We start from the raw sequence: 57671 nt of genomic DNA on the forward strand, positions 1-57671 counted from the left end.
ACGACCCGGGTCTGTTGCGGGTCGCGGCGCACGTCGAAACGGGTCCCGGTCACCGTGACCTTGCCCGGGCCGGCATTCACCACGAAGGGTCGGGCGCTGTCGTGCTCGACGCTGAACAGGGCCTCGCCCTCCTCCAGCTCCACCAGGCGCTGGTCCTGGGTATAACGGACCTGAAGCCGGCTGCGGCTGTTGAGTTCGACCTGCGAGCCGTCGGGCAAGGCCACCAGGCGCCGCTCGCCCAGGGCGGTGGCGAAGCTGGCGCTATAGGAAGTCGTCGGGCCCAGGCCGCTGAACGTACCCAGGGCCACCGCCACGGCCAGCACCGCAGCGGCCGCGGCGACACGCAACCACGGGCGCCGCCTGCCGGTAGCCGCAGGCTCGGCGCACAGGGCCCGCAAGCGTGCCGCCGGCACCAGCTCGGCAGCGGCCCACAACGACTGCAGCACTTGCCACTCATGGTGGTGTTGCGGGTGTTCGGCCAGCCAGTGCTGGAAATCCGCCTGTTGCTCCTGGCTCAGCCCGGGCTCTTGCAGGCGCACGAACCACTGCGCCGCCTCATCCCGAACCTTGGCCTGTCCACAGGCACAAGCGCGGCTGTCCATCATGCGGAATCCTGTTTGGCAGAGGGTGAAGAAACCTTGCGACTCATGGCAGCGACCCATCCAGGCGCTCGCGCAGGTGCCGCAGGGTGCGGATCATATACTTTTCCACCATGTTTTTTGACAGCCCCAGGCGCTCGGCGATCTCGGCCTGGGTCAGGCCCTCGATCTTCTGCCAGACGAACACCTTGCGGCAGTTCACCGGCAATTCGCCCAGCGCCCGCTCGACGGACGCGGCCAACTGCAACGCATGCATGAAATGTTCAGGATCGCCGCTGGGCGACACGCCAAGCTGGGCCTGGTGTTCTTCCAGGCCGGCGCGCCGGTCTTCACGGCGAAAAGCATCCACGGCGATATTGCGCGCGGTCTGGTGCAGGTAGGCCCGCGGCTGTTGCACGCTGGCGGCGTCGGACTCCAGCACCCGGACGAAGGTGTCGTGGGCCAGGTCCTCGGCCTGCTGGCGATTGCGCAAGCGCCGGGTCCAGGTACCGATCAACTCTTCGTAATGCTCGAAAAAGCCTGTTCTGCGGGGCGGCTTGGCTGTCATCGCGATGCGCTGGAAAGGTGGGGCGTGAATAGTAATGCTTCGCATTAATGCCGGCAATGGACTTGCCGACCGCTCGCCTCCTAGCGGCTATAGAACCTTGGCGGTTCGACGAACAGGTGGGTTTGCCCGGCCACCAGCCAATCCCCCAGGCACGGTTGCAGGTGGGCCAGGCAGTGCAGCAACTGCCACGCCTGGGCATAGGGAAAGTCCAGCAGGCGCAGGCTCAGCCCCATGTCGCCCGGCCTTCACGGACGCTGCGCAAGCGCAGGCTCCAGCCAAGATTGAGCCCGGCGGCGGCCAGCAGGATGGCCGCGCCACCCAGGACCTGCAGCCAACCCAGGCGATGGCCGAAGACCAGCCAGTCCACCAGCACCGCCACCAGCGGATAGATGAACGACAGGGCCCCCACCAGCACCGTGGACAGCCGCTGGATGGCGCCATAGAGCAAGGTCGACATCAAGCCGGTGTGGATCACGCCGATGGTCACCAGGTAGAACCAGGCCTCGCCGGCGGGCGCTGGCAGCGAAGCCAAGGCGAAAGGCGCGCTGAGCAGCATGCCGAGCAGCATCTGCAGCAGCACGATCAACGGCGCCGGGACTTCGCGCAGATGCTTGGTGGTAGCCGCGGCGATGGCATAGAAGAAGGCCGCGCCCAGGGCCAGGAGGATTCCAAGCAGATAGTCGCCGCCGACCATTCCCGAGGCAGGCCGGGCACCGACGATGAACAGCATTCCGGCGAAGGCCAGGGCCAGCCAGCCGAGCTTGCCCGGCGTCAGGCGCTCACCGAACAGCAATGCCCCAAGGCCCACCAGCATGAACGGCTGGGTGTTGTAGACCACGGTGGCCACGGCGATCGACGCCTGGCTGTAGGCGCTGAACAACAACACCCAGTTGAGCATCAGCGCGCAACCACCCAGGGCGATCAGCGCCACCTGGCGCCCGCTCAAGCGCAAGCCTCGCAACAGGCCCAGGCCGGCGCAAGCCAGCAACATCGCCAGGGCCCCGAACACACAGCGCCAGAACACCACGACCCAGGGCGCCTGTCCCGAGCCCACCACCAGCCAGCCCACGGTGCCGGAGATGGCCATGGCCGCGAGCATTTCCAGGGTTCCGCGAGTCTTGGTCTGCATCCTGTGCTTCCTGTTGGCAGGCGCCCGGGCGCGACCCGGTATGAGAAACTCCGGGGCACGGCGAGCAATAGTCATTAAAACGAACGATAGATCGACATAATGAACAGAGCGAATTATGCCCGTCAAGCACTTCAAGGATGATTTAATAGACGATATGAACGATAAAACGAACGAAATGAACGGACTGTCCCCCATCGGCCTGCTGGCCCACGCCATCAAGCGCGAGCGCCTGAACGCCGGGTTGTCGGTCTCGGAATTGGCCAAGCGGGCCGGGGTGGCGAAGTCCACCCTGTCGCAACTGGAAGGCGGGGTGGGCAATCCCGGCATCGAGACACTGTGGGCCCTGGCCATGGCCATGGGCCTGCAAGTCACCAAGTTCCTGGAGCAGCCCGCCCCGCAACTGAAGGTGATCCGCGCGCACGAAGGCATGACCGTGCACGCCGAAGATGCGCCCTATGCCGCCACGCTGCTGGACAACTGCCCGCCCGGAGCGCAGCGCAACCTGTACCGGGTGCTCGCCCAGCCCGGCCGGCCTCGACAGTCCAGCGCCCATCCACCGGGCACGGTGGAACATGTCTTGCTGTGCCGCGGACGAGCGCTGGCCGGGCCGCTGGAACAGCCGCTGAGCCTGGAGCCCGGCGACTACATCAAGTACAGCGCCAGTACCCCGCATCTGTTCGAAGCGCTGGAACCGGACACCCTGGCCCTGGTCGTGATGGAACATCCCTGATCAGCGCAACGCGCTTGGACGGCACAGGTATTTATCTGTGCCGTCGAGTCTGGAATCATGCCCCTCTCCCTACAGGATCGAGCCCCGATGCCATTTCTACCGCGCCTGGCCACCACCCTGCTCGGGGTGCTGCTGGGCAGCCTGGCCGCCCACGCCGCCCAGGCTCCCGAACCGCATATCTACTACAGCCTGGTGCCCGGGCATTACCTGTTCATCGGCAAGGAGCCCGACGGCGGCCCGACATATTCCGGCACGGCGGTGATCCGCTTCGAAAACCAGGCCCTGACCCTGATCAAGACTCTCAATGGCCAGACCACCACGGCCATCGGCAAGGTGGAGCGGGCGGTGATGGGCGAGGCCGAAGTGTTGCGCTTCAGCTGGCCGGGGCACAGTTCCACCTGCCTGGTGCGCGGTGACCTGGACAACTACTCGCGCCTGACCTGCTACTGGATCAAGGCCGGGATCGAGCACCTGGAGCCTGGCCTGGAAGCCTACTTCCCGACAGAAACCTGGCCCGGCCACCAGCACGAGTGATGCCCGCCCCTACCAGTTGTGCTGGTTGTTGCGTGACGGGGTGAGCAGGCGCTGGGCCAGGTGCGCCGCCGCCAATGGCGATGCGCTGTGCAACAGCGGATACCCCCAGAACTTCTCGTAATTGCCGGCAAAGGCCTCGACCCCGGCCTGGGCCTCGGGCTCCGGGGCGACCACGATCATCGCCTTGATCCAACGCCGCAGCGCCGCCTTGTGGCGCTTCATCCACAACGATCCCTGCTTGAGCAAGGCCAGGCTCTGCTCGCTGGCGCGCTCTTGCGGATCTGGCATGCCCTCGCTCAACAAGACGAAGGCATGGCCGCGCTCCATGAGTTGCTCGAGTTGCTGGAAGGGGTCGATTTCAAGGCCCGGACCGGGGGCGGCGTGACGCATCCAGACCAGGGGAAAATGCTGGTGATCGAAGTACATGGGACACCTCATGATGGCTTTCAAACAAGAATGCTTATCATCTTCGAGAGGCAATCTGTCCGCATCAGTCAATATCGACAAGTTATTGATCAATCCAGCCAAAGATCACCACCAGGCCGCCGCGTCGTGTAGCCGCTGCCGCAGGCTGCGCACGGGCGCGTAGCACCGGTAAATCCCGGGTGTCCGATTGGGCGGGCGCCGCCTCGCAGGCTCGGCGGCTACAGGAATAGGTGTGAAGCGAAATTACAGGTCGCTGTCCAGGACCTGGCGGCGCTCGGCGAAAAAACGCCCGGGCGGCTGGCCCACGGCCTTCTTGAACATGCGAATGAAGGCACTGGCGCTGTCATAACCCAGGGTCAGCGCCACCCGCTCCACCGAATCGCCGCGTCCCAGTTGCTTGAGCCCCAGCAGGATATGCAGCTGGCGCTGCCAGCGCCCGAAACTCAGGCCGGTTTCGGCCAGGATCAAGCGGCTCAGGCTGCGCTCGCTGAGACCGATCAGCTCGCCCCACTGCTCCAGGCTCAGGCGCTGCTGCGGCTGTTCGAGAATCTGCTGGGCCAGGCGGCGCAGTTGCCCATGCCGGGGCATGGGCAGGTGGATCTGCTCCCGTGGGGCAACGGCCAGCTCGTCCAGGGCCACCGCCATCAATCGCCCCTGGGCGCCATCCAGGTCGTAGAGCTGCGGCAACTGCGCACAACGGCGCAACAGCTCCTGCAACAAGGGTGAGACCGCCAGGGTACAGCAGGCAGCGGGCAGGTCCCGAGCCTGCTCCGGCTCGACGAACAGGCAGTAACCCTGGGCATGCTCCAGCCCCTGGACCCGGTGCGCGACCGCGCTGGGAATCCATACGGCGCATTGCGGCGGCGCCAACCACAGGCCCTCGGCGCTTTCGCAACTGAGCACCCCGGCCAGGGGGAACAACAACTGCGCCTTGCGGTGGCTATGCCAGGGTCGCTCCCAGCGCTCCTCCTGGGCCGAGATGCGCAAGGCGCAAACCGGACGCGGGATGGCGTCCGGGTCCTGAAGCTCATCCTGCTGGTCGAATTCGAGCATCTCGCTCCCTGCAACGGTTGCATCGGTTGCCCGCCGCCCCTGTGGGCTGCATGGCAAGGCCGGCCATTGTGCCGGGGGGCCAGCCCTTAGCCAACCACGGCGCGGCCCGAGGCGGGGCTAGCGGTAGTAGCCATAGCGGTAGCAACAATGATGATAGTGCCCGGGGTACACCACGCAGCCGCCCAGGGACAGCAGGGTGGCCATGACCAACAGCAGTGCGATACGACGCGACATGATCGATTCCTCGTGGGTTGCTCGGTATTGCCGGAGGATGTGCCCCGGATACCCCTTGAACGTCCCGGCCGCGGCCTTTCCGTCGCCCTGGCGAGAAACTTTCTCGCCGTTGCCAGGCTGAATCCGGGTTGAACCATCCGCCAAAAAATATTTCATCGCGCCGCGACGGATTGCGCCGCCATCTATCGTTGAACCCATCAGCTGCGTTCATCAGCCAACGCAGGTCTGAAGGAGTCATCATGAAGCTCGCCCGTTTCCTGCTGCTGGTCCCCCTGGCGTTCAGCGCCCTGGCCAGCAGTCCCTCGTTCGCCCAGACCGTGATCATCCAGCAAGCCCCGCCCCCCCTGCGCTACGAAGCAGCCCCGGGGGCCCGCCCTGGCTACGCCTGGGATCGCGGCCATTGGCGCTGGCATGGGCGTGGCTACGCCTGGGTGCCGGGCCACTGGCAGCCGGTGATGCGCCGTGGCCAGTGGGTCCCCGGGCATTGGCAGGCCCGAGGGCCGAACTGGTACTGGATCGAAGGCCACTGGGTCCGCTGAGCTGTCGTCACAGGAACTGCCCCGCCACCGGACCGAGAACCGCCCATTTGAACGATACCGACCCGGACCTGGAACTGCTGGCCCGCATCGGCAACAACGAAGCCCAGGCCGTGAAAGAAATGGTCACCCGCAAGCTGCCGCGCCTGCTGGCCCTGGCCGGCCGCCTGCTGGGAGATGCCGACGAAGCCCGGGACATCGCCCAGGAGAGTTTCCTGCGGATCTGGAAACAGGCGGCCAGTTGGCGCAACGAGCAAGCGCGCTTCGATACCTGGCTGCACCGGGTCGCGCTGAACCTGTGCTACGACCGCCTGCGCCGGCGCAAGGAACACTTGAGCATCGATGCCGAACAGGCCGTCGAGCTCGCCGATGACGCGCCACTGCCCCTCGCCCAGCTGGAAGCCGAGGCCGAGGACCGACGCATGGCCTGGGCCCTGCAGCAGCTACCGGAACGCCAGCGTGAGGCGATCGTCCTGCAGTACTACCAGGAGCTGTCCAACATCGAGGCCGCGGCGCTGATGCACATCAGCGTCGAGGCCCTGGAAAGCCTGCTGTCGCGGGCCCGGCGCAATTTGCGCAGCCACCTCGCCGAGCCCCCCGGCGCGGACCTCTCAGGAAGGAGAACACCATGACCCCCGAACGTTTTGTGCAGCTGGCCGACGCCTATGGAGCCGACCTGGGTCGCTGGCCCGCCGGCGAGCGTGAGGCAGCCCGCGAAGTACTGGACTCGGGCCACCCGCAGGCCTTCGCGGCCCTGCAGCAGGCGGACTGGCTCGACCGCCGCCTCGACCGCCATCCGGTGCCCAAGCCGAGCCCGGAGCTGGTCCGGCGCATCATCGCCAGCGCGGCGCCCTACCAGCGTCGCGCCTCGTTCTGGGGGCGTCATCACACCTGGCTGGCGTCCCTGGGATGGGCCGGAGTGGGCCTGAGCGGGATAGCCGCAGGCATGCTCGCCGTGGCCCTGAGCCTGCCGCTGCCGCATTCCAGCGAAGCCCTGCCCAGCGTCTTCGACCAGAGCGACGCGGAATTCGTCCTGAGCATCAATACCGAGGAGGCCGAGCAGTGAACCTGTCCCCACGTCCCTGGAAAACCTTCCTGGTGCTGTCGCTGCTGCTCAACGTGTTCCTGATCGGCGGTGTGGCCGGCGGGCTCTACCAGTGGTTGGGCCAGCCCCGGCCGGTGCAAGCCCTGGCCGTCCCCCAGCACGGCCTGCGCCAGGCCATGGCGCAACTGCCGCAGGAACGCCGGCGAGAATTGCGCCAGCTGTTGCGCCAAACCCGCAACGACAGCCAGCCACTGCTGCTGGCCGGGCGCGAGGCACGCCAGGCGGTGGTCCGCGAACTGCAGGCCGAGCCGCTGGACCGCAACGCCCTGGACGCCGAACTGGGCAGGTCGCGGGACGCCGACATGGCCTTGCGGGCTCGGGTCGACGAAGCCCTCGCGCAATTTGCCGGCAGCCTGTCGCTCCAGGAACGCCAGCACCTGGTGGAATCGATGCACCTGCGGGGGCCTGGGAAAAACCGCGCGGCACTGGGCAACTGAACCACCAGCGACGGATTTCCTGCTGCCCCACGTTCAATCAGCAACGGCCCATCAATGTGGCGGGCCGGCTATTCATATTCAGGAAACCTGACCATGTATCGCGTCCTGCAAAGCCTTCTGATCGCCACCCTGCTCGGCACCACCCTGGCCGGTTGTGTCGTTGCCCCGGCGCACCCGCGTCGGCCACCCCCGCCGATCGTCGAAGTGGTACCGGTGGCGCCAGCACCGGGCTACCACTGGGTCGCCGGGCATTACCGCTGGCGCGCTGACCAATGGGTCTGGGTACCCGGTCATTGGCGCTACTGAACGATGGGACAGTGCTTGGGCTAGCGACAGCAGCGACCGCAAGTACAAGGTGGCCTGGTCGATCGCTGAAGGCCCCGCGGGCCTTGGCCCAGCCTCGCAGGCTCGGCAGCGGCTAGGGGGCAGCCTGCTCCAGCAACCAGCCCTTGAAGATGCTCATGGCCGCGGTTTCCGTGCGGGATTGCAGGCGGGTCAGCCAGTAGCTGCCGGTGACGATGCCCACCGCAAAGGGTTGCTCTATCGCGCCGCTGGCCAGTTGTCGCTCGAACATCATCGGCGGCGCCAGGGCCACGCCCAAGCCTTGCAGGGCCGCTTCGAGCATGCCCAGGGACGAATCGAAGACGATGCTTTGCGGCAACAGCGTATTGCTCCCGAGGCCCGCGGCCTCGAACCACTGCGGCCATTCATCGGTGCGATAGGAACGCAGCAGGGTCTGGCCCAGCAAGTCCGCCGGGGCCTGCAACTGGCGGGCGATCTCCGGCACGCACAACACCGACAGCGGCGCTTGCATCAACTGCAACGCCTCGGTGCCGTGCCAGGCCCCGCTGCCGAAGCGGATGGCATAGTCCAGGCCCTCGGCGGCCACGTCCACCCGGTTGTTGTTGGTGCTCAGGCGTAGATCGATATAGGGAAAGCGCGCCTGGAAATCCCCCAGACGTGGCAACAACCAGCCCACGGCGAAGGTGCCCACCGCCCCCACCGTCAGCACCTCGCGATAGTGGCCGCCATCGAAGCGCCCCAGGGTCTGGGCGATGCGGTCGAAGCATTCGCGCAGCACCGGCAGCAGCGTCTCGCCCTCGCTGGTGAGCATCAGCCCCCGGGGCAGGCGCTTGAACAGGGTGACGTTGAGCTGGGCCTCCAGGCTCTTGACCTGGTGGCTGACGGCAGCCTGGGTCACGCACAGTTCGATGGCCGCGCGGGTGAAGCTCAAGTGACGCGCGGAAGCCTCGAAGGCGCGCAGGGCATTGAGGGGTAGATGAGGTCTGAGCATATTAGAGCCTTAGTTTTTCTAATGGCTAGCGCGAGATATCGTCGTTTGTCGATCCTACGCAGACTGCCTAAATTTGGCGTCGCTCGTGCGACCTGCACGCTGTCCTTCCCTGCCAGGAAAGATCCACGGGCCTTGCGCAGCGGAGCGTTCAAACCGCTCACGCAAACCGCAGAGCCGCTTGGAAGCCTGCGGCCAACACCACTAAAAAACATGGAAAACCAATAATCATGCGGCAAACAACCTTGACCGGATTGACCATGATCAGCGCCTGCGCGCTGCTCGTCCTCGCGCCCCACGCCCTGGCCGAAACCAGCCCCGAGCACGCGCTGAAAGCCACGGTGGATGCCACCATCCGCCCCCTGATGCACCAGCAGGGTATCCCCGGCATGGCGGTGGCGATCATCGCTGGCGGCCAGCGACATTACTTTAACTACGGCATCGCTTCCAAGGACAATCAGCGACCGGTGGACAACGACACCCTGTTCGAGGTGGGTTCGGTGAGCAAGACCTTCACCGCGACCCTCGGCGGTTATGCCCAGGCCAGCGGCAAGCTGGCCCTGCAAGACCCCGCCAGCCAGTACTTGCCGGCCCTGCGCGGCAGCGTCTTCGACGGCGTCAGCCTGTTGCAGCTGGCCACCTACACTGCTGGCGGCCTGCCGCTGCAGTTCCCCGATGAAGTCCAGGGCGAGGCCAAGACCCTGGACTACTACAACACCTGGAAACCCCGCTTCGAACCCGGCACCCAGCGCCAGTATTCCAACCCCAGCATCGGCCTGTTCGGCTACCTGGCCGCCCGTAGCCTGGGCCAGCCATTCGACCAGTTGATGGAAGGCTTGCTGTTTCCCAAACTGGCCCTCAAGCACAGCTACCTCCACGTGCCCAAGGACCAGCTGGAGCACTACGCCCAGGGCTACGACAAGCAGAACCGGCCAGTGCGCGTCGGGCCCGGCCCCCTGGACGCCGAAGCCTACGGGGTCAAGACCAGCGCCCCGGACCTGCTGCAGTTCGTTGCCGACAACCTGCAACCGGGGCAGCTCGACGGCACCCTGCAAAAGGCCCTGGCCAGTACCCAAAGCGGCTACTACCAGGTGGGCGACATGACCCAGGGGCTGGGCTGGGAGCGTTACGCCTACCCCGTGCCCCTGGCGCGGCTGATGGCCGGTAACTCGACACCGATGGCCCTGGAGCCGCATCCGGTGCAATGGCTGACCCCGGCCCAGCCGCCCAAGGCCGACGCGCTGTACAACAAGACCGGCTCCACCAACGGCTTCGGCGCCTACGTCCTGTTCGTACCTGGCCAGCAGGTGGGCATCGTGCTGCTGGCCAACAAGAACTACCCCAACGAGGAACGGATCAAGGCCGCCCACAAGATCCTCGACGCCCTGGATAGCCCACGCTAAGGGCGCCCCTCGACGCCCCTCGAGCCAGGCGCCACGGGCCGGCAACGGCTACGTGGCGCCTGGCTTGTCGCCTTGGCCAAGGCGCCTAGACTCAATGAATCCCCTCGACCGTTTACCTAGGCAAGGTTGGCCAACGGCGGCTCGGCTGTACCAAGACCGAGTCCGCAAACCCGCAGATTTGCAGGCGCAGGCTTGCACGCTGAACCTTCCACGCCGCTTTCCGGTCGATAACTGCAACCGGGCCCGGGTTGCCAGCGTGCTGCAGGCAACCGGCCAGGTATCCAAGCCGCCGGAGAGACGCCCCGTGATCACGACAATGCAAATCGCCAGAATCAAAGCCTGGGGCGCCCATGGCTTCACCGCTACCGGAGTGGTCAGCGCCCTGCTGGCGACCCTGGCGCTGTTCGACAACCAGCCCAAGGCCTGCCTGCTGTGGCTGGGAGTGGCGCTCTTGGTGGATGGCGTCGACGGTTCCCTGGCCCGCAAGGTCAAGACCAGTTCGGTGCTGCCCAACATCGACGGCTCGGTGCTGGATCTGGTGATCGACTACCTGACCTACGTGTTCATCCCGGCGCTGTTCATCTATCGCTACATTCCGCTGCCGGAATACAGCGCCTTGCTGGCCACCTCGCTGATCCTGCTGTCGTCGCTCTTGTGTTTCTGCAACGTCAACATGAAGAGCCACGACAACTACTTCCAGGGCTTTCCCGCCGCCTGGAACGTAGTCGCGCTGTGTTTCTACCTGATCGAGCCGGGCCCCTGGACCACCCTCTTGAGCATCTTCGTCCTGGCCCTGCTGACGGCTACCCGGGTGCAGTTCCTGCATCCGTTCCGGGTCCGCAAGTGGATGCCGGTGAACATCATCGTGACCTTCGTCTGGCTGCTCAGCGGCGCCTTGCTGATCCTCGGCCACCCGCAGCACAACCCGGCGATCATGGGCCTGTGGCTGGCCGCTTCGGCCTACTTCCTCGGGATCTGCCTATGGCGCTCGGCGCAGGAGTGGCTGGGCAAGGCTTCTTGAGGCGACGCTGAGCCTGGCGCCCAGCACGGATGATCGCCGGGCAAGAATGGCCCGGCGCGAAAGCTCAGAACGCCAGCTTGTAGCCGATGGAGAACAGCATCACCGCCAGGCACGGGCGCAGGAGTTCATCGGAGACCCGGCCAGTCATGTGGCTGCCCAGCCAGATGCCCGGCAGCGAGCCTATCAGCAGGAACCCCAGGAGCTCCCAGTCCATGTTGCCCATGCTGGCGTGGCCCAGGCCCGCCACCAGGGTCAGGGGCACGGCGTGGGCGATCTCGGTGCCCACCAGGCGCTTGGTGGCCAGGAACGGATAGAGCAGGAACAGCGCCACGGTGCCCAGGGCCCCGGCGCCGATGGAAGTCAGCGCGACCATGGTGCCCAGGATCAACCCGGTGACCACGGTCAGAAGATTCAGGCCGCCGGCGCTGGGGCGGTAGTCGCCGCCGTGGCGCTGGGCTAAGGCCATGAGTTTTTTCTTGAACACGATGGCCAGGGCAGTCAGCAGCAGGACCACGCCCAGACCTTGCTTGATCACCGCGTTCAGCGACTGCGGATCGGTATGCAGGTTCTTCAGGAACCACAAGGTCAGCAGCACCGCCGGCACGCTGCCCAGGGTCAGCCAACCGGTGATGCGCCAATCGATATTGCGGTTCTTCTGGTGCACCAGCACCCCACCGGACTTGGTGATGGCGGCGTACAGCAGGTCGGTACCCACGGCGGTGGCCGGATTGATGCCGAACCACAGCAGGATCGGGGTCATCAACGACCCGCCGCCCACTCCGGTCATACCCACGATGAAGCCGACGATCAGGCCTGCGACGACAAAACCGAAATTACCCACATCCATCAAATAAAGCCCTACAGATCATGCGGCCAGGTGAAAAACTGGCGGCAGCATAGCGGCTAAAGCTTATGACCATTTATATGAATAAAATCTAACGTTATAACCACCTTTGAATTTTCCATGCACCCGGCGCATGCCAACCCCGCTCCGCTTGCATACTGCGCACCACCGGACCTTGCGTCGTCCCGCTGCCACGCTCGGTCCGGAAGTGGCGTCCCAGGGCCCGGCTGCATACCCGGGCCCTGGCATCCGGTATCCTGCTCGGCGCTTGCCGGGGCGCCCGGCGCAGCGCTCCCTGCGTATCCAAGGAAGGCCCATGACACCCGCCGATACTCCCTACCAGATCGAACAGCAACGCATCCGCTTCAGGCGCCTGAGCTTGCAAGAATCCGCCACGGAGCAGCAGCCACCCCTGGAAAACTGGGGCCTGGCGCTGTCCGGCGGCGGCATCCGCAGCGCCACCTTCGGCCTTGGGGTCCTGCAGGCGCTGGCCCGGGCACCGGTCCCCGACGCCCATCAGGCGAACCCCGAACAGCCTTCGGCCAACACCGAGGAACGTAGCTTGCTGTCGCGGTTCGACTACCTGTCCACGGTCAGTGGCGGCGGTTACATCGGCAGTTTCTTTTCCAGCCTGTTCCTGCCCGGCCGCCTGCGCCCTGCGGACTCCCGTGACCCGGTGGGCCAGGCCGCCCGCGACGCCTACCAGGCCCTGCGCTTCGAACCACCGGGGCGCATCAGCACCGGCGTCGACTATGCCGAGCGCCCGGTCGGCCAGGGGCCTACGGCCTGGCTGCGGGAAAACGGTCGCTACCTGACCCCGACCGGCGCCGGCGACATGCTCTACGCCCTGGCCATGACTTGGCGCAACTGGTTGTCGCTGCACGCCATGCTCGGCCTGCCGATCGTGCTGGTGCTCAGTTTGCTGAGCCTGTTCCAGGTGCTGAGCCAAAGCAGCCTCTTGCTCTGGCCGCTGATGGCCGCGTTGCTCTTCGCCCTGCCCTGCGCCGTGGCTTATTGGCTGGTGATTCCCCGGGGCGACCTGGACCAGCCGCCGCGCCTGGACAACGCGGCCTACCGCAGCCTGCTGGCGCTGGTCGCCGGCCTGTGGCTGGCTGGCGGCCTGGCCGATAGCGTGGCCCAGTGGCATGGCGTGGGCGTCCTGGCCCTGGCCGCCGCCCTGGTGGGCAGCAATGCACTGCTGATCACCCGCCAACTGGTGCGCAACCTGGCCAACAACCGCGATCCGGGCAAGGACAGTACCTGCCAGAACTGCGTGCGCAATTACCGGGTGCAGGTCACCCGGGCCTTGGGCCGGGCCATGGCCGCGGTGGCGTTGCTGGTGTTCCTCGCCCTGCTGGTGAGCAGCGCCGAGCTGCTGTATGGCTACTTGCAGGCCTACCGGACCCTGGGCGCCATGGCCCTGCTGGCGCTGGTGATGTGGCTGGTGCGGCGGCTGGTGCTGCTCAAGGACGAGAAACCGTTGCCAGGCTGGATGCGCAAGCTGCCGCTGGATGTACTGGCGCTGATCGCCGGCGGCCTGCTGCTGGCCCTGCTGTGCCTGGGCTGGGCCCTGCTGGTGCAGTGGGTGGCCCACGACGGTGGCAGGGTGGCCTACGACGCGGCGGCGGCCTGGCGCCTGCTGGGACTGAGCCTGCTGACGGCGCTGCTGGTGTGCGTCAGCGGCCGCTTCATCGGCTTTCTCAATACCTCGTCGCTACAGGCCTTCTATAGCGCCCGGCTGACCCGGGCCTACCTCGGCGCCTCCAATGGCCGGCGTTTCAACGGCCCGGCGCAGCAACGCCGGACCTACCTGAGCGTGGCCGAGCCGATGTCCAGCGACGACCTGTCGTTGCAGCAGTACTACGCCACGCCAAGCGCCGGACCGGTGCACCTGATCAATGTCACCATGAACCTCACGGTGGACCCCGCCGAACAGCTGGTACAGCGCGATCGCAAGGGCCAGCCGCTGTGCATCGCCCCGAACTGGGCGCCCGCCCTGGACGGTAGCTGCGCCCCCTGCGACGGCCCGGCCGAAGGCTACACCCTGGACGGCAAGCCCTACCGCCGCGACCTGCAACAGGCCCCAGCCTCGGAGATCATGCTGCCCTTGAGCCTGGGCGGATGGATCGGCGTGTCCGGCGCGGCCTTCAGTACCGGGCTGGGGCGAGCCACCAGCCTGGGCATGTCGCTGGTACTGGGCCTGGCCAACGTGCGCCTGGGCATCTGGTGGCCCAGCCGCTTCCTCGATCCCGGCCAGCAGCACTGGGTGCGCCAGGATCTCAAGCCCTGGACCTACTACAGCACCCAGGCTTATCTGTTCTACGAACTGACGGCGCGTTTCCACGGGCATCGCCGCGATTACCAATACCTGTCCGACGGTGGGCACTTCGAGAACACCGCCACCTACGAACTGCTGCGCCAGGAACGCCAGGTACGACTGATCGTGACCTGCGACAGCGGCTGCGATCCGGACTACCGCTTCGATGACCTGGCCAACCTGGTGCGCCTGGCGCGTATCGACCAGGCCCTGGAGATCCGCGAGGACCCGGGCGTGCTCCAGCATCCACTGCTCAAGACGGTGTTCGCCAGCCAGGAGCAGTTCCGCCAGCCACCGGACGCCGACAGCCGCCAGTGCGCGCTACTGCTCAATGTGCATGCCCATGCGCCGGGTTGCGAGAGCGGCATCGCCGCCCAGCCCCATTGCCGGATCCTGGTGCTCAAGCCGCGCCTGATCGCCGGGCTGGCCCCCGACGTGCGCAATTACGCCCGCAACAACCCGGGCTTTCCCAACCAGAGCACCGTGGACCAGTTCTTCGACGAAGCGCAGTTCGAAAGCTACCGGCAACTGGGCCTGGAGATCGGCCAGACGCTGTTCGGCCAGGAGGGACAAGCCAACGAGATAGCCCAGGCCCTGTGGCGCTATCTCGATGGTGAAGCAGCGCTCTAGCTCAGCGTGGCTGGTGCGCCTTGACCGCTTCCAGCCATTGCGCCTGAAGGCGCTCCTGCTTCGGGTCGATGCCCTGTTCGGCCAGCAGCGCCAGGTGCCGCTCCACCTCGCCGAGCATCTGCCCATGGGCACTGGAGTTGGCATCGAGCTGGTGCATCTGGCCCAGCCCCAGGTGATAGAAACGCAGCAGCTTGAGGGCCGCCGGGTCACGGGCGGCCACCCCGGCGGTGACCTGGTGCATGACGTTGGTCACCCGCATCAGGCTGCGCTTGAGGCGCCAGCCATAGACCGCCGCCGCCATCCACGGCTGGTGCCAGAACACAGTGCGTACCAGGGCTGCGCAGACCAGCAGGCCAACGCCCACCCCGGTGGCATTCCAGACCAGGTTGTCGCCGCCACCCTGGCCGAACAGCGCCACCGCGGCGCTGGAGAACAGCATGGCCAGGGCAATGAACACCAGGGCGATGATCAGGGTGCTGCGCCGGGTCTGCCGGCGGTAGAGCTCAGGGTCCTGGGGGGTGATGACGAACATGGGGCGATGGGCTCCACTGGCAAGGAAATGGGCGGGCATTATCACCGCTGGCGGCCACGGCGGTGACGAAAATCGCCGCACAGGACGGAAATATCCCCTCGACTTGATCCAGGTCGGTATTCACCGCTATCGCTCCCGGGACCGGCGAGGACGCAATGCGCGCCCCAGGCGCCGCCAGCCCAGCACCACACCGCTGACGCTGATCAGCAAGCCGCCGGCACTGAACAGCAACATCCACAGGTCCCACAGTGGTCGCTTGCCCAGCAGCGGCAGCCAGTCCCAACTGTGCAGCAGGGCGAACAGCCAGCGCGAGGCACGCCGTGGCTGGTCCAGCTGGCCCACCACGGCGCCGGTGTAGAGATCCAGGTGCAACCAGGTCCGGGCCGGATCGTCGAAGCGCACCCGCAGTGCCGGCAAGCGCTGCTGCAGATGGCCGAGCATGCTCTGGGGCTCCCGGGCGTAGTAGTAGAAGTCGTAGGCCTGCAGTTGCTCGACCTGCAGCGGTTGGCCAGGGCTGATGGCCTGGGCCGCCTGTTGCAGGGTGCGGGGCTCGAACCGCGACAACACCCGGTCCGCGGCCATGTCCAGGATCCGCGTGCGCCCGGCGCCGTCGTAGCCGATCACGTAGCCCTGGCCGGCAATCATTCGCCACTCCAGCTCCCGGGCCCGCAGGCCGTCGCCGGCAAAGCGCTCCAGGACCTGGCGCGCATCCAGGGGAAAGGCCGCGGCATCGAGCGCCGCGCCCTGGTACGCCGCCAGCGACAACGGCCGAGCGCTGCTGAAGATCTTCCATGGATTCATCGACATCAAGCCACTGAAGATCCAGGTGATGGCGAGCACCCCGAACAGCAAGCCGCCCAGGTGATGCCAACGGGCAAAGCCCTGGTAGGGCGAGCGCGAGCCATTGCGAAAGGTGCGGCCAAAGCGCCAGCGCAACAGGCCTACCGCCAGGCCCAGGACCGCCATCAATGTCGCCCCCAGGGACAGGTAGGTGACGATCGGCCCCCAGGCGCCATCGATGCCGATGCCGCGCAACGCATACAGCCAATGCAGCCAGGCACCGATCCAGTTCCAGGCCCGTTCATTGGCGGTGGCATCGCGCACCACCTCGCCGGTGCTGGCGGAAACGTACAGCAACCGGTCCTCGGCATCGGCCACCGCCACCCGATGCAACGGCCGGTCGCCATCCAGGGCCCGGGACAGGCTCCAGGTATCCTGCGCGACTACGCCACGCTCGCTTGCGGCCACCCCCGGGGCGAACTGGCGAGCCGCCGCCAGCGCCTGTGGCCAGTCGGTGGGGGGCATGGGCCGGGCGCTGCGGGCGTCCACCGCCTGCTTGCGCGCTCCGGGATATTCCAGGACATAACGCGGGGTTCCGGCCACCGTGAGCAGGCGCAGGCTGGTCGGCGCTTGCCCGCTGTCGGCGGCCGCCAACACCCGCTCCAGGCTGGCGCCCTCCTGGTCCAGGACCAGCGGCGGCAGGTGAGCCAGGTGTTCGGCGGGGGTCAGCTTGGGATATCCGACATACAGCATCACGGCCCCGGAGATGAACCACAGGGCCATGAACAGGCAGGCGACGATCCCCAGCCTGCGGTGCCAGAGGTACAGGTAACGCTTCATCACATCGATCTCGCAGCGACGCGGGACACCCTCGGGCGCCCCGCCGGTTCAGGTCAGAAGCGCGTTTGCAGCGCCAGCTCGAAGGTCCGCGGTGCCCCCAGGTACAGTTGGGTCGGCGCGGTGCTACGGGCGTATACCCGGTCGGTGAGGTTGCGTACCCGGGCGGTGACCCGGGTATCGGCATCGACCCGATAGCCGACGAAGGCGCCGAAGATCGCGTAGCCCGGGGCATAGCGGGTGTTGGCCGCGTTGGCGTACATCGACGACACATAGCGGCTGTCGGCCCCCACCTGCCAGGACGGGTCCAGGTCGTAGGTCAACCACAGGTTGGCCACCTTCTCGGGAATGTTCGTGGGACGGTTGCCCTTGCGCGATACCGGCCGGCCGCCGACGTTTTCATAGAACTCGTCGTACTGCGCATCGACATAGGCGAAGTTGCCCTCGGCCAGAAGCTTGGGCGTGACCCGCAGCGACGCCGCCAGCTCGACCCCGCGGGAAGACTGCTGGCCCACCGGCTGGCTATTGCCGGGGTTGGCCGGGTCGGCGGTGGACAGGTTCTTGCGTTCGATGCGGTAGGCCGCCAGGGTGGCCGAGCCGCGCCCTTCGAGGAAGTCGAACTTGCTGCCGATTTCCCACTGGTTGCCGGTGCTCAGGTCGAAGTCGCGCACCTGGCCATAGCTGGCGGTGGTGAGGACCCCAGAGGGCGGATCGGCGGCGGTGCTGTATTGCACATAGACATTGGCCGTCGGGGTCAGCTCGTAGACCAGCCCCAGGCGCCCGGTGGTGGGCCGGTACTTGCGCTGGAAGAATGCCGGGTTGGCAGCGTTGACGGCCCGGTAGTTGGTCACTTCCAGGTCGATCTGGTCATGGCGCAGGCCACTGAGCAAGGACAGGCGCTCGCTGAGTTGCAGGCGGTTTTCCAGGAACAGCGCCCAGGTGTCCACCTGGTTGCGCCGGTTCTTGTCGAAGCTGCGGCGCACTCCGGGCAGGTCCCAGAAGCTGCCGGGCTCGAAGCGGTCCGGATCGAGCTGGTCGCCCGGGCCCGGCAGGGACAGCGGGTAGTTGCTCATGACGTTGTGGCTGTAGTCGATGCCCGTCGACCATTGGCTGTCCAGGCCGAACACATTGCCCTGATGCAGCAGTTCGAAGCGATTGCCGTTGAGCTCCTGGGCATGGCGCTGGAGCAAGGTGCCGGAACGGATCACCCGGGAGTTGTCGGCGTTGTAGGCGTAGTTCTCGACGTTGCGGTATTCGCGATCGGCGTTGTAGTGGTACAGGGTGTTGCGCAGCGAGGTGGCGTCATCGAGCTGGTAGTCGATGATCGAGCGCAACCAGCGCACCCGCTGCTCGTAGCGACCGTCGTCGACGTTGTAGTTCTCGAAGCGCCGGCTGCGCTGCACTTGCATCTTGCCCTCCAGCGGCGCCAGGGCCGGGGTTCCCCAGTAGGGACTGTCGACACGCTCGTCCTGGTATTCGAAGGCCAGGGTGTGGGACAGCTGGTCATTGATATCCGTCAGCAGGGAAAAGGCCAGGGTCCAGGCATCGCGTTGCTCGCGGTCGATGTAGCCGTTGCTGGTGCTGTGGTTGAAGTCCAGCCGCGCGTAGTGCCGGGGGCCCGGTCCGGCGTTGAGGGCGTGGTTGAAACCCAGGGACAGGGCGCGGCTGTCGTAGGAGCCGTAGCTGATCCGCCCTTCGTTGAACGACTCGCTGCGCGAGGCCAGCTTGGTGATGTAGTTGATGGAACCACCCACGGCCCCGGCGCCGTAGAGAAAACTCGAGGGCCCGCCCACCGCCTCGACCCGATCGTAGATCCAGCTGTCCACCGGCCGCGCGGCGATGGAGTCGTACTGCACGCTGATGCCATTGAACAACTGGGTGATCTGCGGCCCGGAGAAGCCACGATAGGACACGAATCCCGGGATACCCGGCGACGAAGCGGCGTTCATGCCCGGCATGCCCAGTAGTACATCCTGGGTCGTGGCAGCACCGCGCTGCTCGATCTGCTGGCGCTCGACCACGCTGATCGACGCCGGGGTCTGCCTGGGGGTCAGGCCCAGGCGCGAACCGGTGGTGCCCTGGGTATCGAGTTGCAGGCCGAACTTCTTCTGTTCATCGGCGCTGATGCGCATCTGCGGCAGTTCCAGCGTGCCCTCGGCCAGGGCATTGAAAGACAGGGCGCAGCACAGCGCCGCGCAGCTTGGAGAGCGATACAGGTACTTCATAGTCTCGGACTCGGAAAAAACCATCGAATGCCGCCCGCCCGTGGCCACGCGAACGCGCGCACGGCAACAGGCCAGGGACGGCAATGAGGCGACCGCGATGGGTCGCCGGGGAGCCAGGTCAGCTCAGAGGGGGAGCCCGAGGGTTGAGGGGCGGCCAGCCATAGCGTGGCGGCGCCTTGTCATGCTGCGCGACCTTGGGTCGTTGCAGGCGCTGGCGACGCAACAGCCAGGCCAGGCAGAACAGCAGCCCCAGGCCCAGGGTGACGGCCGAGCACAACGGGCAGACCAGGGTATTGAGCCAGCCGGCACCTGCCTGGTCGCTGAAGTCGGTGTCCACCGCCGGGCCCTGGTTGCCCAGGGCGGAGCAGAACTGCCCGCCTACGCCATTGAGCTCCAGCCCGGCCACCTGGCCATGACCCAAGCCGCAGACGAACACGTTGAACAGCACGCAGAAATACAGCGTCCAGGCAACGTAGCGGCGATAGGGTGAGGTGCGAGTCATGGGGCGCAAGGTTAACAGCCGGCAACGCCGTGGAAAATCACCGTTACATTTTTCGTCACCCCATCCACTGCGCCAGGTGTCCCTGCTGCCGCAGGCTCGGTACGAGCCGCCGGGGCTTACGCGTTCAACCTGAAACACTGCGATGGCGGGCGCTGCGCACCCGGTCGCAGCCTCGCCCGCTCGGCAGCGGCTACAAGGGCTGGCACGGCTTGGTGTAGCCGCTGCCGCAGGCAGCGTACGACTCGGCACGAGCGGATCATGCGCTCAGCCAGGGATACCGCGCTGGCGGGCGATCATTCGCGGTCCTGGGACTTCACCGCCAGGATGCTGCCCGGCATCGAATACAACGCTCGCTCGGTGGTGCTGCCGATCAGCCGGCCAAAACCGCTGCGGTGCACGGTGCCCATGACCACGGCGTCCACCAGGTACTCGTCGACGAACTGGGCGATGCCCGGGACCGGTGGTCCCATGATGAAGTGGCGAAACTCCTGGGGCACGTTGTGCGCGTCTCCCAGGCGCTCGAACTCCTTGTGCAGGGAATCACGCAACTCGTCCAGGCAACTGGCGCTCCAGGCTGTGGAAGCCACCGGCGCCACGCCGTCGAGCATCGGCATCAGGTCATAGGCATACAGCAGGTGCAACTGCGCGTCGCACTGCAAGGCCAGGGCATTGGCGGTGCGGATGATCTGGGCATTGAGGCCGCTGATCTGGGTATCGGACTGGGCCGGGTCCACCGCCGCGACGATCCGCCGTGGCAGGTTGTTCGGCGCATCGTTGACCAGGTGCACCGGCACCGGGGCGTCGCGCAGCAGGTGGCAGTCCAGCGGTGTGACGAAGACCCGCTTGAGCGCCGATTCCAGGGTCACGTCCTTGATCAGCAGGTCAGGCTGGAACTCGGCGATGTAGTCCAGCATGTCCTTGAGCACCTGGGTGCTCCAGACCACCTGGGTGCTGACTTCCACCCCCTGCTCGCGCATCCATTGCGCCTCCACTTGCAGCCAGCGCTCATGGCGTTGCAGATAGGCCTGGCGCTCGCTGTCCTCCAGGTGTTCTTCCCACAGGTAAGTGCGCGCTGGCGGTTCGACGAACACCAGGGCATGCAGCTTGGCGCCACTGGCCCGGGCCAGGGCGGCGGCCCGGCGGGCGGCGGGTGACTGGTGCTGCTGGGGATCGGCGATCAGCAGCAGACGCTGGTACTGGCTCATGGTGCACCTCCTTGTTGGGCAGTGGCCTCGAGTGTCGAGCCTGGCAGCCACGAACGCCTTGATACGCATCAACGGCGCCAGCGCTTCTCCATCAAGACTAGCGGCGCAAGCCCGGCAAGCACAGCAACAGGGCCATTGCGCCGCACAGGCACAGGCTCGCCCCCAGGGCCTGGCCCCAGCCCACCAGCAGCAATCCGGCACCGATCAACAAGTAATAGAACAGGCCGAACAAGGCCCCGGCACTGCCCAGCCGGTCGCTGTAGGCGGTCAGGGCCGAACCGAGGATATTCGGGATCGCCAGGCCGAAACCCAGCACCACACCGCCCATGGGCAACACCAGCCACAGGCTGTGTTGCAAAGCCAGTACTCCCAACCCCCCGGCCAGCACCGCCAGGGCCGCCAGCACCAGCAGCCGGGCACTCTGCCAACCGCGCCCGAGCAGCCAGCGATTGCACCAGGCGCCACAACCGGAGCCCAGGGCCAGCAACGCGCCGCTGTAGCCGAACCATTGCTCGCCCTGCCCCAATTGGCGGAACAGGAAGGGACCCAGGCTGTAGTAGCTGAGCAACGCGATGTTGAACGCCGCCACCAGCAGCGCCGAGCGCCAGATACCAGGGTCGCGCAGCATCTGCCACAGGGTCCCGGCCAGGGGCGCCAGGGGCTGGGCCGACGGCCGGGTTTCCGGCAGCGCCCGGGCACAACAGGCCAGCAGTATCAGGGCCAGTACCAACAGGGCCGCCAAAGCCCCGCGATACCCCAGGGCCTGGGTCAGGCCCGAACCGGCGAACAGGCCAATGGCCGGGCTGGCCGCCAGCACCATGCCGACCAGGGAAAATACCCGGGCCAGTTCACGCCCCTGGAACAGGTCCCGCAACAAGGTCTGGGTCACCACCGAGCCAGCCGCCACGCCCACGGCGGCCAGGGCCTGGCAGCACAAGAAGGCAGCGAAGTTGCTCGCCAGCAGCCCCAGGCACTGGGCCAGGGCATACAGGGCCAGGCCGCCCAGCAAGGCCGGGCGTCGGCCCCAGCGATCGCTCAGGCGGCCCCACAAGACGACGCCCGGGGCAAACCCCAGAATGAATACCGAAAGGCTCTGGGCCGCCTGCTCCGCAGGCACGTCGAAGGCCTGGCCGACATCGGCCAGGGCCGGGCTGTAGAGGGTCTGGGCGATCTGCGGAAACATCAGCAAAACCATGGCCAGGGGCAATAAGGTACGGGGATTCATCAGGCTGCTCGGCAAGAAAAACACGCCGGCGATTCTAGGCAGGCGGCATTGGCGTATTATCGAAATCTTGCCAATAAACATCGGAAAACAGACAACCATGGCATGGCTCGAGCCCCAGGCCCGCTTCGACCCGGACGCCTTCACCACCCCAGTGATCGGCATCGCCGCAACCCTGGGCGATCACGACTCCGGCCTGCACCAGCACCAGCGCGGCCAGTTGCTGTACACCCGCCAGGGCTGCACGCGCATCACCCTGGCCGACCGCCTGTGCCTGCTGCCGCCCTCACGAGCGGCATGGATACCCTCCGGCGTCCGCCATCGCGCCCAGATGCAGCAAAGCGTGGACTACCGCTCGCTGTACTTCTGCCGCGAACTGGCCCCGCGGCTGCCAGCGGAGGTGGCGGTGATCGAGGTCAGCCCACTGTTGCATGCGGTGCTGGAGCCCATGGCCCAGGCCGCCTTCGATTGTGACTGGAGCCAGGGGCGCTACCCGCACCTGCTGGGCCTGTGTCTCGAGGAAATCGCTACGGCCGCGCGCCAACCGCTGTCCTTGCCCCTGCCCCGGGACAAACGCCTGCGACCTCTGCTGGACGACCTGCAAAGCCTGCCGCCGGAACTGCAGGTGCTGGCGACCCGGGTGGGCGCCAGCAGCCGGACCATCGGCCGCATTTTCCAGCGCGAGACTGGCCTGGGCTACCAGCAGTGGCGCCAGCAATGGCGGCTGATGCGGGCCATCGAATTGCTCGCCACCGGTCGCAGCATCAGCTACAGCGCCTTCGAACTGGGCTTTGCCAGCGACAGCATCTTCATCGCCTTCTTCAAGGCCATGACCGGTACCACGCCTCGCGCCTACTTCAAGTGAGGCTCGGCGCCTCAGGCCTGGGGCAACTTGCGAAAACCCACCGCCAGGCGGTTCCAACTGTTGATGGTGGAGATCGCCATGGTCAGGTCGACGCATTCGCTGGGGCTGAACTGGCCGGCCAACAGCTCGTAGTCGGCGTCCGGTGCCTGGGTCTCGCTGAGCCGGGTCAGGGCTTCGGTCCAGGCCAGGGCGGCGCGCTCGCGCGCAGTGAAGAACGGGCTTTCGCGCCAGACCGCCACGGCGAACAAGCGGCGCTCGGTCTCCCCTTGCTTGAGGGCATCCAGGCTGTGCATGTCGACACAGAAGGCACAGCCGTTGACCTGCGAGGCCCGCAGCTTGACCAACTCGATCAGGGATTTTTCCAGTGGCAGCCGTGAAACCGCGGCCTCCAGGGCGAGCATGGCCTTGAGGGCGTTGGGCGAAGCGGTATAGAAATCCAGGCGTGGTTGCATGGGGTGGCTCCAGTTCAGTCAAGATGCCGCCACGTTACGCCGCCCCCAAGTGCCGACCAATGGCCAATCCCCGGGAACTTGGCTAGACCAATGCCTGGTGCTTCGTGTAGCCGTATGACCTGCCAGCCCGCATCGTCGGCGCGGTTTGTGCGATAGGCCTGCGAGCGCGTACCGGCGGGCGCTGCGCACCCGGTCGCAGCCTCGCCAGCTCGGCAGCGCTACAGGGACTGGCGCGGCTGCGGGATGGTCTGTCGGCGCGCCTCAGGTGCGGCTACGCAGCCATTGCATGAAGCCCTTTTTCAGCACCGGCTTGGGTTGGGCCTGGGTCAGGCTCTGGGCCATATGCCGACGGAAATCCAGCAGGTTCTTCATGGCTTCGTTGATGTCGTGGCGGGCATCCAGGCACGGTTTGAGGAACTCGTTGTCGATGCGGTACAGGCTGCAGAAGGTCTTGGCCGAGAACTGCGCCAGGGTCGCCTCCTCGGACACCACTCCAGCCTCGCCGATCACCTCGCCCGGCCCCATGCGTCCAGCCTCGAACGGCTGGCCTTCGCGCTGCATGGTCACCGACACCACTCCAGACTCGATGATGAACAAATGATCGCTGACCTCGCCGGCCGGCAGGATGACCTCGCCGGCACGGAAGGTCTGCAACTGCATGTTCTGGCTGAAGGTGTCCTTCTCCTCCTGGCGCAGGGTGGAAAAGATGCTCGAGGTGTCCAGCAGCGCCCGGGGCCGGGATGCGCCCGCCGCTTGGCTGGCCTCGTTGCTGGACAACAGGCTGACGCCACTGGCCTGCAGATGACGGAACGCCAGGTCGAACAGTTGATTACGCACTTCGCGTTTTTGCCCCATGCTGGCGACGAAACCGCTGATCTCGTACTCCGCGCCAGTGCTGCTGGTGCTTTTCATGGCGACGCTGGCAGCCGGGCTGGCCAACAGGAACCGGCAGCCCAGGGTCGCGCGCTCCAGGGCCTCGATGACCTTCTGCGGCCGGGCATGGGGGCTGACCTGCAGGCTCACCGCCACCCCATGGACATCGCTGGGCCGGCTGAAGTTGGTGATCTTGGCCTTGGAGGCCAGGGAGTTGGGGATCACCACCATGCTGCCCTGAGAGGTCTGCAGCCGGGTGGCTCGCCAGTCGATGTCCAGCACCCGTCCCTCGGTGCCGTCGATGGCGATCCAGTCATCGATCTGGTAGGGCTTGGTGGTGTTGAGCACGATCCCGGAAAACAGGTCGCTGAGGGTGCTTTGCAACGCCAGGCCGACGATGATCGCCAAGGCCCCGGAGGTCGCCAGCACGCCCTTGACCGGCAGTTCCAGCACATAGGCCAGGGCGGCGATGATGGCGACCAGGAAGATCAGCGCCCCCATCAAGTCCTGCAGCAACCGTCCGGTATGACCGACCTGCTGCATCATCAGGGTGCCCAGCAATACGGTCAGGGTCCGCGCGCCGAACAGCCACCAGCCGATCTCCAGGCCAGTGGCGGCCAGGTGCAGCGGTACATCGTCCGGCCAGGGCGCAGCTTGCAGGGGGTTCATGCCCTGGTTGAACAGCATCAGGCTGTAGAGGCAGAAGATCAGCACCCGCACCGCCAGTTTCCAGTACTCGCCTCGGGCGCCTATCACCCGCCAGAGCACGATATCCAGGAACAGCAGGAACAACGCGGCCAACAACGGATGGTCGGTGAACAGGGAAAACATCGAGGCGCTCCGGCAAGACGAGGACGGCAAGATCGCACGAAAGGGCTTGCAGCAGGTATAGCCGCAAAAGCCGGGCATGGAGGGAAAGAGATCAGCCGCCGGGATACGGCGGCTTCAGGGGCCTATCAGGCGTAGCCGCTGCCACAGGCTGCGCCCGGTTCGGCACGAGCTGCCCAACTTGCCTGGGTAATGAACCCCGCGCATTGGCGAGTGCTGCGCGCCCGGTCGCAGCCTCACGGGCTCGGCAGCGGCTACCAGGACCGGCTTACTTGCCCTGGGTCAGGGTGTTGTAGCTGGTCATCAGGTTGCGGTAGTCAGGGATGTGGTTGGAGAACAAGGTGCCCAGACCCTCGATGTCGTTGCGCCAGTCACGATGCAGCTCGCAGGCCAGGCCGAACCAGGTCATCAGTTGGGCGCCGGCGGCGGACATGCGGTTCCAGGCCGAGTCGCGGGTCAGTTCATTGAAGGTACCGGAGGCATCGGTGACCACGAACACCTCGAACCCCTCTTCCAGGGCCGAGAGCGCCGGGAAGGCCACGCAGACTTCGGTCACCACGCCGGCGATGATCAGTTGCTTCTTGCCGGTGGCCTTGACCGCCTTGACGAAGTCCTCGTTGTCCCAGGCATTGATCTGGCCAGGACGGGCGATGTACGGCGCATCGGGGAACAGCGTCTTCAGTTCGGGCACCAGCGGGCCATTGGGGCCGGTTTCGAAACTGGTGGTGAGGATGGTCGGCAGCTTGAAGTACTTGGCCAGGTCGCCCAGGGCCAGGACGTTGTTCTTGAAGCGATCGGGGTCGATATCGCGCACCAGCGACAGCAAGCCGGCCTGGTGGTCTACCAGCAGAACGGCAGCGTTGTCCTTGTCCAGGCGTTTGTAAGCAGTAGTCATGATGAAGTCCTCGCTAATGATCGATGCCGGGCAATCCGGCCTGAGTTAAACCCGTGGAGCCCATCCGTGCTTGACGGTGGGTCACGGGGTACAGCACGCGACGCGCAAGAGTTGCCCTGCGAGCCGCGCCAGCGCTGCCGGTCAGTGACCGGCGGCGTCCATCTGGCCGAAGCGTCCCGATTGGAAATCGACGAAGGCCTGGTGAATCTCCTCTTCGCTGTTCATCACGAACGGGCCGTGGCCGACGATGGGTTCGTCGATGGGCTCGCCGCTGAGCAGCAGCACGATCGCGTCGCTGTCGGCCTCCAGGCCGAGCAGGTCGCCATCGCGCTCCAGCAATACCAGCTGGCCTTCGCGCACCCGCTCCTGGCCATTGACCTGCAAGGTGCCGCGCAACACTACCAAGGCCGTGTTACGCCCGGCCTGCAGCTCCAGGTCCAGGGGCTTGCCGGCCCGCAGGCGCAGGTCCCAGACGTCGATCGCGGTGAAGGTCCGGGCCGGGCCCTGGCGACCGCCGAACTGACCGGCGATCAGGCGCAGGCTGCCGGCATTGCCCGGCAGTGGCAGTTGCGGGATGTCGTTGGCCAGGATGGTCTGGTAGCCAGGCGCGGCGAGCTTGTCCCGGGCCGGCAGGTTGACCCACAGCTGGACCATTTCCAGGTTGCCGCCACGGCGGGCGAAATCGGCGGAGTGAAACTCCTCGTGGAGGATCCCCGAGGCCGCGGTCATCCACTGCACGTCACCCGGGCCGATCTTGCCGCCGCTGCCAGTGGAGTCGCGGTGCTCGACCTCACCGTCGTAGACGATGGTGACGGTTTCAAAACCGCGATGGGGATGCTGGCCGACCCCGCGCCGGGCGCTGGTGGGGCTGAACTGCGCCGGGCCGGCGTGGTCGAGCAACAGGAACGGACTGATGTGCTGGCCCATCTGGTCGTAGGAAAACAGGGTGCGGACCGGAAACCCGTCGCCGACCCAATGGGGCCTGGGGCTGGTGTAGATACCGATGATGTTTTTCATGTAGTCCTCCAGAACTTTCTGATGGACACACCTTAAATCCAGCACCTTTGACCCGCTAGACTGCAAAAATCGCCCTTAGCGTTCTATTTGGAGAACGATCTTGGAAGACCTCAATACCCTCTACTACTTCACCCAGGTAGTGGAGCATCGCGGCTTCGCCGCCGCCGGAAGGGCCCTGGACATGCCCAAGTCCAAGCTCAGCCGGCGCATCGCCCAGTTGGAGGAACGCCTGGGCGTACGCCTGATCCAGCGCACCAGCCGGCACTGCTCGCTGACCGAGATCGGCCAGGAGTACTACCAACGTTGTCTGGCCATGCGGGTCGAGGCCGAAGGCGCGGCGGAAGTCATCGAGCGCAATCGTTCCGAGCCCCAGGGGCTGGTACGGGTGGCTTGCCCCACCGCCCTGCTCAACTCCTGGGTCGGGCCGATGCTCACCCGCTTCATGCTCAAGTACCCGTTGGTGGAATTGTTCATCGAGAGCACCAACCGCCGGGTCGACTTGATCCACGAAGGGTTCGACATCGCCCTGCGGGTGCGCTTCCCGCCACTGGAAAGCACCGACCTGGTGATGAAGGTGCTGGGCAACAGCACCCAATGCCTGGTGGGGCATCCGGACTTTCTCCAGCGGCTGTCGAGCCCGCCCTCGCCGGCCGACCTCAGCGGCCTGCCGAGCCTGCACTGGGGCGCGGGGCAACGGGACTACCAATGGCAATTGCAGGGCCCGGACGAGGCCGAGGCCCTGATCCGCCATCACCCACGGCTGGTCACCGACGACTTGATCGCCTTGCGCCATGCGGTGCTGGCCGGGATCGGCATCGCCCACCTGCCCCTAGTGGTGGTGCGCGAGGACCTGGAGGCCGGGCGCCTGCATGAACTGGTTCCCGGCTGGGCGCCGCGTTGCGGGATTGTCCATGCCATCTTCCCTTCGCGCCGCGGCCTGCTGCCGTCGGTACGCGGCCTGATCGATTTTCTCGGCGAGGAGTTCAGCCACAGCGACATGGCCTGAAGCGCGGGAAACGGCTGATCCATGGCGGGTATGGCACTGGGCAAGAAAATATTCCAGCCATAATATTTTCCCCAAAACCCTGTCGCCCTGCCGAGGAGAAGCCCATGCACAGCCCAACCCGTGAAGCCACCCTGGCCCAATGGCAAGCCCAGGAACAAGCCATGCGTGCGCGCCTGGCCGGCCCCGGGAGCCTGTCCCTGGCCGAGGTCAGCGCCCTCACGCCGGAACAATTCTTCACCGGGATCGGCAACGGCGAGTTGCCTTCACCGCCCATCGGCAGCCTGCTGGATTTCATACCTATCGAGTGGGGCAACGGCCTGTTCGTGTTCCAGGGCACCCCGGATAACCGCCACTACAACCCACTGGGCACCGTGCATGGAGGCTACGCCGCCACCTTGCTGGATTCATGCATGGGTTGTGCGATCCATACCCGCCTGCAACAGGGCCAGGGCTACACCACCCTGGACCTGCGCATCAGTTATGTAAGGGCCTTGACTGGGGACAGTGGCCCGGTGCGGGCCGAAGGCAAGATCGTGCATCTGGGCCGCAGCACGGCCCTGGCCGAGGGCCGGATCTATGACGTGGATGGCCGGCTGTATGCCACCGGCAGCACCACCTGCATGATCCTCCAGCCCAGGGATTGAGCTACCGCGGACAGGGGCCTGCCTGGGCTGGATAATCCGCTGGATCGATCAACTGCATCAGCTGCCCGAGTGCCTCGTGGTCCGGCAACTGCGCCTGGCTGACATGGATGCTCTGGCGCCTGTGGCTGGCGATTCCCGGCCAGCCCGGACAATCGTAGATCAGCACCTGGTGCAATTGCCGGTTGTCCATGCAGAAGGCCAGCAGGTCGAAGCCGTCCGCGACATCGAAGGTAGCGCTGATGATCGCCAGGTCGAACGGGGCGCTGGAGTACTCCACCAGGGTCAGCAGCTCCTCGAGCCGGTGTACGGGAACGATGCGGTAATAACCCAGCTGGTTGAGGGCTCTCTCGATTTGCATCCGTTGAAAATGCTGATTGTCGGCAATCAGTATGCGCAGCGCTCTGTTGGACATTCTTCTGATCCTATTGCTGGGTGGCGACCGGCAGGAACCGGCTTTGTCCTCCTGAATCGGTAGAAGGCTGGAGTAAGCATCCCAGGGCCTGCCATGAGATCGTTCTGAAACCGCTCCAGCTCGGTCCTGCCATCGGCACAGCGCACGGGCCGATGAAGTAGACGACAGTTCGTCGTCAGATCCGCGCAAGACTGCAAACCACATTAAGCGGCGATCAACACTCAAGGCAGCAAGGCGTCTGTGTGTAATTGTTTCGAAGGCTCTGGACTGGCCATCATTCGGTGGTACTGGGGCTCCAGAACGCCTGCTGGACCAACGACGAGCCCGAGAGCCGGGCCACCAGCGCGTCCAGCTCGTCACCGTCCACCGAGGTACTGGCGAGCGTCGCCTCGATTTGCACTTCCTCGCTGCCGAAGGCATGCACGTCGACGTCGCTGGCCGGATGGTTGCAGCGCGCCAACTCGGCCTCCAACAAGGCGAACACGGCTTTCTGCCGGGAACGATGGGCGATCACATAGACGATGTTCGTGACCTCCGCGGAGATCACGTCCAGCGGCTGGCGGTTGATGTTGTTGACGATAGGCCGCAAAAGGGTGTTGGCCGCCAGCACGAACAAGGTGCCGAGCAGGGCTTCGAGGATCAGGTCGGCACCCGCGCAGGCCCCCACCGCCGCCGAGGCCCAGAGGGTGGCGGCGGTATTCAACCCTCGCACATTGCCCTCCTCGCGCATGATCACCCCGGCGCCGAGGAAACCGATCCCCGAGACCACGTAGGCCACCACCCGCACGGCCCCTTCGGCGCCACCCAGACGGTTGGCCATGTCGACGAAGATCGCCGCCCCCACCGCCACCAGCACGTTGGTGCGCAGCCCGGCGGTGCGTTGGCGGAACTGGCGCTCGAAGCCGATCAGCCCGCCAAGGATGAACGCTGCGCTAAGGCTGACCAGGGTATCGATCAGCGAGTCCAGGTTGACGTTGTGCAAGGCTTGCATGGCGAAGATCCTCTTGGCGACCTGCGGCAAGCTAGCAGTGGCAGGTTACAGGCAGCGCAGCGCCCCCTGAAAACCTGCCGCGCGCCAGTACTGCCCGTTACTGCCAGCCGAAGCGCCGGATGTAGAAACCCTTCACCGCCTGGGTCAGGGCCATGTAGGCCACGAGGATCAGCGGCAGGTACAGGAAGTACAGCGGTGGCAAGGCCTGCAGCTTGAAGTAGTGGGCCAGCGGCCCCATCGGCAGGAAAATGCCCACGGCCATGATGATTCCGGTCATCACCATCAGCGGCATGGCCGCCCGGCTTTGCAGGAACGGAATCTTCGGCGTGCGGATCATGTGCACGATCAGGGTCTGGGTCAGCAGCCCCACCACGAACCAGCCGGACTGGAACAACGTCTGGTGCTCTGGAGTACTGGCGCCGAATACATGCCACATCAGGGCGAAGGTGGTGATGTCGAAGATCGAGCTGATGGGCCCGAAGAACACCATGAAACGCCCGACATCCGCCGGCTGCCAACGCTGGGGCTGCTTGAGCATCTCGTCGTCGACGTTATCGAAGGGAATGGCGATCTGTGAAATGTCGTACAACAGGTTCTGCACCAGAAGATGCATGGGCAGCATCGGCAGGAACGGAATGAAGGCACTGGCCACCAGCACCGAGAACACGTTGCCGAAGTTGGAGCTGGCGGTCATCTTGATGTACTTGAGCATATTGGCGAAGGTCCGCCGTCCTTCCAGCACGCCCTCCTCCAGAACCATCAGGCTCTTTTCCAGGAGGATGATGTCCGCCGCTTCCTTGGCGATATCCACCGCACTGTCCACCGAAATGCCGATGTCGGCGGTGCGCAGCGCCGGCGCGTCGTTGATGCCGTCGCCCATGAACCCCACCACGTGCCCGTTGGCCTTGAGCAGGCGGACGATGCGCTCCTTGTGGGTCGGGGTCAGCTTGGCGAAGACATTGGTGGTCTCCACCGCCTTGGCCAGTTGCTCGTCGCTCATGCGCTCGATGTCGTTGCCCATCAACAGGCCCTGTTGCTCCAGGCCCACTTCACGGCAGATCTTGGCAGTCACCAGCTCGTTGTCGCCAGTCAGCACCTTGACCGCCACGCCGTGCTCGGCCAGGGCCTTGAGCGCCGGCGCGGTGCTGTCCTTGGGTGGATCGAGGAAGGCCACGTAGCCGATCAGGGTCAGCTCACGCTCATCGGCCAGGCTGTAGGTGTCGCGTCCTTCGAGCATGGGCCGGGCCGCTACCGCCACCACCCGCAGGCCCTCTTCGTTGAGATCGGCAGTGACCCGGCGGATCCGCGCCAGCAGCGTATCGCTCAGGACCTCTTCGGCCTCGCCATGACGCACGCTGCGGCATACCGCCAGCACTTCCTCCACCGCCCCCTTGCAGATCAGCAAATGCGGCTGGCCCTGCTCCGCCACCACCACCGACATCCGCCGGCGGGTGAAGTCGAAGGGGATTTCATCGACCTTGCGAAACGCCGTGCCGACGGCCAGTTCACGCTGGATCTCGACATGCTCGAGCACCGCCACATCCAGCAGGTTCTTCAGTCCGGTCTGGTAGTAGCTGTTGAGGTAGGCCATCTCCAGCACGTCGTCGGACTCCTCGCCCCACACGTCCACGTGGCGCGCCAGGAAGATCTTGTCCTGGGTCAGGGTGCCGGTCTTGTCGGTGCACAGCACGTCCATGGCGCCGAAGTTCTGGATCGCATCCAGGCGCTTGACGATGACTTTCTTGCGCGACAGGAACACCGCGCCCTTGGCCAGGGTCGAGGTGACGATCATCGGCAGCATTTCCGGGGTCAGGCCCACGGCGATGGACAGGGCGAACAGCAGCGCCTCCATCCAGTCGCCCTTGGTGAAGCCGTTGATGAACAACACCAGCGGCGCCATGACGAACATGAAGCGGATCAGCAGCCAGCTGACCTTGTTGACCCCGTTCTGGAACGAGGTCGGCGCGCGGTCGGTGGCGCTCACCCGCTGGGCCAGGGCGCCGAAGTAGGTGCTGTTGCCGGTGGTCAGGATCACCGCCGTGGCGGAACCGGAGACCACGTTGGTGCCCATGAACAGGATGTTGTCCAGGTCCAGGGGGTTGCTGGTATCGGCATCCTGCTGGCGCGGGAATTTCTCCACGGGCATGGATTCACCGGTCATGGCCGCCTGGCTGACGAACAGGTCCTTGGCACTGAGCACCCGGCAGTCGGCGGGAATCATGTCGCCGGCCGAGAGCACGATCAGGTCTCCCGGCACCAACTGCTTGATGGGCAGCTCGATGCGCCGCGCGCCTGCGGCCTCGACGGCTGCCGGCAAGCGCCCAGGCGTGGCCGACGCCAGGGATGGCGAGTCCGGCCGCATCACGGTGGCGGTGTTGCTGACCATGGCCTTGAGGGCATCGGCGGCCTTGTTCGACTTGGCCTCCTGCCAGAAACGCAGCAAGGTCGAGAGCACCACCATGGAAAAGATCACCGTGGCCGCCTTCATGTCCTCGGTCAGCCAGGAGATCACCGCCAACAGGGTCAGCAGCAGGTTGAAGGGGTTCTTGTAGCAGTGCCACAGGTGGGTCCACCAGGACAGCGCCTGCTCGTGCTCGACTTCATTGAGGCCGTGGCGCTCACGCAGGGCCTCGGCTTCCTCGGTACTCAAGCCATCGGTGTGGCTGCCGAGCTGGTCCAGCAGATGCGTCGCGTCGCTGTTGGCCGCCGCGACCAGGGTTTGTGCCAGGGTTGGCGGGACATCGCGACTGACGCTGGCGTCGCTGAAGCTTTCCAGCAGGGCCAGGCGCCGGAAGTGCCGGGCGAAATGCCGGGTCCGCAGGAAACCGGCGAAGAATTCTTTCAACAGGGTGAGCTTCATGATGATGACTCCTGCACGGCCGGTGCATGACATAAAAACGGCCGCGTTGAAACGAAACAGTCAGGGAGATGGAACAAGGCAGGATTGGGCTCACGCCTGAAGCAATCGCCCCATCAGGGATAGGCGATGTTGCTGGCGATGCTGACGCTGACGGGTGTATCCCATGGCTGTTCCCCTGGACGGACGGCGCTGGAAACGCCACAGGCAGGTACCGCCGGAGCTGCCACAGGGCGCGTCGAACGCCCACGCAGTACCGGCCCGCAGGTCCATGGAACCTGCGCGTCGAAGCAGCCGCGACACGGCACCAGGCCGGATCGGGCACCGATCGGAGTCATCAAGAAGGGAAATCGGGGCGACCAGGATGGGTCGCGACCGGGACGCCGCCTCTCGCTGGATGGCGAGACAACGGCAGGAATCAAGGCTGCGCGTTATCTTGCCGGGACCGCGCCGGTTATCGAGACCGGCTGACTCCTGTCACTCGAACAAGTACCCACACTGGGCCTCCATTGATTGAAAACGCGCGCAGCTTACGCCGCACGTTTTATAGAGTAAACCTGGGAAAAAACCTTGCCGGGGGGAATTGAAAAGTTCTTCAGCGCAGGTTCAGGAAGGAGTGAAACATGAAACTTTCATGACCTCGGCGGCCGCTACCGCAGGGCTGCGGCAGCGGCCGGTGCATCAGCTGGCGGTGGCCAGCAGCATGTCGCGAACCGAGCGGCTGTGGCCACGGGTCTTGCCATGCTCGTACAGCGAATCGGCGATCTCCTGGGCGCGGATCGGCAGTACCGACAAGAGGGTATCGCTCAAGCCGTGGCTGGCCTGGCTGAAGCCCTGCAGGTAGACACCGGCCTTGCAGCGCTCGTCGGTGATCAGGCGGTAGTTGCGATCCACTTCGAAGTCACCGAGGTAGGCCTGCAGCGGCGCCAGCAGGTCGCGGTACAGGTTGCGCTCGTAGCCGGTGGCCAGGACCACGGCGTCGTAGTGGCGCACTTCACGCTCGCCACTGGCGCCATGGCGCAGGATCAGCTCGATGCCCAGGTCAGTGGCGGTGGCCTTCTCGACGGTGGTCAGGGTACGGAACGCATGGCGCGGGACGCCGGAGACCTTCTGGCGATAGAAGATCCCGTAGATGCGCTCGATCAGGTCGATGTCCACCACCGAGTAGTTGGTGTTCTGGTACTCGCTGACCAGGCGCTCGCGCTCGTTGTCGTTCTGCTGGAACACCAGGTCGGTGAAGGCCGGGGAGAACACTTCGTTGACGAACGGGCTGTCGTCGGCCGGCTTGAGGGCCGAGCCGCGCATGATGATGTCGGCCTGCACCGAGGGGAAGCTGTCGTTGAGGTCGATGAAGGCTTCCGCGGCGCTCTGCCCGCCACCGATGATGGCGATGTTCATCGGCTTGCCGTTGACGCAAGGCTGTTGGGCCATGCGCTCCAGGTATTGGGAATGATGGAAGACCCGCGCATCGCCCTTGAGCCCCTTGAACAGCTCCGGAACCCGTGGCGTGCCACCGGTGCTGACTACCACCGAACGGGTGGTGCGTACCTGCTCGGCGCCCTGGGCGTCACGGGAGATCACCCGCAGCGCCTCGACCTGCTGGTTGTGCAGCACAGGCTCGATGCCCAGCACTTCTTCACCGTAGCGGCTGTGCTCCTGGAAATGCCCGGCCACCCAGCGCAGGTAGTCGTTGAACTCCATGCGGCATGGATAGAAGGTGCCGAGGTTGATGAAGTCCACCAGGCGCCCGTGGTGCTTGAGGTAGTTGACGAAGGAGTAGGGACTGGTTGGGTTGCGCAGCGTCACCAGGTCCTTGAGGAAGGAAATCTGCAGTTCGCTCTGGGTCACCAGGGTGTTGCCGTGCCAGCGATAGTCCGCTTGTTTGTCGAGGTACAGCGCGTCCAGCGGACCGTGCTCCTGGCCGCGCTCTTCCAGCGCAATGGCCAGCGCCAGGTTCGAGGGGCCGAAACCGATACCGATCAAATCGTGAACGTGGGCCGATGCAATTGCCTGTGTCATTTCCAGTGTCCTCTGGATAAACCGCCTCAACGCGGGGGATAAAGTGTCACGGTGACCCGACTGGCCCGCAAAGGTCAGCAGATCGTCTGTTGAGTAGGGACGAGGACAGTGAAAAAAAATTTAACTAAATAAGACGCACTGCGCTTGGCCTATTGGGCCTCCCACTGGCGCAGGCGAACCCGGCAGTGCTTCATCGCATTGACGATGTGTTTTTCCACCAGGCTGCGGGAAATTCCCAGCTGTTCGGCGATCTGTTGGTGGGACATGCCCTCGAGCTTGCGCAGCAGGAAGCTCTCGCGGCACAGGCGGGGCAACTCGGTCAGTGCCCGTTGCAGCATCTCCAGGCGCTGGCCCTGGTCCAGGCTGGTTTGCGGCGATGGGTTGAAGTAGCGCTCCTCGTTGTCCAGCACCTCCAGGGGTTCGGACTGGCGCAGGGCGTTGCGCCGATGGCCATCGATCACCAGGTTCAGCGCCGTGCGATAGAGGAAGGCCCGCGGCTGCTCGATGGGCGTGTCGCTGGAACGCTCCAGCACCCGGACGTAAGCGTCGTGCACTACATCCTCGGCCACCTGGCGGTTACCCAGCTTGGCATGGAGGAAGCACATCAGCTCGCGATAGTAACTTTCCAACATGGCTCCCAACCGCCCCCATGACGGTTATTTCCTTGAGCGAGACCGACGTTAGCCGGTTGGCCCGGTGATTCAATGATGGCAGTTTCGACCCTGCGTAATTTATAGTAATTCTCATATAGATTTAAAGTACCGCAGGGTCGCAGTGGGTTTATTTCGCTATCCGGGCAGCTGTAACGCCATATGTCGGCAGTTAAATTCCCCCTGCGGCCTCTCGTTTACCTGACAGCTCCCCGTCCCTGCCGCTCACTCGGCAACCAGCAGCCAGCCTGTCCCCTGTGCCGGCGCTGGACCGACGGGCCGATACCTCTTGGCCGGAACCCTGCATGAAACGTCCTCGAAACTCCCGACGCGCCCTGCTTGCCGCACTCTGTGTGATCCCCATCGTCGCCATCGCCGCCTGGAAGTTCATTCCGTCAGGGCGCGACCAGTTCAGCACCGTGCAAGTGCGCCGGGGCGATATCGAAAGCAGCGTCACGGCCCTGGGCACCTTGCAACCGCGCCGCTATGTAGATGTCGGCGCCCAGGCCTCCGGGCAAATACGCAAGATCCATGTGGAAGCCGGCGATGCGGTCAAGGAAGGCCAGCTGCTGGTGGAAATCGACCCTTCCACCCAGCAGGCCAAGCTGGATGCCAGCCGCTTCGCCATCGAGAACCTGCAGGCCCAGCTGCAAGAGCAATACGCCCAGAACCAACTGGCCCGGCAGAAGTACCAACGCCAGCAGAACCTCGCCGCCGGCGGTGCGACCCGCGATGAGGACGTACAAACCGCCCAGGCCGAGCTCAAGGCCACCCAGGCACGGATCGACATGTACAAGGCACAGATCCGCCAGGCCCAGGCCAGCCTGCGCAGCGACCAGGCCGAACTGGGCTATACCCGCATCTATGCGCCGATGTCCGGCACCGTGGTCGCGGTGGATGCCCGCGAAGGCCAGACCCTCAACGCCCAGCAGCAGACCCCGCTGATCCTGCGGATCGCCAAGCTGTCGCCGATGACCGTCTGGGCCGAGGTCTCGGAAGCCGACATCGGCCATGTGAAGCCCGGCATGAGTGCCTACTTCACCACCCTGAGCGGCGGCGGCCGGCGCTGGACCAGTACCGTACGGCAGATCCTGCCGATCCCGCCCAAGCCGCTTAACGAGACCAGCCAGGGTGGCGGCAGCCCCAGCAGCACCAGCAAGAGCGGTAGCGGCCGGGTGGTGCTCTATACCGTGCTGCTGGACGTGGACAACGCCGACAACGCACTGATGGCGGAAATGACTACCCAGGTGTTCTTCGTCGCCAGCTCGGTCAAGGACGTACTCACCGCGCCCATCGCCGCCCTGCAGGACAGCGCGGAGCCAGGCCAGCAGATCGCCCGGGTGGTGGCCGACAACGGCGCGGTCAGCGAACGCCAGGTCCGGGTCGGCATCAGCGATCGCCTGCGGGTGCAGATCCTCGATGGCCTGAATGAAGGTGATCACCTGCTGATCGGCCCAGCCAACAGCAGCGGAGGCTGAATGCAGACGCCCCTGATCGACCTGCGCAACATCCGCAAATCCTACGGTGGCGGCGACAGCCCACAGGTCGACGTCCTGCGCGGCATCGACCTGTCGATCCATGCCGGGGAATTCGTGGCCATCGTCGGCGCCTCGGGCTCCGGCAAGTCGACCCTGATGAACATCCTCGGCTGCCTGGATCGGCCAACCTCCGGCGAATACCTGTTCGCCGGTGAGAACGTCGCCCACCTCGACAGCGATGAGTTGGCCTGGCTGCGCCGGGAAGCCTTCGGTTTCGTATTCCAGGGCTACCACCTGATCCCCTCGGGCTCGGCCCAGGAAAACGTCGAGATGCCGGCCATCTATGCTGGCACCCCGGCCACCGAGCGCCATGCGCGCGCTGCAGCCCTGCTGGAACGCCTGGGCCTGGGCAGCCGTACCGGCAACCGCCCGCACCAACTCTCCGGTGGCCAGCAACAACGGGTATCCATCGCCCGTGCGCTGATGAACGGCGGCCACATCATCCTCGCCGACGAACCCACCGGCGCCCTGGACAGCCACAGCGGCGCCGAGGTCATGGCCCTGCTGGACGAACTGGCCAGCCAGGGTCACGTGGTGATCCTCATTACCCATGACCGCGAAGTGGCCGCCCGGGCCAAGCGCATCATCGAGATCCGCGACGGCGAGATCATCAGCGACACCGCCGATACCGACCCTAGCGTACAGACAACTGCCAATACCGGCGCCCTGCAAGCCGTGGACCTGCGCCAGCGCCTGGCCGATGGCAGCGAGCCTACCGGAGCCTGGAAAGGCGAGTTGGTGGAAGCGGTGCAGGCCGCCTGGCGGGTGATGTGGGTCAACCGTTTCCGTACCGCCCTGACCTTGCTGGGAATCATCATCGGTGTGGCGTCGGTGGTGGTGATGCTAGCGGTAGGTGAAGGCAGCAAGCGTCAAGTGATGGCGCAGATGGGGGCCTTTGGCTCGAACATCATCTACCTGAGTGGTTATTCGCCCAACCCCCGCACCCCAGAGGGCATCGTGACCCTGGATGACGTCGCGGCCCTGGCCGCCCTGCCCCAGGTCAAGCGCATCATGGCGGTCAACGGTGCCAAAGCCGGAATACGCTTCGGCAATGCCGACTACGTGAGCTTCGTCGGCGGCAACGACACCAACTTTCCGGCGATCTTCAACTGGCCTGTAGTCCAGGGCAGCTATTTCAGCGAAGCCGACGAGCGCTCCGCAGCAGCCGTGGCGGTGATCGGCCACAAGGTCCGGGAAAAGCTGCTCAAGGGTGTGGCCAACCCCATCGGCCAGTACATCCTGATCGAAAACGTGCCTTTCCAGGTGGTCGGGGTGCTTGCCGAAAAAGGTACCAGCTCTGGCGACAGTGACAGTGACGATCGCATCGCCGTGCCCTACTCCGCTGCCAGTATTCGCCTGTTCGGCAGTCGCGACCCCCAGTACGTAGCAATCGCCGCGGCCGATGCAAGCCGGGTCAAGGAAACCGAACGTGAAATCGATGAACTGATGTTGCGCATGCACCATGGCAAACGCGACTACGAACTCAGCAACAACGCCGCGATGATCCAGGCCGAGGCCCGGACCCAGAACACCCTGTCGCTGATGCTCGGCGCCATCGCCGCCATCTCCCTGCTGGTCGGCGGCATCGGCGTGATGAACATCATGCTCATGACCGTGCGCGAGCGTACCCGCGAGATCGGCATCCGCATGGCCACCGGCGCCCGCCAGCGCGACATCCTGCGCCAGTTCCTCACCGAGGCGGTGATGCTCTCGGTGGTCGGCGGACTGACCGGCATCGGCGTGGCCCTGATCATCGGCGGCGTGCTGATCCTCAGCGAAGTGGCGGTAGCATTTTCCCTGGCCGCGGTACTCGGCGCCTTCGCCTGCGCCCTGGTCACCGGTGTCGTCTTCGGCTTCATGCCGGCCCGCAAAGCTGCCCGGCTCGACCCGGTCACGGCCCTTACCAGTGAATGATCGATCGATGAAGACCACCCTGACCCTGATTGCCGCCAGCATCTTGCTGGCGGCCTGCAGCAGCTCCACTCCACACCCGGGCAGCGGCCTGCAAGCGCCAACGGCCTGGCATGCCCCCAACAACCGCGAAGGCCAGCAACAGGACCCGCGCTGGTGGGCCCGCTTCGGCAGCCCGGAACTGGACCGCCTGATCGCCGAAGCGCGAACCGGCAGCCATGACCTCGCAGCGGCCATGGCCCGGGTCCGCCAGGCCCAGGCCAGCGCCATCGTAGCCGGCGCCCCGCTCCTGCCCTCGGTCGAAGGCAGTTTCAATGCCAGCCGGCAAAAGCGCATGGGCGGCAAAGGCAGCAACCAGCAAGGCAGCACCAGCAGCGACAAGACCACGAATACGTTCGATGCCGGACTCAGCGCCACCTACGAAGTCGACTTCTGGGGGGGCAGGCGCGCAGCCCGCGATAGCGCTCTACTCGGCGCCCAGGCCAGCGAATTCGACCGTGCCACCGTGGAGCTGACCCTGCTCAGCGGCGTGGCCAACAACTACGCCCAACTACTTGCGCTACGGGAACAGGCACGGATCGCCGAGCTCAACCTGGCCAACGCCCAGCGCGTCCTGCGCCTGGTCCAGACCCGCTACGACTCAGGCTCGGCCACGGCCCTGGAACTGGCCCAGCAAAAGAGCCTGGTGGCGAGCCAGCAACGCCAAGTACCGCTGGTGCAACAGCAGGCCGAAGAAGCCCTGATCACCCTCGCCACCTTGCTCGGCCGGCCAGTGCAGAGCCTGGCCCTGAACGCACAACCTTTCGCCGAGCTGACCTGGCCGGACATCGATGCCGGAGTCCCCAGCGAACTGCTGACCCGCCGCCCGGATATCGCCAGCGCCGAAGTCCGGCTCGCGGCAGCCCAGGCCGATGTCAGTGTGGCCCGGGCCGCCATGCTGCCCACCGTGACCCTGACGGCAAGGCTGGGCTCGAGCGCCAACAAATTCGACGACGTCCTGCGCAACCCCCTCTACAACCTGGCTTCCGGCCTGGTGGCACCGATCTTCAATGCCGGGCGCCTGAGCGCGGAGCGCGACCGGGCCACGGCACGCCAGGAGGAGCTGCTGGAGACCTATCGCGGGGCGATCATCAACGGCTTCGCCGATGTGGAAAAAGCCCTCAACAGCATTCGCGGCCTGGACCAGCAACGGCAATGGCAGAGCGAGGAGCTGGAACAGGCGCAACGGGCGTTCGATATCGCCCAGAGTCGCTACCAGGCCGGAGCCGCAGACCTGCTATCGGTCCTGGACACCCAGCGCACCCTCTACGCCGCACAGGACCAGAATGTGCAGTTGCGCCTGTCGCGATTGCAATCGAGCGTCGCGCTGTACAAGGCGCTGGGAGGCGGCTGGCAGGTATCCACGGCGCCGACGCGCTAAGCCTGCGAAAGCCCCTGGACGGCTGGCCAAGCCTTGCGCATGGCCAGCCTCGAGGACAACCGGTCGGTTGTTCGCCTAGAATCGACGGCTCGCCCTCCCATCCCCGAGCAAAGCGACCAATGCCCCGCAGAACCGAGCTGGACCAACCATTGGCTGAAGCCGTATCAGCGTTGAAGGAGGCCTTCCCGGACGGTGTCACTGCAGCGGACTACTACGCCCTGCTGGCCGTCCTGTATGAGCACTTTTCAGATCGCAACCTGGCGCAAGTCGTTGCGCAGCTGACCCAGCGCGACTCCGCACTCGTGCTGAACGACATCCACCAGGCCGTGACCCTCGCGAAACCCAGCCCGCAGGCGATCGCATCGCTGAACACTCGCTTGCACCGCCACGGCGTCGCCAAGCTCCTGGCTGACGACTGAATAACCGACACATCGACGGACCGACCAATGGATTTCGACCACTTCAAGCAACTGCTGGACCACCAGCGCAAGGCCAACCCCATCTGGTTCGAACTGCCCTCGGACAGCCTCGCCAGCGAAGCTGCAATCATCGAATTTGAAAAGGCCATGGCGCTGCGGCTCCCTGGCCAATACCGGCATTTCCTCAAGACCTATGGCGGCGGTTACTTTGCCTTGGGAATCGTGTACTCGCTGGACCAGGCCAGCGATTTCAACCTGGGTAGAAACAACAGCGTCGGCAGCAGCCATTTGCTGTTTTCAGACAATGGCTGCGGCGACTTCTACGGCTTCGGGATAGAAAACGGCCAATGCCTGGAACAGGTGCTGTTTTTCGACCACGGCCTCGAACAATGGCAACAGACCAGGTACCCAGGGCTATTCAGCTTCCTGGCCGACACGGCCCTTGCCAACTGACCCCTCTGCCTGCCAGCACCTCAGAGCTTCAGGTGCTGCGCATACCAGGGCCGCCGCGGGGCGCGCTTGAGCAGATCCGGTACCTCTTCATCGCGACTCAGGGCAATCCGCAACGCCAGCTTCATGACCTCCTGGTCCATCTCCAGCGACATTTCCCCAGGGGCATTGCCCAACGGCCCACAGCCATGGGTCGAAGCTCCCAACCAAGGGTCATCGACCTCTACCCAGCGCCCTGGCGCAAACCAGGGCACGCCATTGACCTCACGCCGTAATACTTCACCCGGGTGATAGCGTTCGTGGGCACGAAACCAATCGTCGATCCGGTCATCAATCCAGCCGTGGAACTTCCAGAACGCCGGATGCACATGGGATGAGAACGGATCACCGAGAAAATCGTTCTCCGGCTGATACCAGCGACCGGAAAAATCGGAAGAACTACGCGCCTGCATGACCGGCATGCCATTGGCCGGATCTCGAGACACGTCAGCCCAGCGCATGTGCAACCAGTCGTGCATGCCCAGCTCGATCTCGGAACCAAACTCACCCAAGGTCATGCGTCCCAGGTATTCCGGATCCTGGTACTGCGACTCCCAAACCTGGAAATTTCCATAGAAGGCTGCATCGCTCTTGAGGCCATGCAGCCACTGGGTGAATTCTTCATCATCCTCGGCTACCCAGGCAGGAGGCACCGAGCAGCCATCACGGTTCTCGTAGTAACGAATGAAGGCCTGTCGATCCTGCTCAAGGCGAGCTGCTGGCTGCGGTATCTGGCGCCACGACACCAAATCAGGTTGCAGCGAGCGCGCGTGCAACAACATGTGCCGATGCATGAACAGAAAATCGATACCTGAGGCATTGCGATGCTTGCGCCGTCCACGAGCGCCGCGCTCATGCTTCACCGGCCCCGGCTGCCAACCAAGCCCGCGCAGGCTGTTGCGCTTTTCCTTGGGCAAGGTATGCCAGCGATCACGAGAGGCGTGCCAGAGCTGATGAAACAATCGGTGCTGTGCAGAGACCAACCAGGCCAACAAGGCGGGACTCAGGCCAGCCTGCTCTCGTGCAGCAGGGAAAGGCCGCTTGCGAGCGACGAAACGTCCGGCCGGTACGGGAGCCAAGGGAGAAACCTGCAAGGACTGCACACTACCACTCAAGGTACCAGCGCCCGCATTCCCCCAACTCGCCCAGACCTCATCGAGCACTACCCGGCACTCATGGGAGGGAGAACCGGCAATCTGCCCATCGGGATACAGCCGCCAACGCAGCTTCGCAGCGTCCACCGAGGCCAGGTCACCCAAGACCAGGAATTCCCCCCCCTTTGCACCACGCAGGCTTTCGGGACGCCCCAGGAAGCCCCGCAGGCCACGCCCGGCAGGCCCGGCATCGAGCAACAACTCACAGCCACGACGAGGCAGGGCGTGAGGGCCATCGGCGTCCAGGAACTCGATATCCCAGATACCTCGCAAGTGATCGGCAAGGCGTATACCTGGATCCTGGGCTACCTCCAGCTTGGCTTCTCCCGGGGTGATTTCCTGTTCTTCCTTACGGCGAACATCCTGACGCAGCAGCTCCTTCTGGGTATAGATTGCCACGGGGATAGCCGCCCCCGTCACCGCCAGACCGGTCAAAAATCCTCGTCTTGAAAACCTCATCGCTCTACCTTTATCCAGTGGCGCGTCACGCATCTAGCTAGAACGTTGGATTTGCAGGGAAATTTACCGGCGCGCTGCATCCGAATGGCTAAATTTGCCGCCCACCAGCTCGTTTATCGCGGATAGATGTGCACAAAAAGGTCGGGCCTGTAAGCACAGCCTCCGCACGCCCGACCCCGTCATCAGCCCGCCTGCGACTGGGATAGCAATGAGCAAAATATCTGGAAAGAAAACCCTCTATCTGAGCCTGCTGATACTGATCGTCGCCGCTCTCGGTGCCGGGGCCGGAACGGCCTGGCATTACTACTGGAAGGATCGCGTGTCCTACCCCGATGAGATCGTCAAACATGCCAACGACCTGCAAGAACGCATCATCTCTTTCGACAGTCATATCACCGTGCCATTGGACTTCGGCACCGAGGGCACCGAGGCAGACAAGGACACCCAGCGCCAGTTCGACCTGATCAAGGCCGGACGTGGCAGGATGTCCGGCGCCGCCCTGAGCATCCTCGCCTGGCCGGAGATGTGGAACGGGGCGAATGCCCCCCACCATCCCACTGCCGGCTTCGTCGAAGAAGCACGCCACCAGCGCGAGACCCGCTATCGGATCATCCAGGGAATGGTGCGCGACTTCCCCAACCAGGCCGCCATTGCCTACACCCCCGCGGACCTGCGCCGCATCGCCTCCGAAGGCAAGTTGGCTGTCGTGATCAGCCTGCTCAACGCCTACGCCATGGGGAACGATCTCGACGAACTGGACAAATGGGCCGCTCGCGGCATGCGCCTGTTTGGCTTCAGCTATGTAGGCAACAACGACTGGGCTGACTCCTCGCGCCCCTTGCCATTCTTCAATGACACCCGGGACGCCCTCGGCGGTCTCTCGCCCATCGGCAAGCAGGCCGTGGAGCGGCTCAATGACCTGGGAGTAGTAATCGACGTTTCACAGATGTCCAGCAAGGCCCTGGAGGATGTAGCGACACTGACCCGCGCGCCGATCGTGGCATCGCACTCCGCACCCAGGTCGCTGGTGGATATCCCGCGCAACCTCAGCGACAAGGAGCTGCAACTCATCAAGGCCACTGGAGGCGTCATCCAGGTGGTGGGGTTTTCCACCTACCTGCGCCCGCTCAGCCAGCCAACCCTGGACCAGCTGAATGCACTGCGCCAACGCTTCGACCTGGGACCGTTGCAAGGACTGGAAAACGCCCTGATGCCGGGAGACGCTGTCATCACCATCTGGCCGGAGCAACGCTTTGGCGAATACGCCAGCTCGTTGTACGGCATCCTCGAGGAAGAGCCCAAGGCCAGCCTCAAGGATTATGTCGACGCCATCGACTACACGGTGAAGAAAGTCGGTATCGACCACGTGGGCATCAGCTCCGACTTCAACGAAGGCGGCGGCGTCGAAGGCTGGATGAGCGTGGCGGACAACCGCAACGTCACTGCGGAACTGATCCAACATGGCTATACCGACATCGAGATAGCCAAGCTCTGGGGCGAGAACTACCTGCGTGTTTGGGAACAGGTGCAAAAGTTGGCCAAGCCTGCCAAGCCCACAGTACAGCCCGACACCGCCGGTTGACCCATGATCATGAGAACCCCCGTGAGCAACCGCCGGACCTTCCTCAAGCAAGCCGGCCTACTGGCCGCAACCCTCCCCCTGGGCAATCTCGCACTCCCCACCGCGCAAGCGGCCAGCCCGCCAGCACCCAGCACTTCGAGCTGGGGTCAGTTGCGCCAGTTATTCGATCTCGACCCGGACTATATCCACCTGTCCAACTTCCTGATCACTTCTCACCCCAAGCCCGTGCGCGAAGCCATCGAAAAGTATCGTGCGGTGCTGGACCGCAACCCAGCCCTGGCGATGGACTACGACACCCAGTACACCTGGCAACGCGAAGCCCAGGTGCGCGAGAGCGTGGGCCGCTACCTGCAGATAAAGCCCTGCCAGATAGCCCTGACCGGCAGTACCACCGAGGGCCTGGCCATGCTGTACGGCGGCATCCATGTGCGCCCTGGACAGGAGATACTGACAACGGTGCATGAGCACTACTCGACCCGCAATGTGCTCAAGTACCGTACCCAGCGCGAAGGCACCCAGGTACGCACGATCGAGCTGTTCAAGTCTCCCCACCACATGTCCACCGATGAGGTACTGGGGAACATCGAGCGCAATATTCGCCCCAACACTCGCGTACTGGGCATGACCTGGGTGCAATCGGGCAGCGGTGTCAAGCTACCCATCGGCGAGATCGGCCAGCTAGTGGATCGCCATAATCGCAACCGCGACGAGGGCGAGCGGATTCTCTATTGCGTCGATGGTGTACACGGGCTCGGCGTGGAAGACATCAGCTTCGCCGACCTCAATTGCGACTTCTTCGTGGCCGGAACCCACAAATGGATGTTCGGCCCCCGAGGCACCGGGATCTTCTGCTCCCGCTCGGAAAAGCTCGAGCACCTGACGCCAATGACGGCGACATTCTCGGAGAACAAGGATTTCGCCACCATCATGACTCCCGGCGGCTACCACAGCTTCGAACATCGCTGGGCCGTGGATCAGGCCTTTGAACTGCACATGCAACTAGGCAAGGCCAATATCCAGTCACGCATCCACGAACTCAACAGTTATCTCAAGCAGCGACTACAGGAACATCCCGGCATCGAACTGGTGACCCCTCTTAGCCCGAAGCATTCGGCCGGCTTCACCTTCTTCCGCGGCAAGGGCCTGGATACCGACGCCACCGCCGCCTGGCTGATCGAGAACCGCATCCTGGTCGACGCCGTGTACCGCGATGCGGGACCGGTGGTACGCATGGCCCCCGGCGTGCTCAACAGCGAGGAAGACATCGACCGCACCATGGATCTACTGGGTAAACGCTTGCGCGGCAAGACCTCGTGACCCTGTCCTTTTCTTACATTGAAGGTTATTGACTGATGAAAACCGTCACCTATCCCTCCCTGGTCGCGCTGATCGGCTGCTTGATCAGCCTCAACGCACAAGCGGTAGAGCCGCCCAAGCCCGGCAGCGTATTCAAGGACTGCAAGAACTGCCCGGAAATGGTAGTGCTGCCCGCCGGCAGCTTTGTCATGGGCACCCCAGAAGATGAAGTCGGCCGGGAACCCGATGAGGGCCCACAACATACCGTGACCTTCAAGAAAGCCTTCGCCATGAGTCGCTTCCATGTGACCGCGGCCGAACTGGATGCCTACATCCGCGAAACGGGGACCGTGATCAAGGATGGCGATGATCGCCCCGGCCGCCTGTGCAAGGCCAGCAAGCCGAGCTACGAACAAGGGCCGCGCCAGCCGGCCGTATGCGTCGATTATGCCGACGTGCAGGCCTACGCCCAGTGGCTATCGAAGAAAACCGGCAAGCATTATCGAATGATCAGCGAAGCCGAGCGTGAATATGCCGCACGAGCGGGCAGCACCGGCTCCTTCCCCTTCCCGTTCGATGAAGAGGGTCAATACCAGATCACCAAGCACGCCAATACCTATGGCCCCAAGGATGGGTACAGCTATAGCGCCCCCGTAGGCAGCTACCCACCCAACGCCTTCGGCATGTACGACATGCACGGCAATGTCTATGAGTGGGTCGCCGATTGCTGGCATCCGGACTATATCGGAGCTCCTGCCGATGGCAGCGCCTGGATGGAAGCATCGGAAGGCGTCTGCCTCGATGCCCAGATCCGCGGCAATGACTGGGGCGAAGCACCGGTATTTTCACGCTCGGGCAATCGCAACAGCCGCAAACGCGAAGTCCGCGGTGACTGGCTGAGTTTCCGGGTAGTGCGCGAACTGGAACAACCCGGTAGCAGCCGTCCGTGACTGCCTGCCTATCGGCGGTCAAGCGCCACAAGACGCTTGACCACCATAGGCATCAAGCCTCGACTAGCAACGGGGCGGCCGGCTGCTGCTCAAGCTGCTTGGCCAGCAGCGCCAACCCCTCGTGCAGAGCCGGGAACAGGCTGTTGTTGAAGTTGTTCCAGCGCAACTCGAGGATGGTGTCCTCAGGGGAAATTTCAGTATTGAGCACGTCGTGGAATACCTCTCCGGAATCGATACCGTTGTCCACGTAGTGGAAGGACGCCCCTGTAAGATAAAGGGGTTCAGTCGGTACAGTCTCGCGAGTCGCCCAATCCACGACCTTCTGCCCACGAGCACCATATAGAGCGTTCCAGGTGGCATAGGCACCACGGCGCTCATAAGGCGACTCGATGCGGGTGATGCCTGGGTGGATGTTCATGATCCGTCGAGCGAATGGCGCTCCTGGACGCACCAGCTCGTCGAGAATCACCAGCAGGCCGTCCAGCACCACGATATCGGCCTTGAGCTCCACCAGGGTGTCGTACAGGCGACGTTCGAAATCCTGCTTGCCGGCGATGTGTTCGGCGCTGCCACGCGGATGGCGGCGATAGATGGATGGCACGCTCAGCAACAGGTCGTTGACCAACCGCCCCTGCACGGCGAGGTCAGCCGGATACAACCACTGGCGACCCGGCTGGTAGGCAAAGCCGTAGTCGCTCACCAGTTTCTGATCCCTGGGCAATTGCTCATCATCGTCATAGATCACACCCACCAGATCGTAGGCTTCGCCCAGAGCGGTCTGGTTCAGTGCCTCCGCCAGGGATTCAAGCACCGATTTCATATAGCGTTCGTGATCCTTGTAGGCCACCGATTGCCCCGCCTTGTCGGCCGCGGCATTTCGCAGGGACCAGATGTAGACCAGATTTATCTTCTTCATGGGTTCGTAATCTAGGAAGGAATAGGGAGCTGCAACATCGTCGGCGACAGAATGCAACCACAGCATTCAGCCAAGAGTTTTCACAGCATGCTCCCTTGATGAACGAACGGCCGGCCGCCGGATTTACGCGGTATCGCTCGGTTATCACAGCGCCCCAAGCCCATCTCCCAAGGCCATGATCACCACACTTGCGCCTCTAAATCACCACGACGGTACTTCGTTTAGTCATTCAAGAGGTAATGGGTCCGACAGCGGCCCTTACGCCTGCCGCCCTGCCCGCCCTTTTTGTGCAGCAGCTTGCCCCAGCGCGGCCCATAGACCACAGATCGAAACAGGAATACCTAATGACCAATCCGGCACGCGGCGCCACCCGCGAACTCCTGGGCCTGCTACGGCCTTTCTGGTTCATCGTGACCGTCTCCATCTTGCTGGGGGGGCTCGCGGGGCTGAGCGTCACCAGCTTGCTGGCGACCATCAACAGCGCACTGAACAATGACGAGGGCATGAGCCAGGGAATCGCTCTGCTGTTTGCCGGCCTCTGCCTGGTCGCCATAGCCAGTTCGATCTTTTCCGATATCGGCAGCCACTATGTCGGGCAGAGGATCATCGCCAAGCTACGCAAGGAGTTGGGAGGCAAAGTGCTCTCGGCCCCCATCGAACAACTGGAGCGTTTTCGCAGCCACCGGCTGATCCCAGTACTGACCCACGACGTCGATACCATCAGCGACTTCGCCTTCACCTTCGCCTCCCTGGCCATTTCCCTTTCGATCACCCTGGGCTGCCTGGTCTACCTGGCTACCCTGTCGGTGCCGATCTTCCTCATGGTGCTGGTCGCCGTGGTGATCGGTGTACCGGTGCAGTACTGGGCCAGCGCCAAGGGGATCAAGGGATTCGACGACGCCCGAGAAGAAGAGGATGTGCTGCAAAAACACTACAGCGCAATTGCCGATGGCGCCAAGGAACTGCGCATCCATCGCCCTCGCCGCCAGCGCATGCTGGTGGACAAGATCCAGGCCACCGCCGACCGGATCTGCGCCCTGCAGGTCAAATCGGTGAACACTTTCATCATCGCCAGAAGCTTCGGCTCGATGCTGTTCTTCCTGGTGATTGGCCTGGCTATCGCCATGCAGGCGATCTGGCCCAGTGCCGACAAAGCGGCGATGAGCGGGTTCGTGCTGGTGCTGCTGTACATGAAAGGGCCACTGGAACACCTGCTCGGGACGTTGCCCACGGTCAATCGCGCGCGGATTGCCTTCCATCGGATCATGCAACTGTCCGAGCAGTTTTCTTCCCCCGAGCCGCATCTGCTGGATCATGACCCCGAAGTGCGCAAACAAGCGGTACAGAGCATCGAACTGTGCAACGTGCGCTACGACTATCCAACGGTAACAGGAGGCAACCCCTTCAGCCTCGGACCGGTAAACCTGAAGATCGAACAGGGCGACATCATCTTCATCGTTGGAGAGAACGGCTGCGGCAAGACGACGCTGATCAAACTGTTGTTGGGGCTCTACAGCCCGCAATCCGGTGAGGTCCGACTCAATGGCCAGGCAGTCAAGGCACAAGACCTGGACGACTACCGACAGTCATTCACCACAGTATTCGCCGACTACCATCTTTTCGACGACCTGATCCAGGCCAACCCGACCCTACCTGTGGATGTCAGTCAATACCTGGAGCGCCTGGAAATTTCACACAAGGTGAGCATCCAGGATGGCAGCTTCAGCACCACCGACCTATCTACCGGCCAACGCAAGCGCCTGGCACTGGTCAACGCCTGGCTGGAGGAACGCCCAGTACTGGTGTTCGACGAATGGGCAGCAGACCAGGATCCGACATTCCGACGAATTTTCTATACCGAGTTACTGCCCGACCTCAAGCGCCTGGGCAAAACCATCATCGTGATCAGCCACGACGATCGCTACTTCGATATAGCTGATCAGTTAGTGCGTATGGAGGCTGGCCAGGTCATGACCCACCTTCAGCCAGCATAAATATTTCCGGTTTTTCAAAACTGATGCGTCATACACAGGAATTGAGAATCAGTAGCATTAAAACTACCTCTGCCGGATTTATAAAAATATATGAGCACTCCCGCACTACACCGATTGTCACCGTTGAACAAAGCGCTGCTTTGCCAGGCATTCTCACCCAAAATGGCTTTCAGCACCCTGGGCCTGACCCTGCTTCTGCCCATGGCGGCGCAGGTGCAGGCGCAGGAAGTTCATTTCAACATCGCCTCGCAGCCCATGGCCGCGGCCCTGCAGGAGTTCGGTCGTCAGTCCAATATGCAAGTGCTCTACAGCCCGGACGATGTAGAGGGCAAGCGTAGCAACGCTCTCAGCGGCAGCTACTCGCCAGAAAAAGCCATCGCGGCCCTTCTCGACGGCACAGGGGTGGCCTACACGCTCAAGAACAATTCGGTGACCATCCTCAACCGTGCTACCAACGGTTCATTAGAGCTGGGAACCAGCACCATCAGCGGCCAGGGCCTGGGCAGCACCACCGAGGACACCGGCTCCTACACCACCGGCCCCATGCAGACCGCCAGCAAACTGGCCCTGACGGCCCGGGAAACGCCACAATCGGTCACCGTCATCACCCGCCAGCGCATGGACGACCAGAACCTGAAGTCTCTGGAAGATGTGCTCAAAAGCACCCCTGGCATCGCCCTCACTAAAGCCGGCCCGCAGCGCTCGACCTTCTACGCTCGCGGTTTCCCCATCGAGAACCTGATGACCGACGGCTTGCCCAACGACCTGTCCCACTACCTCAGCCGGGACATGAACTCATCACCCGACATGGCGATCTTCGACCGGGTCGAAGTAGTACGCGGTGCCACGGGCATGATGCAGGGCTCGGGCAACCCAGCCGCGGCAGTCAACATGATCCGCAAACGCCCGACAGCAACCCCGAGGGTCACCATCACCGGGAGTGCCGGCAGTTGGGATAACTACCGCACCGAGTTCGATGCCTCCAACGCCCTCAATGAGAGCGGCACCCTGCGTGGCCGGGTAGTCACCGCCTACCAGACCAAGGACAGCTTCCAGGATTTCGTCAGCTCCGAACGCTCGGTGTTCTATGCGATCACCGAGGCAGACCTGAACGAAAACACGACCTTCACCTTCGGCGCTTCCAATCAGAACGCCAATAACAACAGCGCCTGGGGCGGCCTCCCTGTTGCCCGCGATGGCAGCGACCTGCACCTCAAGCGCTCGACCTACCTGGGCAATGACTGGGAATACTGGGACCAGGACAACACCACGGCCTTTACCCGCCTGGAATACCGTTTCGCCAACAATTGGAAAATGCTCCTGGCCGCCAGCAAGAGCTGGTCGGACGTGAAGATGCATGGATCCATTCCAACACGCACCATGGAAAGCAACTATCTTGAATTCGGCCAGAACATCGGTCGCTACGAATACGAGGACCAACAAAACAGCTATGACGGTTATGTGACCGGTCCGTTCTCGCTGTTCGGCCGCACCCATGAATTGGTCGTGGGCGCCAGCCGACGCGACTTGTCGTTCAAGGGCAAGGGCAACCCCGACGACTTCTCTACCCAGACCAATATTTACCGTCCCAGCGGTATTCCCAAGCCTGATATGAGTGCCACTCCCTGGACTCAGCACCGTACCAGCGAGCAGGAAGGTACCTATATCACCACCCGGTTGAATATCACCGATGACCTGAAGCTCATCCTTGGCGGACGCCTGGATTGGTACAACTATGATGTAGTCACCACCTGGAATGGCAAACCCAACGCCTCCAGCGTGCCGAACAAAGTCACACGCAATCTGACACGCTATGCCGGGGCGATTTACGACCTTGACCAGAATCACTCGGTCTATGTCAGCTATACCGATATTTTTCGCCCCCAGACCGAACTCGATACTCAAAACAATGCCCTCAAGCCCATCGAAGGCAAGAATTACGAGTTGGGTATCAAGGGCGAGTACTTCGATGGCAGCCTGAATGCCAGCGCAGCCATCTTCCGTATCGACCAGCAAAACCGCGCCAAGGAAGTGAGTAACCGCAACCAGTGCATGCCAGCAGGAACCACCTGTTACGAGGCAGCTGGCGAAGTCCGCAGCGAAGGTATCGAACTGGAAATCAACGGTTCCCTGGCTCCAGGATGGGAGCTGGGAGCCGGCTACACCTATGCCGCGGCCAAATACACCAAGGACACCAACCCGGACAACGAGGGTCGCCTGTTCAGCACCAATATCCCACGCCACATCTTCAAGGCCTTCACCACCTATCAACTGCCTGGGGACCTTGATCGCTGGACTATCGGTGGCGGCCTCTATCGGCAGAACACCGTCTACAACAAAGGTACTAACGACGTTGACGCCCCGCCGCCCTACGATTACCGCATCGAACAAAAGGCCTACACCTTGGTGGACCTGATGGCCAGCTACAAAGCCACGGAGAATGTCGATGTGCGCTTGAACCTGAACAACATCTTCGACAAACGCTACTACCAGGACATCAGTTCCAATCCCGACTTTGGCAACAGCCTGTATGGCGATCCACGTAACGCCACGGTCACGGTTCGCTGGTCACTTTAAAACCCATCCAGCTCCCGCAACTCTCTAGAAATGGGGCTGCCACAACCAGTGGCTGCCCCACAAGAACTCCTACCGACATCAGGCAAGCCACGTAATCGCATTACCTGGTTGCCATGAGCCCCTTCTTCTCCCTATCCCCTTCTACCTTGGTTTCGCCAGCGATCCTGGGATCGCACCCATGAATCTGACGGCATATCCACTTTCGCCAGTCGATGCAGATAGCCAACGAGACCTGGCTCCAATCTCGAACACATATTCCCCCTCCAGCAAACGCTCAATGATTCATAAGCATGTGGGTACGCCAGGCCCTGGCGACAAAAGGCATGACTGATTCCGGTTAATGGCAGTTGGCGCGTCATATAGATGCAACTGAGAATCAGTAGCAATAAAAACATTACATCTGCCAAATCCACAAGAGCACATGAGCATGTTTGCAAAACACCGATTGTCTCCTCTGACCAAAACACTGCTTTGCCAGGCGTTCTCACCCCAGATAGCTTTCCGCCCCCTGGGACTGGCCCTGCTTCTGCCTATGGCGGCGGAGGTACAAGCTCAGGAGATCCACCTCAATATCGCGTCGCAATCCATGGCCGCAGCGCTGCAAGAACTGGGGCGCCAAGCCCACTTATCGATGCACTACAGCCCCAGCGACGTAGAAGGCAAGCGTAGCAACGCTCTCAGCGGCAGCTACTCGCCAGAAAAAGCCATCGCGGCCCTTCTCGACGGCACAGGGGTGGCCTACACGCTCAAGAACAATTCGGTGACCATCCTCAACCGTGCTACCAACGGTTCATTAGAGCTGGGAACCAGCACCATCAGCGGCCAGGGCCTGGGCAGCACCACCGAGGACACCGGCTCCTACACCACCGGCCCCATGCAGACCGCCAGCAAACTGGCCCTGACGGCCCGGGAAACGCCACAATCGGTCACCGTCATCACCCGCCAGCGCATGGACGACCAGAACCTGAAGTCTCTGGAAGATGTGCTCAAAAGCACCCCTGGCATCGCCCTCACTAAAGCCGGCCCGCAGCGCTCGACCTTCTACGCTCGCGGTTTCCCCATCGAGAACCTGATGACCGACGGCTTGCCCAACGACCTGTCCCACTACCTCAGCCGGGACATGAACTCATCACCCGACATGGCGATCTTCGACCGGGTCGAAGTAGTACGCGGTGCCACGGGCATGATGCAGGGCTCGGGCAACCCAGCCGCGGCAGTCAACATGATCCGCAAACGCCCGACAGCAACCCCGAGGGTCACCATCACCGGGAGTGCCGGCAGTTGGGATAACTACCGCACCGAGTTCGATGCCTCCAACGCCCTCAATGAGAGCGGCACCCTGCGTGGCCGGGTAGTCACCGCCTACCAGACCAAGGACAGCTTCCAGGATTTCGTCAGCTCCGAACGCTCGGTGTTCTATGCGATCACCGAGGCAGACCTGAACGAAAACACGACCTTCACCTTCGGCGCTTCCAATCAGAACGCCAATAACAACAGCGCCTGGGGCGGCCTCCCTGTTGCCCGCGATGGCAGCGACCTGCACCTCAAGCGCTCGACCTACCTGGGCAATGACTGGGAATACTGGGACCAGGACAACACCACGGCATTTACCCGCCTGGAATACCGTTTCGCCAACAACTGGAAAATGCTCCTGGCCGCCAGCAAGAGCTGGTCGGATCTGAAAATGCTCGGTTCCATCCCTCTGCGCATGGGCGCCAAATATGACGAGTTCGGCCAGAACATCGGTCGCTACGAATACGAGGACCAACAAAACAGCTATGACGGTTATGTGACCGGTCCGTTCTCGCTATTCGGCCGCACCCATGAATTGGTCGTGGGCGCCAGCCGACGCGACTTGTCGTTCAAGGGCAAGGGCTTGCCCATTGATATTCCGACCTATACCAATCTGAAGAACCCCAGCAGCATTTCCAAACCAGACTTGAGTGCCACACCGTGGACCCAGCGTCGGACCAGCCGAGAAGAGGGTGCCTATGTCACTACTCGCCTGAGCCTCACCGATGACCTGAAACTCATCCTTGGCGGACGCCTGGACTGGTACGATTTCGATGTGGATACCCGCTGGCAAGGCAAGGCCTCGGCCAATAGTCGTCCAAATAAAGTAACGCGTAACCTGACACGCTATGCCGGAGCGATTTACGACCTTGACCAGAATCACTCGGTCTATGTCAGCTACACCGACATTTTCAAGCCACAGACCGAGCTCGATGCCTCCAACAGCGCCCTCAAGCCCATCGAAGGCAAGAATTACGAGTTGGGTATCAAGGGCGAATACTTCGATGGCAGCCTGAATGCCAGCGCAGCCATCTTCCGTATCGACCAGCAGAATCGAGCCAAATTACTCAATCCCAAGCAATGCAATCCAGTGGGAAGTGCCTGTTACGAGGCTGCGGGAGAAGTCCGTAGTGAAGGCATCGAACTGGAAATCAACGGTTCCCTGGCTCCAGGGTGGGAATTGGGAGCTGGTTATACCTATTCCGCCGCCAAATACACCAAGGATGCCAACAAGAGCAATGAAGGTCGCCTGTTCAATACCGAGATTCCTCGCCACATCTTCAAGGCCTTCACCACCTATCAACTGCCTGGGGACCTGGATCGCTGGACCATCGGTGGCGGCCTGTACCGGCAGAACACCGTCTACATCAAGGGCACGAACGATGCCGATGGCCCACCACCCTATGGCTACCGCATCGAACAGAAGTCCTATGCCGTGGTGGATCTCATGACCAGCTACAAAGCCACGGAGAATGTCGATGTACGCTTGAACCTGAACAACATCTTCGACAAGAACTACTACCAGACCATCAGTTCCAACACCGACTACGGTAACAACCTGTATGGCGAACCACGCAACGCGATGGTAACGGTGCGCTGGTCTCTCTGAACATCCCTCCCGAGCCAGGGGGCAGCGCCTTCAGCAATGGCTCCTCGGAGTGATTGGCCTGGAGTGATGCCTCCCTGACTCCACCTAGATATATCCTCCTGGATCAGGCAGATCTGCTGGCCAGCCTCGACTCCTTTCCCTTTCATGCCCACAAAAAAAGGCCTGGACCGTTACCGGTCCAGGCCTGGCTGAAGCTACAACTCAGTTCAGGAAAGTCAGCAGATGCTCCCTGAAACTCTCCAGGAGCTCGGTGGAATAAACCATCCCCTCGTGATCACTGGTGATTCGCAGCGAAGCCCGCAGGGTGCCCTCCTGAACCAGGCCACCCAGGGCCTGATCGAGTTCGTCAATCTCCTCTTCAGTATAGTCGCTGGACCACCACAGATGCGGCCCGACCTGCAGCGTCCGATAGGCATACTGTGCGAACAAGTTGCTCAAGTCCTCGAACACCGAATGAATCAATGAAGCGTCGAACTCTGCCTTGAACGCACTCGCGGCCCGTTCAAGCTCGGCGGCATCCAGCTGTACATGGCTGACGACCCAGGCATGAATGCTCTCCCAAGTCAGCTCGGCCTCCTGTGCCAGGCGACTACCGATCAGTTCGGCATTGCCAGGGAACAACAGGCTCAAGCGCTCGATCACCGCTTGCCACTCGGACTCAGTGTTCACAGGCTTGGGCGCGTCTCGTTCCAGCAGATGGGACACGCCCTTGACCTGGGGCGGTGTCGGGTCGAACAGACCGAGGAAACGTACCTCTTCACCTGCCGCCTCCAGCTCGCTGGCTGCATCCATAGCGATCGAGCCTCCCAACGACCACCCCAGCAAGTGGTATGGCCCGCTCGGTTGGATCTTGCGGATATTGGCCACATAACGCTGAACCATGGCATGCCATGAAGCCTCGCTCCAGTCTGCTTGCAAGTAGGATTGATGCAACACGCCATACACCGTGCAGCAGTCACGCAACTGCTCGGCCAATGCGAGGTAGCCGTAGACACTCCCTCCCGCCGGGTGGAAACAGAACAGCGGCTGGCCCGTACCTCCCAGCAAGATGATGTTGTCTGTCCCGCGCGGGTTGTCGGTGACGATCGAGCGGGCCATTTGCGCCACGCTCGGCGCAGTGAACAGGGTGTTGACACCCAGCTCCAGGCGCAACGTCCGATTGATCATCCCGATCAACCGCAGCGCATCCAAGGAATGCCCGCCCAGCTCGAAGAAGTTATCGTCACGGCCAATCCGCTCGCACCCCAATACTTCGCTCCAGAGTGCAGCGATCTGTTCCTCCAGCCCCCCCTGAGGAGCCTGGTATTGGTGCTGCAGCATGGTCGCATCGACGGCTGGCAGGGCCTTGCGGTCCAGCTTGCCGTTGGGGCTCAGCGGCAGGGATTCAAGGAACAACAAGTGCGCAGGCAACATGTAGTCCGGCAATACGTCCTTGAGGGCTATTCGCAATTGCTCGCGCAGAGCGGCCTGCTCCTCGATAGAGCGCGCCATCTCACCCACGGTCGGAACGATGTACGCCACCAGCGAAGGTCCGCCAGCTCCATCCTGGGCCAGGACAATCGCCTCGCGCACCTGCTCCTGCTCCAACAGACGCGCCTCGATTTCACCCATTTCGATACGGAAACCGCGAATCTTCACCTGATGGTCGATACGCCCGGCGTAATCGATCACGCCAGCGGCATCGTAACGAGCCAGGTCGCCGGAACGATACAAGCGCCCACCATCGGTGCTGAACGGATCGGGAATGAAGCGTTCCGCCGTCAGCCCCGGACGATCGTGATAACCCCGTGCCAGCAGATCACCACCGATCATCAATTCACCGATAGCGCCTGGCAACGGCAGCTGACCGCTGGTATCCAGCAGGTAGATAGCGCGACCCGGCAGCGCCTTGCCCAGAGGGATCATGCTTGGCAACGGTTCGTCACCCTGGAGGTAACGCGTGCAATCATGGGTAGCCACACTCACCGTGGCCTCGGTGGGCCCATAGGTATTGAGCAGGCAGGCATCCTTCAAGCCGGCCTTCTTCCAGGCCGCCACACCTTCGGCCGCCATCGCTTCGCCACCCAGGTTGAGCTGGCGCAGGCGCCCGAAGTCGCGGGGTTCACCAGCAGCGAAATCCTTGCCCAGCATGAACCAGTAGGCGGTGCTCAAGTCGACGATGCTGATGCCCTGCTCGATCAACTCGCGGTAGAAGGTTTCGCTGTCCCACAGCTCCTTGCCACGAATCACCACCGAGGCGCCGCAGATCAGCGCCGGATACAGCTGTTCGACAAAGGCGTCGAAGTTGAAGGTCGAGAACTGCAAGCCACGGTCGGCAGCAGACATATTGAAATGACTCACCGAGGCACGGGCGTGCTGGCTCAAGGCGTTGTGGCTGATGCCCACGCCCTTGGGTCGACCGGTGGAGCCGGAGGTG

At 63.6% G+C, this 57671-nt stretch carries 50 protein-coding genes (2 of these 50 running past the window's edge); 24 read left to right on the plus strand and 26 right to left on the minus strand.

Annotation, left to right across the window (positions count from 1 at the left end):
• From GDH07_RS27095 to GDH07_RS27105, 4 genes are all read right to left on the minus strand, one after another.
• Nucleotides 1-605, minus strand: partial view of a FecR family protein gene (locus GDH07_RS27095; protein WP_152899440.1) — the 5' portion only. It extends 379 nt beyond the left edge of the window; the window shows 605 of its 984 coding nt (coding positions 1-605); the start codon lies at nucleotides 603-605; the stop codon falls past the left edge of the window.
• A gap of 40 nt (nucleotides 606-645) precedes the next feature.
• The gene (locus tag GDH07_RS27100) at nucleotides 646-1146 is read right to left on the minus strand and encodes an RNA polymerase sigma factor (RefSeq protein ID WP_152899441.1); all 501 of its coding nucleotides are present in this window, start codon (nucleotides 1144-1146) and stop codon (nucleotides 646-648) included.
• A gap of 80 nt (nucleotides 1147-1226) precedes the next feature.
• Complete coding sequence (locus tag GDH07_RS32410; protein ID WP_022639787.1) at nucleotides 1227-1379, minus strand: hypothetical protein; 153 nt, start codon at nucleotides 1377-1379, stop codon at nucleotides 1227-1229.
• Nucleotides 1370-2275 (minus strand): DMT family transporter, encoded by a 906-nt coding sequence (locus GDH07_RS27105; protein ID WP_152899442.1) that lies wholly within the window; start codon nucleotides 2273-2275, stop codon nucleotides 1370-1372. Before GDH07_RS27105 ends, GDH07_RS32410 begins: the two co-directional genes overlap by 10 nt.
• A gap of 154 nt (nucleotides 2276-2429) precedes the next feature.
• Here GDH07_RS27105 and GDH07_RS27110 point away from each other — a divergent pair, with 154 nt between their 5' ends.
• Both GDH07_RS27110 and GDH07_RS27115 read left to right on the plus strand, forming a co-directional pair.
• Nucleotides 2430-3005 carry a helix-turn-helix domain-containing protein gene (locus GDH07_RS27110; protein ID WP_022639789.1) on the plus strand — a complete coding sequence of 192 codons (576 nt, stop codon included), beginning with the start codon at nucleotides 2430-2432 and terminating at the stop codon, nucleotides 3003-3005.
• Between the two features lie 87 nt (nucleotides 3006-3092).
• Nucleotides 3093-3539, plus strand: a complete 447-nt coding sequence (locus tag GDH07_RS27115; protein ID WP_152899443.1) for a hypothetical protein — start codon at nucleotides 3093-3095, stop codon at nucleotides 3537-3539.
• A 9-nt stretch (nucleotides 3540-3548) separates the two neighbouring features.
• Here GDH07_RS27115 and GDH07_RS27120 read toward each other — a convergent pair whose 3' ends face one another.
• Together GDH07_RS27120 and GDH07_RS27125 are read right to left on the minus strand one after the other, a co-directional pair.
• The gene (locus GDH07_RS27120) at nucleotides 3549-3965 is read right to left on the minus strand and encodes a hypothetical protein (protein WP_152899444.1); all 417 of its coding nucleotides are present in this window, start codon (nucleotides 3963-3965) and stop codon (nucleotides 3549-3551) included.
• Between the two features lie 243 nt (nucleotides 3966-4208).
• Nucleotides 4209-5018 (minus strand): AraC family transcriptional regulator, encoded by an 810-nt coding sequence (locus GDH07_RS27125; RefSeq protein WP_152899445.1) that lies wholly within the window; start codon nucleotides 5016-5018, stop codon nucleotides 4209-4211.
• Between the two features lie 473 nt (nucleotides 5019-5491).
• Here GDH07_RS27125 and GDH07_RS27130 point away from each other — a divergent pair, with 473 nt between their 5' ends.
• The 5 genes from GDH07_RS27130 to GDH07_RS27150 all read left to right on the plus strand — a co-directional run bounded on the left by GDH07_RS27130 (nucleotide 5492) and on the right by GDH07_RS27150 (nucleotide 7636).
• Nucleotides 5492-5791 (plus strand): YXWGXW repeat-containing protein, encoded by a 300-nt coding sequence (locus GDH07_RS27130; protein WP_053137324.1) that lies wholly within the window; start codon nucleotides 5492-5494, stop codon nucleotides 5789-5791.
• Entirely contained in the window at nucleotides 5788-6420 is a 633-nt protein-coding gene (locus GDH07_RS27135; protein ID WP_256224249.1) for an RNA polymerase sigma factor, read from the plus strand. Before GDH07_RS27130 ends, GDH07_RS27135 begins: the two co-directional genes overlap by 4 nt.
• Nucleotides 6417-6854: a hypothetical protein gene (locus GDH07_RS27140; protein ID WP_152899446.1), complete on the plus strand. Its 438-nt coding sequence runs from the start codon at nucleotides 6417-6419 to the stop codon at nucleotides 6852-6854. The genes GDH07_RS27135 and GDH07_RS27140 overlap by 4 nt, the downstream gene beginning before the upstream one ends.
• Nucleotides 6851-7330 carry a periplasmic heavy metal sensor gene (locus GDH07_RS27145; RefSeq protein WP_022639797.1) on the plus strand — a complete coding sequence of 160 codons (480 nt, stop codon included), beginning with the start codon at nucleotides 6851-6853 and terminating at the stop codon, nucleotides 7328-7330. Before GDH07_RS27140 ends, GDH07_RS27145 begins: the two co-directional genes overlap by 4 nt.
• Before the next feature lie 93 nt (nucleotides 7331-7423).
• On the plus strand, nucleotides 7424-7636 hold the full coding sequence (locus GDH07_RS27150) for a YXWGXW repeat-containing protein (protein WP_053137318.1): 213 nt from the start codon (nucleotides 7424-7426) through the stop codon (nucleotides 7634-7636).
• Between the two features lie 112 nt (nucleotides 7637-7748).
• Here the strand turns inward: GDH07_RS27150 and GDH07_RS27155 are convergent, their stop codons facing one another.
• Nucleotides 7749-8624, minus strand: coding sequence for a LysR family transcriptional regulator (locus GDH07_RS27155; protein WP_022639802.1), 876 nt, complete (start codon nucleotides 8622-8624; stop codon nucleotides 7749-7751).
• Between the two features lie 227 nt (nucleotides 8625-8851).
• Here GDH07_RS27155 and ampC point away from each other — a divergent pair, with 227 nt between their 5' ends.
• The gene (gene ampC, locus GDH07_RS27160) at nucleotides 8852-10024 is read left to right on the plus strand and encodes a class C beta-lactamase (RefSeq protein ID WP_152899447.1); all 1173 of its coding nucleotides are present in this window, start codon (nucleotides 8852-8854) and stop codon (nucleotides 10022-10024) included.
• A 304-nt stretch (nucleotides 10025-10328) separates the two neighbouring features.
• Nucleotides 10329-11045 carry a phosphatidylcholine synthase gene (gene pcsA, locus GDH07_RS27165; RefSeq protein ID WP_085600145.1) on the plus strand — a complete coding sequence of 239 codons (717 nt, stop codon included), beginning with the start codon at nucleotides 10329-10331 and terminating at the stop codon, nucleotides 11043-11045.
• 64 nt (nucleotides 11046-11109) lie between these two features.
• Here the strand turns inward: pcsA and GDH07_RS27170 are convergent, their stop codons facing one another.
• A complete protein-coding gene (locus GDH07_RS27170) occupies nucleotides 11110-11892 on the minus strand; it encodes a sulfite exporter TauE/SafE family protein (RefSeq protein ID WP_152899449.1) in 783 nt (260 codons plus the stop codon).
• A gap of 313 nt (nucleotides 11893-12205) precedes the next feature.
• Here GDH07_RS27170 and GDH07_RS27175 point away from each other — a divergent pair, with 313 nt between their 5' ends.
• Nucleotides 12206-14836, plus strand: coding sequence for a patatin-like phospholipase domain-containing protein (locus tag GDH07_RS27175; protein WP_152899450.1), 2631 nt, complete (start codon nucleotides 12206-12208; stop codon nucleotides 14834-14836).
• Nucleotide 14837: 1 nt separating this feature from the next.
• On the opposite strand, the gene GDH07_RS27180 is transcribed toward GDH07_RS27175, so the two are convergent.
• The 6 genes from GDH07_RS27180 to GDH07_RS27205 all read right to left on the minus strand — a co-directional run bounded on the left by GDH07_RS27180 (nucleotide 14838) and on the right by GDH07_RS27205 (nucleotide 22142).
• Nucleotides 14838-15368: a DUF3087 family protein gene (locus GDH07_RS27180; protein WP_152899451.1), complete on the minus strand. Its 531-nt coding sequence runs from the start codon at nucleotides 15366-15368 to the stop codon at nucleotides 14838-14840.
• Nucleotides 15369-15494: 126 nt separating this feature from the next.
• Complete coding sequence (locus GDH07_RS27185; RefSeq protein ID WP_152899452.1) at nucleotides 15495-16988, minus strand: PepSY domain-containing protein; 1494 nt, start codon at nucleotides 16986-16988, stop codon at nucleotides 15495-15497.
• Nucleotides 16989-17041: 53 nt separating this feature from the next.
• Nucleotides 17042-19210 (minus strand): TonB-dependent receptor, encoded by a 2169-nt coding sequence (locus GDH07_RS27190; protein ID WP_152899453.1) that lies wholly within the window; start codon nucleotides 19208-19210, stop codon nucleotides 17042-17044.
• Between the two features lie 118 nt (nucleotides 19211-19328).
• Nucleotides 19329-19712 (minus strand): DUF2946 domain-containing protein, encoded by a 384-nt coding sequence (locus GDH07_RS27195; protein ID WP_022639809.1) that lies wholly within the window; start codon nucleotides 19710-19712, stop codon nucleotides 19329-19331.
• 293 nt (nucleotides 19713-20005) lie between these two features.
• On the minus strand, nucleotides 20006-20917 hold the full coding sequence (locus tag GDH07_RS27200; RefSeq protein ID WP_022639810.1) for a universal stress protein: 912 nt from the start codon (nucleotides 20915-20917) through the stop codon (nucleotides 20006-20008).
• A 97-nt stretch (nucleotides 20918-21014) separates the two neighbouring features.
• Complete coding sequence (locus tag GDH07_RS27205; RefSeq protein ID WP_152899454.1) at nucleotides 21015-22142, minus strand: MFS transporter; 1128 nt, start codon at nucleotides 22140-22142, stop codon at nucleotides 21015-21017.
• 97 nt (nucleotides 22143-22239) lie between these two features.
• Between GDH07_RS27205 and GDH07_RS27210 the strand changes: the two genes are divergently transcribed.
• Nucleotides 22240-23004 carry an AraC family transcriptional regulator gene (locus tag GDH07_RS27210; protein ID WP_152899455.1) on the plus strand — a complete coding sequence of 255 codons (765 nt, stop codon included), beginning with the start codon at nucleotides 22240-22242 and terminating at the stop codon, nucleotides 23002-23004.
• Between the two features lie 11 nt (nucleotides 23005-23015).
• On the opposite strand, the gene GDH07_RS27215 is transcribed toward GDH07_RS27210, so the two are convergent.
• The 4 genes from GDH07_RS27215 to GDH07_RS27230 all read right to left on the minus strand — a co-directional run bounded on the left by GDH07_RS27215 (nucleotide 23016) and on the right by GDH07_RS27230 (nucleotide 27069).
• Nucleotides 23016-23456 carry a carboxymuconolactone decarboxylase family protein gene (locus GDH07_RS27215; RefSeq protein WP_022639813.1) on the minus strand — a complete coding sequence of 147 codons (441 nt, stop codon included), beginning with the start codon at nucleotides 23454-23456 and terminating at the stop codon, nucleotides 23016-23018.
• A 261-nt stretch (nucleotides 23457-23717) separates the two neighbouring features.
• Nucleotides 23718-25160 (minus strand): mechanosensitive ion channel family protein, encoded by a 1443-nt coding sequence (locus GDH07_RS27220; protein ID WP_085600113.1) that lies wholly within the window; start codon nucleotides 25158-25160, stop codon nucleotides 23718-23720.
• Between the two features lie 265 nt (nucleotides 25161-25425).
• Complete coding sequence (gene ycaC, locus GDH07_RS27225) at nucleotides 25426-26052, minus strand: isochorismate family cysteine hydrolase YcaC (protein ID WP_022639815.1); 627 nt, start codon at nucleotides 26050-26052, stop codon at nucleotides 25426-25428.
• 141 nt (nucleotides 26053-26193) lie between these two features.
• Complete coding sequence (locus GDH07_RS27230; protein WP_053137284.1) at nucleotides 26194-27069, minus strand: pirin family protein; 876 nt, start codon at nucleotides 27067-27069, stop codon at nucleotides 26194-26196.
• 97 nt (nucleotides 27070-27166) lie between these two features.
• Here GDH07_RS27230 and GDH07_RS27235 point away from each other — a divergent pair, with 97 nt between their 5' ends.
• Both GDH07_RS27235 and GDH07_RS27240 read left to right on the plus strand, forming a co-directional pair.
• The gene (locus GDH07_RS27235; RefSeq protein ID WP_031320202.1) at nucleotides 27167-28075 is read left to right on the plus strand and encodes a LysR substrate-binding domain-containing protein; all 909 of its coding nucleotides are present in this window, start codon (nucleotides 27167-27169) and stop codon (nucleotides 28073-28075) included.
• 104 nt (nucleotides 28076-28179) lie between these two features.
• The gene (locus tag GDH07_RS27240; RefSeq protein WP_152899456.1) at nucleotides 28180-28719 is read left to right on the plus strand and encodes a PaaI family thioesterase; all 540 of its coding nucleotides are present in this window, start codon (nucleotides 28180-28182) and stop codon (nucleotides 28717-28719) included.
• Nucleotide 28720: 1 nt separating this feature from the next.
• Here the strand turns inward: GDH07_RS27240 and GDH07_RS27245 are convergent, their stop codons facing one another.
• The 5 genes from GDH07_RS27245 to GDH07_RS27265 all read right to left on the minus strand — a co-directional run bounded on the left by GDH07_RS27245 (nucleotide 28721) and on the right by GDH07_RS27265 (nucleotide 35630).
• Nucleotides 28721-29077, minus strand: coding sequence for a response regulator (locus GDH07_RS27245; RefSeq protein ID WP_306108869.1), 357 nt, complete (start codon nucleotides 29075-29077; stop codon nucleotides 28721-28723).
• A 328-nt stretch (nucleotides 29078-29405) separates the two neighbouring features.
• A complete protein-coding gene (locus GDH07_RS27250; RefSeq protein WP_053137281.1) occupies nucleotides 29406-30122 on the minus strand; it encodes an MgtC/SapB family protein in 717 nt (238 codons plus the stop codon).
• A gap of 97 nt (nucleotides 30123-30219) precedes the next feature.
• Entirely contained in the window at nucleotides 30220-32982 is a 2763-nt protein-coding gene (gene mgtA, locus GDH07_RS27255) for a magnesium-translocating P-type ATPase (RefSeq protein ID WP_152899457.1), read from the minus strand.
• Between the two features lie 678 nt (nucleotides 32983-33660).
• Nucleotides 33661-34998: a lysine N(6)-hydroxylase/L-ornithine N(5)-oxygenase family protein gene (locus GDH07_RS27260; RefSeq protein ID WP_031320204.1), complete on the minus strand. Its 1338-nt coding sequence runs from the start codon at nucleotides 34996-34998 to the stop codon at nucleotides 33661-33663.
• A gap of 149 nt (nucleotides 34999-35147) precedes the next feature.
• Nucleotides 35148-35630, minus strand: coding sequence for a sigma-70 family RNA polymerase sigma factor (locus GDH07_RS27265; protein ID WP_177409198.1), 483 nt, complete (start codon nucleotides 35628-35630; stop codon nucleotides 35148-35150).
• 323 nt (nucleotides 35631-35953) lie between these two features.
• Between GDH07_RS27265 and GDH07_RS27270 the strand changes: the two genes are divergently transcribed.
• The 5 genes from GDH07_RS27270 to GDH07_RS27290 all read left to right on the plus strand — a co-directional run bounded on the left by GDH07_RS27270 (nucleotide 35954) and on the right by GDH07_RS27290 (nucleotide 41389).
• On the plus strand, nucleotides 35954-37126 hold the full coding sequence (locus GDH07_RS27270; protein ID WP_152899458.1) for an efflux RND transporter periplasmic adaptor subunit: 1173 nt from the start codon (nucleotides 35954-35956) through the stop codon (nucleotides 37124-37126).
• Nucleotides 37127-39100: a MacB family efflux pump subunit gene (locus GDH07_RS27275; RefSeq protein ID WP_152899459.1), complete on the plus strand. Its 1974-nt coding sequence runs from the start codon at nucleotides 37127-37129 to the stop codon at nucleotides 39098-39100.
• Between the two features lie 7 nt (nucleotides 39101-39107).
• The gene (locus tag GDH07_RS27280) at nucleotides 39108-40517 is read left to right on the plus strand and encodes an efflux transporter outer membrane subunit (RefSeq protein ID WP_152899460.1); all 1410 of its coding nucleotides are present in this window, start codon (nucleotides 39108-39110) and stop codon (nucleotides 40515-40517) included.
• Between the two features lie 149 nt (nucleotides 40518-40666).
• Nucleotides 40667-40936: a DUF3349 domain-containing protein gene (locus GDH07_RS27285; RefSeq protein WP_178124126.1), complete on the plus strand. Its 270-nt coding sequence runs from the start codon at nucleotides 40667-40669 to the stop codon at nucleotides 40934-40936.
• Between the two features lie 27 nt (nucleotides 40937-40963).
• Nucleotides 40964-41389, plus strand: coding sequence for an SMI1/KNR4 family protein (locus GDH07_RS27290; protein WP_152899462.1), 426 nt, complete (start codon nucleotides 40964-40966; stop codon nucleotides 41387-41389).
• A 20-nt stretch (nucleotides 41390-41409) separates the two neighbouring features.
• Here GDH07_RS27290 and pvdP read toward each other — a convergent pair whose 3' ends face one another.
• Entirely contained in the window at nucleotides 41410-43038 is a 1629-nt protein-coding gene (pvdP, locus tag GDH07_RS27295) for a pyoverdine maturation tyrosinase PvdP (protein ID WP_152899502.1), read from the minus strand.
• A 208-nt stretch (nucleotides 43039-43246) separates the two neighbouring features.
• Between pvdP and pvdM the strand changes: the two genes are divergently transcribed.
• From pvdM to pvdO, 3 genes are read left to right on the plus strand one after another with little or no spacing between them, the layout of a single operon-like run.
• Nucleotides 43247-44620 carry a pyoverdine-tailoring dipeptidase-like protein PvdM gene (gene pvdM, locus GDH07_RS27300; RefSeq protein WP_152899463.1) on the plus strand — a complete coding sequence of 458 codons (1374 nt, stop codon included), beginning with the start codon at nucleotides 43247-43249 and terminating at the stop codon, nucleotides 44618-44620.
• Nucleotides 44621-44641: 21 nt separating this feature from the next.
• Complete coding sequence (pvdN, locus tag GDH07_RS27305) at nucleotides 44642-45937, plus strand: pyoverdine-tailoring periplasmic protein PvdN (RefSeq protein ID WP_343038349.1); 1296 nt, start codon at nucleotides 44642-44644, stop codon at nucleotides 45935-45937.
• A gap of 35 nt (nucleotides 45938-45972) precedes the next feature.
• The gene (gene pvdO, locus GDH07_RS27310) at nucleotides 45973-46866 is read left to right on the plus strand and encodes a dihydropyoverdine dehydrogenase (protein WP_152899464.1); all 894 of its coding nucleotides are present in this window, start codon (nucleotides 45973-45975) and stop codon (nucleotides 46864-46866) included.
• A 52-nt stretch (nucleotides 46867-46918) separates the two neighbouring features.
• Here the strand turns inward: pvdO and GDH07_RS27315 are convergent, their stop codons facing one another.
• Complete coding sequence (locus GDH07_RS27315) at nucleotides 46919-47782, minus strand: formyl transferase (RefSeq protein WP_152899465.1); 864 nt, start codon at nucleotides 47780-47782, stop codon at nucleotides 46919-46921.
• Nucleotides 47783-48126: 344 nt separating this feature from the next.
• On the opposite strand from GDH07_RS27315, the gene GDH07_RS27320 reads away from it, so the two are divergent.
• The 3 genes from GDH07_RS27320 to GDH07_RS27330 all read left to right on the plus strand — a co-directional run bounded on the left by GDH07_RS27320 (nucleotide 48127) and on the right by GDH07_RS27330 (nucleotide 55255).
• Entirely contained in the window at nucleotides 48127-49776 is a 1650-nt protein-coding gene (locus GDH07_RS27320) for a cyclic peptide export ABC transporter (protein WP_152899466.1), read from the plus strand.
• Between the two features lie 90 nt (nucleotides 49777-49866).
• The gene (locus tag GDH07_RS27325) at nucleotides 49867-52353 is read left to right on the plus strand and encodes a TonB-dependent siderophore receptor (RefSeq protein WP_152899467.1); all 2487 of its coding nucleotides are present in this window, start codon (nucleotides 49867-49869) and stop codon (nucleotides 52351-52353) included.
• A 421-nt stretch (nucleotides 52354-52774) separates the two neighbouring features.
• On the plus strand, nucleotides 52775-55255 hold the full coding sequence (locus tag GDH07_RS27330) for a TonB-dependent siderophore receptor (protein ID WP_152899468.1): 2481 nt from the start codon (nucleotides 52775-52777) through the stop codon (nucleotides 55253-55255).
• 201 nt (nucleotides 55256-55456) lie between these two features.
• Here the strand turns inward: GDH07_RS27330 and GDH07_RS27335 are convergent.
• Nucleotides 55457-57671: part of a non-ribosomal peptide synthetase coding region (locus GDH07_RS27335; RefSeq protein ID WP_152899469.1), annotated on the minus strand (this coding region is incomplete at its 5' end). 2870 nt of the annotated region lie beyond the right edge of the window; the window shows 2215 of its 5085 annotated nt.

The sequence above is a fragment of the Pseudomonas piscis genome (assembly GCF_009380155.1).
GTDB classification, from domain to species: domain Bacteria; phylum Pseudomonadota; class Gammaproteobacteria; order Pseudomonadales; family Pseudomonadaceae; genus Aquipseudomonas; species Aquipseudomonas piscis.

Coding starts and splice junctions, on each gene's coding strand:
- GDH07_RS27180 (WP_152899451.1), bottom strand. CDS start 15,368: ATGTTCGTCATCACCCCCCAGGACCCTGAGCTCTACCGCCGGCAGACC.
- GDH07_RS27140 (WP_152899446.1), top strand. CDS start 6,417: ATGACCCCCGAACGTTTTGTGCAGCTGGCCGACGCCTATGGAGCCGAC.
- GDH07_RS27220 (WP_085600113.1), bottom strand. CDS start 25,160: ATGTTTTCCCTGTTCACCGACCATCCGTTGTTGGCCGCGTTGTTCCTG.
- GDH07_RS27200 (WP_022639810.1), bottom strand. CDS start 20,917: ATGAGCCAGTACCAGCGTCTGCTGCTGATCGCCGATCCCCAGCAGCAC.
- GDH07_RS27125 (WP_152899445.1), bottom strand. CDS start 5,018: ATGCTCGAATTCGACCAGCAGGATGAGCTTCAGGACCCGGACGCCATC.
- GDH07_RS27230 (WP_053137284.1), bottom strand. CDS start 27,069: ATGAAAAACATCATCGGTATCTACACCAGCCCCAGGCCCCATTGGGTC.
- GDH07_RS27330 (WP_152899468.1), top strand. CDS start 52,775: ATGAGCATGTTTGCAAAACACCGATTGTCTCCTCTGACCAAAACACTG.
- GDH07_RS27190 (WP_152899453.1), bottom strand. CDS start 19,210: ATGAAGTACCTGTATCGCTCTCCAAGCTGCGCGGCGCTGTGCTGCGCC.
- GDH07_RS27315 (WP_152899465.1), bottom strand. CDS start 47,782: ATGAAGAAGATAAATCTGGTCTACATCTGGTCCCTGCGAAATGCCGCG.
- GDH07_RS27325 (WP_152899467.1), top strand. CDS start 49,867: ATGAGCACTCCCGCACTACACCGATTGTCACCGTTGAACAAAGCGCTG.
- GDH07_RS27110 (WP_022639789.1), top strand. CDS start 2,430: ATGAACGATAAAACGAACGAAATGAACGGACTGTCCCCCATCGGCCTG.
- GDH07_RS27215 (WP_022639813.1), bottom strand. CDS start 23,456: ATGCAACCACGCCTGGATTTCTATACCGCTTCGCCCAACGCCCTCAAG.
- GDH07_RS27260 (WP_031320204.1), bottom strand. CDS start 34,998: ATGACACAGGCAATTGCATCGGCCCACGTTCACGATTTGATCGGTATC.
- GDH07_RS27170 (WP_152899449.1), bottom strand. CDS start 11,892: ATGGATGTGGGTAATTTCGGTTTTGTCGTCGCAGGCCTGATCGTCGGC.
- GDH07_RS27275 (WP_152899459.1), top strand. CDS start 37,127: ATGCAGACGCCCCTGATCGACCTGCGCAACATCCGCAAATCCTACGGT.
- GDH07_RS27210 (WP_152899455.1), top strand. CDS start 22,240: ATGGCATGGCTCGAGCCCCAGGCCCGCTTCGACCCGGACGCCTTCACC.
- GDH07_RS27240 (WP_152899456.1), top strand. CDS start 28,180: ATGCACAGCCCAACCCGTGAAGCCACCCTGGCCCAATGGCAAGCCCAG.
- pvdO (WP_152899464.1), top strand. CDS start 45,973: ATGAAAACCGTCACCTATCCCTCCCTGGTCGCGCTGATCGGCTGCTTG.
- GDH07_RS27320 (WP_152899466.1), top strand. CDS start 48,127: ATGACCAATCCGGCACGCGGCGCCACCCGCGAACTCCTGGGCCTGCTA.
- GDH07_RS27155 (WP_022639802.1), bottom strand. CDS start 8,624: ATGCTCAGACCTCATCTACCCCTCAATGCCCTGCGCGCCTTCGAGGCT.
- GDH07_RS27270 (WP_152899458.1), top strand. CDS start 35,954: ATGAAACGTCCTCGAAACTCCCGACGCGCCCTGCTTGCCGCACTCTGT.
- pvdM (WP_152899463.1), top strand. CDS start 43,247: ATGAGCAAAATATCTGGAAAGAAAACCCTCTATCTGAGCCTGCTGATA.
- GDH07_RS27290 (WP_152899462.1), top strand. CDS start 40,964: ATGGATTTCGACCACTTCAAGCAACTGCTGGACCACCAGCGCAAGGCC.
- GDH07_RS27115 (WP_152899443.1), top strand. CDS start 3,093: ATGCCATTTCTACCGCGCCTGGCCACCACCCTGCTCGGGGTGCTGCTG.
- GDH07_RS27105 (WP_152899442.1), bottom strand. CDS start 2,275: ATGCAGACCAAGACTCGCGGAACCCTGGAAATGCTCGCGGCCATGGCC.
- GDH07_RS27100 (WP_152899441.1), bottom strand. CDS start 1,146: ATGACAGCCAAGCCGCCCCGCAGAACAGGCTTTTTCGAGCATTACGAA.
- pvdP (WP_152899502.1), bottom strand. CDS start 43,038: ATGAGGTTTTCAAGACGAGGATTTTTGACCGGTCTGGCGGTGACGGGG.
- GDH07_RS27280 (WP_152899460.1), top strand. CDS start 39,108: ATGAAGACCACCCTGACCCTGATTGCCGCCAGCATCTTGCTGGCGGCC.
- GDH07_RS27265 (WP_177409198.1), bottom strand. CDS start 35,630: ATGTTGGAAAGTTACTATCGCGAGCTGATGTGCTTCCTCCATGCCAAG.
- GDH07_RS27195 (WP_022639809.1), bottom strand. CDS start 19,712: ATGACTCGCACCTCACCCTATCGCCGCTACGTTGCCTGGACGCTGTAT.
- ampC (WP_152899447.1), top strand. CDS start 8,852: ATGCGGCAAACAACCTTGACCGGATTGACCATGATCAGCGCCTGCGCG.
- GDH07_RS27245 (WP_306108869.1), bottom strand. CDS start 29,077: ATGCAAATCGAGAGAGCCCTCAACCAGCTGGGTTATTACCGCATCGTT.
- GDH07_RS27185 (WP_152899452.1), bottom strand. CDS start 16,988: ATGAAGCGTTACCTGTACCTCTGGCACCGCAGGCTGGGGATCGTCGCC.
- GDH07_RS27205 (WP_152899454.1), bottom strand. CDS start 22,142: ATGAATCCCCGTACCTTATTGCCCCTGGCCATGGTTTTGCTGATGTTT.
- GDH07_RS27150 (WP_053137318.1), top strand. CDS start 7,424: ATGTATCGCGTCCTGCAAAGCCTTCTGATCGCCACCCTGCTCGGCACC.
- GDH07_RS27175 (WP_152899450.1), top strand. CDS start 12,206: ATGACACCCGCCGATACTCCCTACCAGATCGAACAGCAACGCATCCGC.
- ycaC (WP_022639815.1), bottom strand. CDS start 26,052: ATGACTACTGCTTACAAACGCCTGGACAAGGACAACGCTGCCGTTCTG.
- GDH07_RS27130 (WP_053137324.1), top strand. CDS start 5,492: ATGAAGCTCGCCCGTTTCCTGCTGCTGGTCCCCCTGGCGTTCAGCGCC.
- GDH07_RS27250 (WP_053137281.1), bottom strand. CDS start 30,122: ATGCAAGCCTTGCACAACGTCAACCTGGACTCGCTGATCGATACCCTG.
- mgtA (WP_152899457.1), bottom strand. CDS start 32,982: ATGAAGCTCACCCTGTTGAAAGAATTCTTCGCCGGTTTCCTGCGGACC.
- GDH07_RS27120 (WP_152899444.1), bottom strand. CDS start 3,965: ATGTACTTCGATCACCAGCATTTTCCCCTGGTCTGGATGCGTCACGCC.
- GDH07_RS32410 (WP_022639787.1), bottom strand. CDS start 1,379: ATGGGGCTGAGCCTGCGCCTGCTGGACTTTCCCTATGCCCAGGCGTGG.